General features: G+C 60.0%; 49 protein-coding genes, 1 pseudogene and 1 CRISPR repeat array (2 of these 51 running past the window's edge). Of the genes and pseudogenes, 34 read left to right on the plus strand and 16 right to left on the minus strand.

Annotation, left to right across the window (positions count from 1 at the left end; all coding sequences use genetic code 11):
* The 4 genes from E4656_RS01100 to E4656_RS01115 form a co-directional block, all read left to right on the plus strand.
* A protein-coding gene (locus E4656_RS01100; protein WP_167855880.1) for a TRAP transporter permease crosses the window boundary here: on the plus strand, positions 1–712 show its 3' portion. 1229 nt of this gene lie to the left of the window's left edge; the window shows 712 of its 1941 coding nt (coding positions 1230–1941); the start codon falls outside the window, past its left edge; the stop codon is at positions 710–712.
* Between the two features lie 33 nt (positions 713–745).
* The gene (pcaQ, locus tag E4656_RS01105) at positions 746–1678 is read left to right on the plus strand and encodes a pca operon transcription factor PcaQ (RefSeq protein ID WP_135480405.1); all 933 of its coding nucleotides are present in this window, start codon (positions 746–748) and stop codon (positions 1676–1678) included.
* Between the two features lie 14 nt (positions 1679–1692).
* Positions 1693–2001 carry a hypothetical protein gene (locus E4656_RS01110; RefSeq protein WP_135480407.1) on the plus strand — a complete coding sequence of 103 codons (309 nt, stop codon included), beginning with the start codon at positions 1693–1695 and terminating at the stop codon, positions 1999–2001.
* A gap of 186 nt (positions 2002–2187) precedes the next feature.
* Positions 2188–3147, plus strand: coding sequence for a calcium/sodium antiporter (locus E4656_RS01115; RefSeq protein WP_135480409.1), 960 nt, complete (start codon positions 2188–2190; stop codon positions 3145–3147).
* A gap of 84 nt (positions 3148–3231) precedes the next feature.
* Here E4656_RS01115 and E4656_RS01120 read toward each other — a convergent pair whose 3' ends face one another.
* A complete protein-coding gene (locus E4656_RS01120; protein ID WP_135480411.1) occupies positions 3232–4056 on the minus strand; it encodes a hypothetical protein in 825 nt (274 codons plus the stop codon).
* Between the two features lie 271 nt (positions 4057–4327).
* Between E4656_RS01120 and E4656_RS01125 the strand changes: the two genes are divergently transcribed.
* Genes E4656_RS01125 through E4656_RS01135 form a run of 3 tightly spaced genes read left to right on the plus strand, consistent with a single transcriptional unit; the run spans position 4328 to position 6168 of the window.
* Positions 4328–4999 carry a formylglycine-generating enzyme family protein gene (locus tag E4656_RS01125; RefSeq protein ID WP_135480413.1) on the plus strand — a complete coding sequence of 224 codons (672 nt, stop codon included), beginning with the start codon at positions 4328–4330 and terminating at the stop codon, positions 4997–4999.
* A gap of 50 nt (positions 5000–5049) precedes the next feature.
* A complete protein-coding gene (locus tag E4656_RS01130; protein WP_167855881.1) occupies positions 5050–5526 on the plus strand; it encodes a GNAT family N-acetyltransferase in 477 nt (158 codons plus the stop codon).
* Between the two features lie 42 nt (positions 5527–5568).
* A complete protein-coding gene (locus tag E4656_RS01135; protein ID WP_135480417.1) occupies positions 5569–6168 on the plus strand; it encodes an ASCH domain-containing protein in 600 nt (199 codons plus the stop codon).
* Positions 6169–6194: 26 nt separating this feature from the next.
* Here E4656_RS01135 and E4656_RS20320 read toward each other — a convergent pair whose 3' ends face one another.
* Positions 6195–6395, minus strand: coding sequence for an SDR family oxidoreductase (locus E4656_RS20320; RefSeq protein WP_135480419.1), 201 nt, complete (start codon positions 6393–6395; stop codon positions 6195–6197).
* Positions 6396–6441: 46 nt separating this feature from the next.
* Positions 6442–6519, minus strand: a pseudogene (locus E4656_RS20325) (L-iditol 2-dehydrogenase); the annotation flags it as partial.
* A gap of 103 nt (positions 6520–6622) precedes the next feature.
* Here E4656_RS20325 and E4656_RS01150 point away from each other — a divergent pair.
* The 14 genes from E4656_RS01150 to E4656_RS01210 all read left to right on the plus strand — a co-directional run bounded on the left by E4656_RS01150 (position 6623) and on the right by E4656_RS01210 (position 21375).
* The gene (locus E4656_RS01150; RefSeq protein WP_135480423.1) at positions 6623–7024 is read left to right on the plus strand and encodes a hypothetical protein; all 402 of its coding nucleotides are present in this window, start codon (positions 6623–6625) and stop codon (positions 7022–7024) included.
* Positions 7025–7068: 44 nt separating this feature from the next.
* A complete protein-coding gene (locus E4656_RS01155) occupies positions 7069–7545 on the plus strand; it encodes a DUF3291 domain-containing protein (RefSeq protein ID WP_135480425.1) in 477 nt (158 codons plus the stop codon).
* Positions 7546–7682: 137 nt separating this feature from the next.
* Positions 7683–8501: a BrxR family helix-turn-helix transcriptional regulator gene (locus E4656_RS01160; RefSeq protein WP_135480427.1), complete on the plus strand. Its 819-nt coding sequence runs from the start codon at positions 7683–7685 to the stop codon at positions 8499–8501.
* 33 nt (positions 8502–8534) lie between these two features.
* On the plus strand, positions 8535–10853 hold the full coding sequence (gene cas3 / locus E4656_RS01165; protein ID WP_240753876.1) for a CRISPR-associated helicase Cas3': 2319 nt from the start codon (positions 8535–8537) through the stop codon (positions 10851–10853).
* Positions 10854–10934: 81 nt separating this feature from the next.
* Positions 10935–11105, plus strand: a complete 171-nt coding sequence (locus E4656_RS20180; RefSeq protein ID WP_167855882.1) for a hypothetical protein — start codon at positions 10935–10937, stop codon at positions 11103–11105.
* Positions 11106–11191: 86 nt separating this feature from the next.
* Complete coding sequence (cas5c, locus tag E4656_RS01170) at positions 11192–11866, plus strand: type I-C CRISPR-associated protein Cas5c (protein ID WP_135480429.1); 675 nt, start codon at positions 11192–11194, stop codon at positions 11864–11866.
* On the plus strand, positions 11863–13674 hold the full coding sequence (gene cas8c, locus E4656_RS01175) for a type I-C CRISPR-associated protein Cas8c/Csd1 (protein WP_135480430.1): 1812 nt from the start codon (positions 11863–11865) through the stop codon (positions 13672–13674). Before cas5c ends, cas8c begins: the two co-directional genes overlap by 4 nt.
* The gene (gene cas7c, locus E4656_RS01180; protein ID WP_135480432.1) at positions 13671–14552 is read left to right on the plus strand and encodes a type I-C CRISPR-associated protein Cas7/Csd2; all 882 of its coding nucleotides are present in this window, start codon (positions 13671–13673) and stop codon (positions 14550–14552) included. The genes cas8c and cas7c overlap by 4 nt, the downstream gene beginning before the upstream one ends.
* A 9-nt stretch (positions 14553–14561) precedes the next feature.
* Positions 14562–15176, plus strand: coding sequence for a CRISPR-associated protein Cas4 (gene cas4, locus E4656_RS01185; protein ID WP_135480434.1), 615 nt, complete (start codon positions 14562–14564; stop codon positions 15174–15176).
* Entirely contained in the window at positions 15173–16195 is a 1023-nt protein-coding gene (gene cas1c, locus E4656_RS01190) for a type I-C CRISPR-associated endonuclease Cas1c (protein WP_135480436.1), read from the plus strand. The genes cas4 and cas1c overlap by 4 nt, the downstream gene beginning before the upstream one ends.
* A gap of 1 nt (position 16196) precedes the next feature.
* Positions 16197–16490 (plus strand): CRISPR-associated endonuclease Cas2, encoded by a 294-nt coding sequence (gene cas2, locus E4656_RS01195; RefSeq protein WP_135480438.1) that lies wholly within the window; start codon positions 16197–16199, stop codon positions 16488–16490.
* Positions 16491–16672: 182 nt separating this feature from the next.
* Positions 16673–19013: a CRISPR direct-repeat array (repeat unit 32 nt; unit sequence GTCGCGCCCCACGCGGGCGCGCGGATAGAAAC).
* A 742-nt stretch (positions 19014–19755) separates the two neighbouring features.
* Entirely contained in the window at positions 19756–20190 is a 435-nt protein-coding gene (locus tag E4656_RS01200; RefSeq protein ID WP_135480440.1) for a hypothetical protein, read from the plus strand.
* A gap of 199 nt (positions 20191–20389) precedes the next feature.
* Positions 20390–21076 carry a hypothetical protein gene (locus E4656_RS01205; RefSeq protein ID WP_135480441.1) on the plus strand — a complete coding sequence of 229 codons (687 nt, stop codon included), beginning with the start codon at positions 20390–20392 and terminating at the stop codon, positions 21074–21076.
* Positions 21077–21105: 29 nt separating this feature from the next.
* On the plus strand, positions 21106–21375 hold the full coding sequence (locus tag E4656_RS01210) for a hypothetical protein (protein ID WP_135480443.1): 270 nt from the start codon (positions 21106–21108) through the stop codon (positions 21373–21375).
* A gap of 7 nt (positions 21376–21382) precedes the next feature.
* Here the strand turns inward: E4656_RS01210 and csiR are convergent, their stop codons facing one another.
* The 3 genes from csiR to E4656_RS01225 form a co-directional block, all read right to left on the minus strand.
* Positions 21383–22069 carry a DNA-binding transcriptional regulator CsiR gene (gene csiR / locus E4656_RS01215; protein WP_135480444.1) on the minus strand — a complete coding sequence of 229 codons (687 nt, stop codon included), beginning with the start codon at positions 22067–22069 and terminating at the stop codon, positions 21383–21385.
* 98 nt (positions 22070–22167) lie between these two features.
* Positions 22168–23541: a sigma-54-dependent transcriptional regulator gene (locus tag E4656_RS01220; RefSeq protein WP_135480446.1), complete on the minus strand. Its 1374-nt coding sequence runs from the start codon at positions 23539–23541 to the stop codon at positions 22168–22170.
* A 10-nt stretch (positions 23542–23551) separates the two neighbouring features.
* Positions 23552–25789 (minus strand): sensor histidine kinase, encoded by a 2238-nt coding sequence (locus E4656_RS01225; protein WP_135480448.1) that lies wholly within the window; start codon positions 25787–25789, stop codon positions 23552–23554.
* A gap of 453 nt (positions 25790–26242) precedes the next feature.
* Here E4656_RS01225 and E4656_RS01230 point away from each other — a divergent pair, with 453 nt between their 5' ends.
* From E4656_RS01230 to E4656_RS01250, 5 genes are all read left to right on the plus strand, one after another.
* On the plus strand, positions 26243–27205 hold the full coding sequence (locus tag E4656_RS01230; RefSeq protein WP_135480450.1) for a TAXI family TRAP transporter solute-binding subunit: 963 nt from the start codon (positions 26243–26245) through the stop codon (positions 27203–27205).
* A 14-nt stretch (positions 27206–27219) separates the two neighbouring features.
* Positions 27220–27705, plus strand: a complete 486-nt coding sequence (locus E4656_RS01235; protein ID WP_135480452.1) for a DUF1850 domain-containing protein — start codon at positions 27220–27222, stop codon at positions 27703–27705.
* A 34-nt stretch (positions 27706–27739) separates the two neighbouring features.
* On the plus strand, positions 27740–29740 hold the full coding sequence (locus tag E4656_RS01240; protein WP_135480454.1) for a TRAP transporter permease: 2001 nt from the start codon (positions 27740–27742) through the stop codon (positions 29738–29740).
* 110 nt (positions 29741–29850) lie between these two features.
* Positions 29851–32412, plus strand: a complete 2562-nt coding sequence (locus E4656_RS01245) for an EAL domain-containing protein (protein WP_167855883.1) — start codon at positions 29851–29853, stop codon at positions 32410–32412.
* A gap of 90 nt (positions 32413–32502) precedes the next feature.
* Entirely contained in the window at positions 32503–34554 is a 2052-nt protein-coding gene (locus E4656_RS01250; protein WP_135480458.1) for a diguanylate cyclase domain-containing protein, read from the plus strand.
* A gap of 9 nt (positions 34555–34563) precedes the next feature.
* On the opposite strand, the gene E4656_RS01255 is transcribed toward E4656_RS01250, so the two are convergent.
* Both E4656_RS01255 and E4656_RS01260 read right to left on the minus strand, forming a co-directional pair.
* Positions 34564–35187 (minus strand): rhomboid family intramembrane serine protease, encoded by a 624-nt coding sequence (locus E4656_RS01255; protein WP_135480460.1) that lies wholly within the window; start codon positions 35185–35187, stop codon positions 34564–34566.
* Entirely contained in the window at positions 35184–35810 is a 627-nt protein-coding gene (locus E4656_RS01260; protein WP_135480462.1) for an SGNH/GDSL hydrolase family protein, read from the minus strand. Before E4656_RS01260 ends, E4656_RS01255 begins: the two co-directional genes overlap by 4 nt.
* 72 nt (positions 35811–35882) lie before the next feature.
* On the opposite strand from E4656_RS01260, the gene E4656_RS01265 reads away from it, so the two are divergent.
* Both E4656_RS01265 and E4656_RS01270 read left to right on the plus strand, forming a co-directional pair.
* Positions 35883–36479 carry a LemA family protein gene (locus E4656_RS01265; protein WP_135480464.1) on the plus strand — a complete coding sequence of 199 codons (597 nt, stop codon included), beginning with the start codon at positions 35883–35885 and terminating at the stop codon, positions 36477–36479.
* A gap of 32 nt (positions 36480–36511) precedes the next feature.
* Positions 36512–38470, plus strand: coding sequence for a M48 family metallopeptidase (locus E4656_RS01270; protein ID WP_135480466.1), 1959 nt, complete (start codon positions 36512–36514; stop codon positions 38468–38470).
* 477 nt (positions 38471–38947) lie between these two features.
* On the opposite strand, the gene E4656_RS01275 is transcribed toward E4656_RS01270, so the two are convergent.
* Positions 38948–39967, minus strand: coding sequence for a LacI family DNA-binding transcriptional regulator (locus E4656_RS01275; RefSeq protein ID WP_135480468.1), 1020 nt, complete (start codon positions 39965–39967; stop codon positions 38948–38950).
* A gap of 156 nt (positions 39968–40123) precedes the next feature.
* On the opposite strand from E4656_RS01275, the gene E4656_RS01280 reads away from it, so the two are divergent.
* The gene (locus E4656_RS01280; RefSeq protein ID WP_135480470.1) at positions 40124–42481 is read left to right on the plus strand and encodes a glycoside hydrolase family 65 protein; all 2358 of its coding nucleotides are present in this window, start codon (positions 40124–40126) and stop codon (positions 42479–42481) included.
* Positions 42482–42518: 37 nt separating this feature from the next.
* Positions 42519–43181 carry a beta-phosphoglucomutase gene (pgmB, locus tag E4656_RS01285; protein ID WP_135480472.1) on the plus strand — a complete coding sequence of 221 codons (663 nt, stop codon included), beginning with the start codon at positions 42519–42521 and terminating at the stop codon, positions 43179–43181.
* 6 nt (positions 43182–43187) lie between these two features.
* Here the strand turns inward: pgmB and E4656_RS01290 are convergent, their stop codons facing one another.
* Together E4656_RS01290 and E4656_RS01295 are read right to left on the minus strand one after the other, a co-directional pair.
* Complete coding sequence (locus E4656_RS01290; protein WP_135480474.1) at positions 43188–45008, minus strand: SLC13 family permease; 1821 nt, start codon at positions 45006–45008, stop codon at positions 43188–43190.
* Between the two features lie 42 nt (positions 45009–45050).
* Positions 45051–45494 (minus strand): methylglyoxal synthase, encoded by a 444-nt coding sequence (locus tag E4656_RS01295; protein WP_135480476.1) that lies wholly within the window; start codon positions 45492–45494, stop codon positions 45051–45053.
* 137 nt (positions 45495–45631) lie between these two features.
* On the opposite strand from E4656_RS01295, the gene E4656_RS01300 reads away from it, so the two are divergent.
* Complete coding sequence (locus E4656_RS01300) at positions 45632–47932, plus strand: CHASE2 domain-containing protein (RefSeq protein WP_135480478.1); 2301 nt, start codon at positions 45632–45634, stop codon at positions 47930–47932.
* 482 nt (positions 47933–48414) lie between these two features.
* Here E4656_RS01300 and E4656_RS01305 read toward each other — a convergent pair whose 3' ends face one another.
* The gene (locus tag E4656_RS01305; protein ID WP_205849063.1) at positions 48415–49188 is read right to left on the minus strand and encodes a HesA/MoeB/ThiF family protein; all 774 of its coding nucleotides are present in this window, start codon (positions 49186–49188) and stop codon (positions 48415–48417) included.
* Between the two features lie 87 nt (positions 49189–49275).
* Between E4656_RS01305 and E4656_RS01310 the strand changes: the two genes are divergently transcribed.
* Positions 49276–50553, plus strand: a complete 1278-nt coding sequence (locus E4656_RS01310) for a flavohemoglobin expression-modulating QEGLA motif protein (RefSeq protein ID WP_135480480.1) — start codon at positions 49276–49278, stop codon at positions 50551–50553.
* On the opposite strand, the gene E4656_RS01315 is transcribed toward E4656_RS01310, so the two are convergent.
* The 4 genes from E4656_RS01315 to E4656_RS01330 all read right to left on the minus strand — a co-directional run bounded on the left by E4656_RS01315 (position 50550) and on the right by E4656_RS01330 (position 55774).
* Positions 50550–51785 carry an MFS transporter gene (locus E4656_RS01315; protein ID WP_135480482.1) on the minus strand — a complete coding sequence of 412 codons (1236 nt, stop codon included), beginning with the start codon at positions 51783–51785 and terminating at the stop codon, positions 50550–50552. The two genes, E4656_RS01310 and E4656_RS01315, sit on opposite strands and share 4 nt — an antisense overlap.
* A 78-nt stretch (positions 51786–51863) precedes the next feature.
* Positions 51864–53009, minus strand: coding sequence for an ABC transporter ATP-binding protein (locus E4656_RS01320; RefSeq protein WP_205849064.1), 1146 nt, complete (start codon positions 53007–53009; stop codon positions 51864–51866).
* Entirely contained in the window at positions 53006–54595 is a 1590-nt protein-coding gene (locus E4656_RS01325) for an ABC transporter permease (RefSeq protein ID WP_205849065.1), read from the minus strand. The genes E4656_RS01320 and E4656_RS01325 overlap by 4 nt, the downstream gene beginning before the upstream one ends.
* Positions 54596–54778: 183 nt before the next feature.
* Positions 54779–55774 (minus strand): iron ABC transporter substrate-binding protein, encoded by a 996-nt coding sequence (locus E4656_RS01330; protein ID WP_135480483.1) that lies wholly within the window; start codon positions 55772–55774, stop codon positions 54779–54781.
* 214 nt (positions 55775–55988) lie between these two features.
* On the opposite strand from E4656_RS01330, the gene E4656_RS01335 reads away from it, so the two are divergent.
* On the plus strand, positions 55989–56510 hold the full coding sequence (locus tag E4656_RS01335; protein ID WP_167855884.1) for a TIGR03546 family protein: 522 nt from the start codon (positions 55989–55991) through the stop codon (positions 56508–56510).
* Between the two features lie 2 nt (positions 56511–56512).
* Positions 56513–57671, plus strand: the 5' portion of a protein-coding gene (locus E4656_RS01340) for a TIGR03545 family protein (protein WP_135480487.1). It continues 695 nt past the right edge of the window; only the first 1159 of its 1854 coding nucleotides appear in the window; its start codon is at positions 56513–56515; its stop codon lies off the right edge, out of view.

Genomic DNA, 57671 nt, shown 5'->3' on the forward strand with positions numbered 1-57671 from the left:
TTCCGACATCATTGTGCTGGCCGGTGCCGCCGGCCTGGTTATCGGCATACTCAACCTGACTGGCGTCGCCTTCGCGATCACCATTCAGATGCTGGCCATCAGCGGTGGGGTGCTCGCTATTCTGCTGTTGTTAACCGCGATCCTGAGTATCATTCTCGGCCTTGGAATGCCCACCGTCGGGGTCTATGTACTGTTGGCGACACTGGCGGCCCCAGCGCTGATTCAACTGGGGGTTGTGCCGGTCGCGGCGCATCTCTATGTGCTCTATTTCGGTATGCTGTCGATGATCACTCCGCCTATTGCTATCGCCAGCTTCGCGGCGGCCAGTGTTGCCAATACCAGCCCATGGAGAACAGCTTTTGCGTCACTGAAGGTGGGTGCCGGTATTTATCTCATTCCCGTTGCCTTTGTGCTGCAGCCAGAATTGCTGATGCTGGGTTCCGGTGGAGATCTGTTGCTGGCGGCGGCCAGGTGTGCCCTGGCAATCGCCTTGTTGTCTGCGGCTGCGGTAGGCCATGTCGTCAGGCCCCTGGTCTGGCAGGCTCGTATAGGGGTTGGACTGCTGGCTCTGCCCAATGTGCTGTCTTTCGGTTCATCGGTACCTGACACCCTGTTGTGGTTGATTGCAGCTATGGGGACGGCCATGATGGTGTGGTTGTGCTGGCCCGACCGGAGGGAATCAGTGAAAGTCGGTGCGATGGAGCAGCAGTAAACCCGACATGCACCGCCTGGAGATATTAAAACCATGGACCGACGTCTCAAATTGCGTCACTTTCAGTGTTTTATTGAAGTGGCTCAGTCGAATCATCTGACTGATGCCGCCAAAAGCCTGAACATTACCCAGGCGGCAGTATCCAAGACGCTGACGGAACTGGAAGCTATCGTCGGCGCCAAACTGCTCAGTCGGGATCGACGGGGTGTGAGCCTTACCAGTCAGGGAGAGCTGTTCTTCCACTACGCGTCTGCGGGTCTCGCATCCTTGGAGAACGGTTATGAGGGCCTGACAGGTGGGCCGAATACACCCCAGATAGAGTTGCGGATTGGCGTTTTGCCGACGGTGGCTGCGCGCTTTATGCCATCAGCGATCAAGCAGTTCTCCATCGACAACATGCGGCCGGTGAACATTTCGTTGCAAACGGGTTACAACCACCTGTTGCTGGACCTGCTGCACAGCGGCAAAACGGACCTGGCCATTGCCCGTATCGGCAGCCCCGAGATGATGCGAGAACTGGAGTTTACCCACCTGTACTCCGAGTCTCTGGTATTGGTGGCCCGCAGTGACCACGCGCTGTTCGAGTTGACCGGACGAAGCCGTTTGGCGGAGGTTGCGAAGTATCCCTTTTTGCTGCCGCCAAAGGACATCAGTATTCGTCCCATCGTCGAGCAGGCGTTGATTACTCTGGGCATCGGCATGCCGACGACGGTGATCGAGACCATTTCCAACACCTTTGGACGTGCCTTTCTGCGGGGATCCGATGCGGTCTGGATGATCTCCTACGGGGTAGTGGTGGACTATCTGAATTCGGGTGTGCTCAGGCTGCTGACCGACCCGATAGAAAATACCAAGGGGCCGGTTGGCCTGATCAGGCGGGAAGATCAGGAGGTGGATGTTTCCATGCGACAGCTGACGTCCATTCTTCTACAGCAGACACGTCACCTGCGAGACGCGGTGAACTGAAGCCAGAGGCAACCATGACTGAAGACTGGATGGTGGCCATTCCTCAAGGTGAAATACACTTGCGGGATGATCGAAAGAAGACAAGCCGGCGCTCCGAGATAGCCCAGTTTCAGATGAGCATAACGCAGGCAGTGTATTCCAAAATCATGTCACGTGCTCCGGCGGCCTTTATCATTCGGCAAGTGGCATTGTCAGATGCAGAAGCGATACCGGAAGTGCTGCGTTGGTCGATAGCCGAGGTGTGCCATGCTGATCATAAGGGCGACAAAGCTCTTCTGCATCAGTGGTTGGCGAACAAGACACCTGACAGCGTCACAAAGTGACTCAGCTCATCTTGGCATCTCGGCTCACAAAGGGAAAATCGTCATCCGTATATAACCCTCAAGTGCACTCGACTGCTACCTGCCTGGACAAGGGCCGGCGGGCTCTCTGTTGCCATGCAAGGTGATGAGTTGGCTGGCTCATGTGCAACCATCTCCCATTCAGCTAGCAACCAGGAGCTTAAAATTATGTTGAACATGCTGTTGGTCGCCGTCGGAGTTTTGCTTCTGACGAGTGGCGGTGAGGCACTTATCAGAGGGTCTTTGGCCGCCGCCAATAGACTGGGGATTTCGCCTCTGCTCAGCGGCTTGTTGATTGTCGGCTTCGGCACGTCTGCTCCCGAGCTTGTTGTCTCAATCGATGCTGCTCTCAACGACCGGCCTGACATTGCAATCGGCAACGTTGTCGGAAGTAATATTGGCAACATCTTGCTTATTCTGGGTGTGTGCGCACTGATAACGCCTCTTGCTGTGAAGCCGCTGGTATTGCGGCGTGATGGTGTTACGGTAGTTGCGGCCAGCATGCTGTTTCTTGTCCTTGTGGGTGGTGATGCATTGGCCAGGTCTGACGCTACCCTGTTCCTGCTGGCGCTGGCCGCATACTTGATCTGGGCTTATTTGACAGAACGCTCCGGGGAGTCCCCTTCAGCAGAGTTGCACCAGGCGGAAGGGCAAGAGGTAACTACGCTTCCCAGGACGACGCTTTGGATCGTCATGGCCGTTGTGTTCGGTTTGGTTCTTTTGATAGCGGGCTCACAAGTCTTGTTGAAGGGGGCAGTGGGGATAGCTGAGTCGCTTGGTGTCTCAGAGGCTGTTATCGGTCTGACCCTGGTGGCGCTTGGCACGTCATTGCCTGAGCTGTCCATCTCAGTTATCGCTGCGTTCCGGCGTCATGCCGATGTTGCCATTGGCAATGTCCTGGGCAGTAATATTTTCAACCTCTTGGGCATACTCGGCATTTCCGCGTTACTGCAACCACTGCCAGTGCACGCACGAATTCTGCAGTTTGATCAGTGGGTCATGCTCGGGACGTCGCTCATTTTGTTGTTCTTTCTGTTCACGGGCAGTCGGCTTAGCAGGTTCGAAGGCGGGTTGCTACTGCTCAGTTACGGAGCCTACCTGGCCCTTGGTTTTACGGTATTCAGCTGAGGAAGTCAGTGCATGTCCACCCTGATTTTCAGGGGCATGGTACGGGCGCCACGGTTTTGTACAAACCGGCGAGTCAGAATGGGGTCAGATCCCCAGCTCGCTGGTCGCCCCGGCTCCATGGCCCTGAAGCTGCGTGGTGTAGGCATCATCACTCGGCATGGACTCTTCATCATCCGGGGCGTCGTCGCCATTCGCCGAAGACACCTGATGCTGCACTACGCCGCCCGGTACCTGATCACTGAGCCACCAGGTCTCCTGACCGCCGCCGGCTCCAAACCGAACGCGTGTGGCATCGAAGGTGCCGGCCGGCACATCAATGGTCTCCTGGCCTTCTGTGGCGCCGTCGATGCTCTCCTGCGTCAGCACCCGGGGTGCCTGATAGTTCTGTTCTTCAACCGGCATCTCCTGTGGCTCGTCATCATCCGGAAACTGGGTACGCAGGCGCAGCATCTGCTCACGGTTCTCGGAAAACAGCGCTTCCATAATGATGATGTCATCGCTGGCATTGTCCTGATACACCACCTGCCACCATTCCCGCCCGTTGTCCTGGCGCTCCAGCAGTGCCCGGCGCATGATGTTTTCCGGAACATCGTCATCATCCGTGACCACTACCCACTCGGTGTATTCGCCCGGCTCATAGCCACGGGTGGCATCGGTGAGGATGTACCCTTGGCTGTTGAAAGCCACCTGCATCAGGTAGCCGGTGTAGAAGCGAGTCAGTTGCGGTGAATACTGGCGCACGATGGCCTCGCCCACCGCTTCACCGATGGCTCGCCCGGCCGCTTCACCCATGGCGCTGGTAGCGGCATTCAGAGGATTCATCGGGCGTGATGATGAACCGCCCCCGGGTGACCCGCAGGCCACCAGGCCCAGAGACAGACAGACCGCAGCCGTGCGTACAATGTTCATGCTTCTACTCCCTTTGAAGTCCAGTCTGTCGGACCGCAGTGTTGAATGAATTCAATCCAGCATACCGACCGCCCGCCATGCAGGCAATGGCACAGCCATTGCGGACCAAGCCTCTATGCTGCACTGCAGTCAAAGCCAAAGGCTGGACGAAAAACGATTCGTATCGTTCACATCTACTCTTGTCGGAGAGCGACATGTGCTCACGTTTTCCAATATGATGTCATTATGACTGCTGAATCAGACCGCTGGCAAAGGGAAGCCCGAGGCAACCATGATTGAAGACTGGATGGTGGCCATTCCGCAAGGTGAAATACACTTGCGGGATGACAGAAAGAAGACCAACTGGCGTTCCGAGATAGCTCCGTTCCTGATGAGCAGGTACCTGATAACGCAGAAAGTCTATGCCGAAGTCATGTCACTTGCTCCAGCGACCTTCCGTGGTCTGAAAAAGCCGGTGGAAAGTGTCTCCTGGTTCGACGCTGTTCAGTTTTGCAACAGGCTCAGTGAACTGTCCGGCCTGGAAAAATGCTATGTCATCGATACAGACAAGGAGTCTGTTGGCCTGGTTGCTGGCGCTGATGGCTACAGGTTACCGACAGATGCGGAATGGGAATACTCATGCCGGGCAAACTCCAAGGCTGTCCAATATGGAGAGGTTGATGACATTGCCTGGTATGAAGGCAACTCCGGCCAGACCACACATGACGTCGGCTTGAAGCAACCCAACGACTTTGGCTTGTTCGATATGCTGGGCAATGTCTGGGAATGGTGCTGGGATCTGTACGACCCGGAAGTCTACGGCCCTTATCGTGTGTTTCGTGGCGGGGGCTGGTCAGATGGGCCACGGGGTTGCCTGGCATCCAACCGGAGAAGAAGTCATCCCACCTATGCCATCGACGACTTGGGCTTCAGAGTGGCAAGGTCGGTGTCTACCAGTACATGACGGCAGAATTTGATGGCCCCGCTTGTCGCGGGCAGGACCAAGGAGTCGAAATGGCCGGTATCATTCGACAAGCGGCATTGTCAGATGCAGAAGCAATAACGGGAGTGCTGCGGCGGTCGATAGCCGAGCTGTGCCGCGCCGATCACAAAGGCGACGAAGAACTGCTGCAACAGTGGTTGGCGAACAAGACACCTGACAACGTCGCCAAGTGGCTTGGTTCTGGAAGCACGACTGCCTGGGTGGCCGAATTGGACCACAGGGTGGTCGGCGTCGGCATGCTGAGCCGGCCGGGCGAAGTGCTGCTGTGCTATGTCACGCCAGAAGTCATTGGCAAGGGCATGGGCTACCAGCTATTGCAGTGCATGCTCCAGGCAGCGAACGGCTGGGGCCTCAAGCGCGTTTTCCTTGAGAGCACAGCAACTGCCCAAAACTTCTACCTCTGCAATGGCTTTGAACCGGCCGGTGAACCCGTGATGTCTGGCCGCATGTGGGGGTATCCCATGCAACGAGAAGTCGCCTTTGGATGAGTTGATATGGCGATGGTATATGGCTGAAACGGAGATGACCCGATGCTGTTTCGGAAGGAGTTTCTCGAAGGCATTCGCACAGGTGCAGTTACACTGGCTTTCCGGCGCTGGCGGCGGCCATCCGTTCGATCCGGGGGCACGCTGCTTACGCCTGTCGGGCAACTCCATATTGTGTCTGTTGAGCCGGTGGCCCTCAACCGGATATCGGCAGCAGATGCCCGCCGTGCCGGGTACGAGTCGAGGGAAAAGTTGCTGGATGAACTGCAACGTCGGCCGGACGGCGAGATCTACCGCATTGAACTCGGATCATTGCTTCCAGACCCCCGAATTGCGCTGCGCGAAACCTCTGAAGTTGCGGAGGCTGAATACGAGGCTCTGCGGCACAGGTTGAGACGATTGGATGCACGAGCCTCAGAGGGAGCATGGACACTTCGTACATTGGAAGCGCTGAGTTCCCATCCGGGAGTTCGCGCGGGAGAGCTGTGCGGCCTTGTTGGCCTGGAGAAAGAGCGCTTCAAACTCAACGTGAGGAAACTGAAGAACCTCGGGCTTACCGAAAGCCTTGGGACCGGGTACCGTTTATCGCCCCGGGGTGAGGCATTGCTCAGCCTCCTGCGTTCGGATACAGGCAATGCCCCTTGACAGTTGGTCCGTCTGACCCGTGACGCTCAGGACTTGCCAGCGGTAAACCCTCCATCTACGAGCAGGTTGGCACCGGTGACAAAACTGGCTTCATCTTCCAGAGCCAGTGTTCGCGTCATGTTGACCACAGCGCCCTTGGCGGCCGAGTAGGCGGCTGTCCCTGACTGGCCGAACACGCCGAGGATGGACGCACAGTTCACGATACTGCCGCTGCGCTTCCTGTTCATCCGAACTGTCGGCAAGGTCTGCTATCACGGCATTGGCGCCTTCCTCCAGAGCCCGTTCCACGGAATCCAGACCAATACCGCTGGCCCCGCCGGTTATCAGTACGACCTTGTCTTGGAGTCTCATGATGGAGTACCTCGTTGGTTGTCACTCTTTCATGGTATGACGATTGCTCTGATCAAATAATGACCTGAATCAAGGTTGTGTGATCGGCAGGGACTATTGCAGGATGCTGACGCGACAGCAGCACACTGGCTCCAGAATGAGAAAGTTGGGCAGGAAGGCACGCCAGCGCACTGATGAGCAGCTGGCCGAGCGCGAGCAGGCGGTGTTGCAGGCCACGGCGTTTGACTGGGAGGCCATCAAGCCGGCGCTGTCTGATGCGGCAGAACAGCAATTGCTGATGGAGGCGGTCGCCGCTGCCACGGCCCGCAACGAGAGTGTGGGGCAGGTGGTGGAGCGGCTGAAGAAATTGGGCGAGAAGGGAGAGGAACTGGCCGAGCTACCAACTTTATTACCCGAGCAGGCGCCAGAAATCGGCCGCCCTGTCGGCGCTGGTGGAGCTGTTGAGGTACTCACCGCAGAACCGGATTCATGCCGATGGGTAAGAAAGGGTATAAAAGGGGCCTGACCCTTTTTCCTTTTACAGTCGTTTAACAAGGAGAGCGACAAACCGTGAGTAAATACCAACTTGCCCAACTCAACATCGCCCGCTTGCTGGCGCCTCTGGACTCGCCGCAGTTGGCGGATTTTGTCGCCAACCTGGACCGAATCAATGCCCTGGCGGAAAGCTCTCCGGGCTTTGTCTGGCGCCTGCAGACGGAAGAAGGCGACGCCACCAGCATCGACTACTTCGGTGACGACAAGATCGTCAACATGTCTGTCTGGGAGTCCATCGAAGCCCTGCATGATTACGTGTACCGGTCGGCACATGTTGAAGTGCTGCGGCGCAAGAAAGAGTGGTTCCATACCATGGCCGAAGCCCACATGGTGCTCTGGTGGGTGCCTGCCGGGCATTTGCCCTCCATAGAAGAGGCCGCCGTGAAGCTGGCGCTGTTCAATGAGCAGGGCCCGACCGAGCAGGCGTTCAGCTTCAAGCAGCCCTTCCCGGCACCAGTCGGTACCGTAGGAGCTCGCCCCGCGAGCGATTAGTCCGCAACCACCCTACCGTAGGAGCTCGCCCCGCGAGCGATGAACATTTGGCCAGAGGCTGGCCTGCAACAATGCCCGGCACTCACCCTGAAACCCCTGTGCTACACTGAACCGAGTAGCCCAAGGAGCGGATGCAGATGCAGAAGCAAGACCCTCAGTTCTGGTTTATCGAACTGCTGGCCTGGTGGGAAGGCCGTATCAACACCCGACCCCTGATGCGTTACTTCGGTCAGTCCCGCCAGAGTGCCAGTGCTCATATTCAGCGGTACCGTGAGTCTCACCCGGATGCTCTCAACTACCACCCCCGCCACAAAGCCTACGAACCCACAGATACCTTCAAACCGCATTACCTCTCAGGTGATGTCAGCGAATATCTGAACTGGGTCACCGGCATAGCTCCGGCACCGCCCGACAACCAGATCAACCACGAAAGCATCCAGCATCCGCCCCGCCAGATCAGCCCTCAGGTCATACGTCCTCTGGTGTCGGCCGTGCGCGAAAACAGACGGCTTGACGTTGAATACCTCTCAGTCACCAGCGCCGACACCGACGGCCGGGTGATCGCTCCGCATACCCTGGTCAACACTGGCCTGAGGTGGCATGTGAGAGCCTTCTGCGAGCGCAGCAAGGCCTATCGGGATTTTGTGCTCAGCCGTTTTCGCGGCCAGCCGGAACTGATGGACCGCAGCGACCACACCGCCGAACAGGACACCGCCTGGAACACCAGGGTTCAACTCGCCATCGAACCTGACCCGCGCCTGAGTCAAGCCAAACGACAGGTCATCGAAAACGACTACCGGATGCAAAACGGCACCCTGATCATCACCACCCGAGCTGCTCTGGCCCAGTACACCCTGCAGGACATGCAGGTCAGCACCAAAACCCTGGATGGCAACCCGGAAGCCCAGCAGCTCGTGCTGGCCAATTATGACGAGGTGAAGGAATGGCTGTTTTGAAGCCGGATGTGTCAAAGGAGTTTACCTGTGCGAATGCACAGGGTTGTGGTGTTCAAAGGGAAGTCTATTGTGGTTCAAAGCACTTTGGTAAACGGCAGCAACAAACAGGGCCAAGTAATGGGTGACGATAAGCTCACAACATTTTATGCGCACTCAGCAGATGAAAGCTCACAGGAGGACTGGCATCTGCTGGCTGACCATCTAATGGAAACTGGCAGGTTGGCTGGAGAGTTCTCCAGTCACTTTGGTGCTTCGGGCCTGGCTGAGCCAACTGGCCGTTTGCATGATGTCGGCAAATACACACCAAACTTCCAGAGAAAGCTTTACGGCGAGAGCCTGCGCGTTGATCACTCGACCCGGGGGGCCCAGATTGCGGTTGAGCGTTTTGGTCAGTTGGGCAAGTTGATGGCTTATGGCATTGCCGGCCATCATGCAGGTCTTGCGAACGGTCGGGATAGCGGGGCACGAACGCCGCTGCAGGCGCGCCTGAAAGATGACGACTTGCCACCACTTGATCCTGCCTGGGAGGATGAGATCGCTCTTGGCGAGCAGTTGAATTTGCCGGATCACTTTATACCCAAAGCTGGGAGAGAGCACTTTCAGTTGTCTGTGTTGGGCAGAATGCTGTTTTCCAGCCTGGTCGACGCAGACTTCAGAGATACAGAGCATTTTTATGCTCAGGTGGAAGGGCAAGCCAAGGATAGAACAGGCTTCCCGTCACTGGAGGCGCTTAGAGAGGAACTGAGCAAGACTCTGTATACGTTCAAGGCCGACTCGGAAGTCAACAGTCTGCGGGCTCGCATTCTGGAACACGGTAAGGAAAAAGCGGCTCTTGAGCCTGGTCTGTTCTCCCTGACCGTCCCAACCGGTGGTGGAAAAACGCTGTCCTCCCTGTCATTCGCGCTGGATCATGCGATCCGTCATGGCCAGCGCCGGGTCATCTATGTGATTCCGTTTACCAGCATTGTGGAACAGAACGCTGCAGTATTCCGTAACGCGCTGGGTCCGCTGGGTGAGACGGCCGTGCTCGAACACCACAGTACCTATCAGGACAACCCGGCCAAGAGCCCGGAATCTGCAGCCAAGCTCAGGCTGGCAATGGAGAACTGGGAAGCCCCCATCGTTGTGACAACAGCGGTTCAGTTCTTTGAGAGCCTGTTTGCTGACCGGCCGTCCAGATGCCGAAAGCTGCACAACATCGCCAACAGTGTGGTCATTCTGGATGAGGCCCAGACGCTGCCGCTGCCATTGTTGCGGCCCTGTGTCGCTGTCATGGACGAGCTGGCGCTGAACTATAGGACCTCGGTTGTGCTTTGTACTGCCACCCAACCGGCCCTGAAAGCTCAGGATGAGTTCAAGGGCGGTCTGGAGAATGTCAGGGAACTGGCTCCTGACCCACTTCAACTGTACGACGCTCTGAAACGCGTTCAGTTGAAGCATGTCGGCCCAATGTCGGATGAGGATATTGCCGAGGCGATGCTACAGCGTGAACAAGCGCTGTGTATCGTCAACAATCGACGACATGCCCGCTCTCTGTTCGAACGTATCAGGGGTGAGCCAGGCGCATACCACCTGACGACACTGATGTGTGCCAAGCATCGAAGCAAGGTGTTGGCGGAGGTTCGCGAGGAGCTTGAAGCCGGCAGGCCTTGCCGCCTTGTATCCACGTCTCTTATAGAGGCAGGTGTCGATGTGGATTTCCCGATCGTATTGCGCGCCGAAACCGGCCTCGACTCCATTGCCCAGGCCGCTGGCCGTTGCAACCGGGAAGGCAAGCGAGCGCTGGCTGACAGTGAAGTGCTGGTATTCACAGTCAGTGAGGAGTGGCCAACGCCAACTGAGTTGACCCAGTACGCCCAGGCTGCACGGTCCATCTTTAGGCAGTTCCCTGACGATCCGATGTCACTGAAAGCCATCAATGCCTATTTCCGGGAGCTCTATTGGCAGAAAGGGGATCAGGAGCTAGACCGGCATCAACTGCTCGAAAGAGTGAAAGCAGGGCAGCTCGACAATATCCCCTACGAGTGGATGGCCGAGAATTTCCGCATGATCGAGAGCGCCATGATTCCCATCATCATTCCCTTCGATGAAGTGGCTACAGGCGCTTTGAAAGACCTGGCTTATGCAGACAAGGTCGGTGGTATCCCTCGCAAGCTGCAGCCCTACCTGGTGCAGATACCGGAGCAGGGCTACAAGGCGCTCAAAAGTGTCGGAGCAATTCAGGCAGTTAATAAACACAATTTTGGCGAGCAGTTTATGACCCTGGTCAACAACAACATTTATAGCGACCAGTATGGTTTGAGTTGGGATGACCCGGCTTTCATCAGGTCAGAAAATCTGATCTTTTCCTAATAGTACTATGAAGATAAAAATTGCAAATTGCTTTCTGTTGTTTATAATTTGTGCTGTTCGCGCAATGCAGAGGGCAGGGTTATGGCGGAATCAAAGCAGCCGAAAGGCCAGGAGGAGGAGAGTTCAAGCGTTACCTTGAAGCTGAATCTGGTGCTTGAGTTGAAGCGGAAGACCAAGCGAACCTATGTTGGTTTTGTGCTAGTTGTCATCTCGATCCCGCCAATCGTTATTTTCAGCAATCTTTGGTGGTGAAGAGATGTGGGTAGAAACATAGTTCTATTTGCGTTGGATGTAACAGTCGCCCCGTTTTTGGGGCGTGGATCAAATCAGGAGGCACTATGGCATACGGAGTGAAATTACTGATCTGGGGCGAGCGAGCCTGCTTCACTCGACCAGAGATGAAGGTGGAGCGTGTCAGCTACGACATCATAACGCCCTCTGCGGCTCGGGGCATTCTGGAAGCGATTCACTGGAAGCCGGCCATTCGCTGGGTAATCGATCGGATCACGGTTCTGAAACCTATCCGGTTCGAGTCGATCAGACGCAACGAGGTGGGCACCAAAGCATCAGCCGGGTCCATTAGCAGTGCCATTAAGAAAGGAACGACGGAAGGCCTGCACAATATCGTGGAGGATGATCGCCAACAACGGGCCTCGACCATTCTGAAGGACGTCGCCTATGTTATCGAAGCCCATTTCGAAATGACCTCTAAGGCGGGTAGTGACGACTCGGAAGGCAAACACCTGGACATCTTCAATCGCCGTGCTCGAAAGGGACAGTATTTCCATGCTCCCTGCCTTGGCGTGCGAGAGTTCCCAGCCTATTTCCGGCTGATCGAAGACGGTGAGCCACCACTGGCGATAGACGAATCATTGCAGGGTGAAAAAGACCTGGGTTACATGCTCCATGACTTCGACTTCGCCGATGAAGTCATTCCGCATTTCTTTCGGGCCCGGATGCAGGACGGCGTGGTCGAAGTGCCGCCCCTGAAATCAGAGGAGGTGCGCGCATGATTCTGACGTCCCTTGATCGATACTATGACCGCTTGTTGACACGGCCGAACACCGAAATAGCTCCGATCGGGTACAGCTACGAGAAGATCAGCTATGCATTGGTGATTAGCCGATCCGGTGACCTGATTGACGTTATGGACCTGAGAGATACCTCTTCCAAGAAACCGAGGCCAAGACAGATGAGCGTGCCACAGCCGGAAATCAGGACGGCTGGCGTAAAACCATTTTTCTTGTGGGACAAATCTAGTTATGTGCTTGGGCTTGGTGACAATCAGGAAACATCCGATACGAAACGTGAGAAGCGTGACAAGCGTATTCTGGAGGAGCATGAGGCGTTCAAGGCCTATCACAATGAAGTGTTGGGCGGGACAGATGACGAAGGTCTTCTGGCACTATTGGCGTTTCTGAACAGATGGTCTCCAGACATGAGGGAACAGTACCCTCAGTTGGTTGAAGACGTTCTGACCAGCAATCTGGTGTTCAGGCTGGAAGCGGACCAGGAATTCATCCATGAGAGAGAAAAAGCGAAGGAAATCCGCGCCCGGCTGCTTGAATCGGACGCTACCAGTCCCGGCATGTGTCTGGTCACTGGCACGGTGGGCCCCCTGTCCACATTGCATCCGAAAATCAAGGGGGTGCGCGATGCACAGAGTTCAGGTGCTTCTCTGGTCTCATTCAATCTGAGTGCCTTTACTTCTTATGGCAAGTCGCAGGGTGAAAACTCACCCGTATCCGAAAAAGCTGCGTTCTCTTACACAACCGTCCTGAATCATCTGCTGAGAGGTGATCCGGCCAACCGTCAAAGGATCCAGATTGGTGATGCTACCACTGTCTTCTGGGCGGAAGCTGACAGCCCAGAAAAAGCTGAAGCTGCTGAAAATACACTGGCCGCCTTTTTGAATCCAAGAGCAGATGATGAGGCTGAAACCGACAAACTGCGGGGCGTCATGGAGAGCATTGCTCAGGGAAAACCGCTGAAGGATCTGGATGCCAACCTTGACGACAATACAGTCATTTATGTACTGGGGCTGGCTCCCAATGCCTCCAGGCTTTCCATTCGGTTCTGGGAGACCGGAACACTGAATTTCTTCGCAGAACGGCTCACCCGTCACTTTGAGGATCTGGTACTTGAGCCGCGACCGTGGAAACACGAACCCGGTGTCTGGCGTCTATTGCTGGAGACAGTTCCAAGACCCAAATCCGGTAACCCGAAGGCTGACGATATCCAACCACAGTTGGCCGGGGAAATGATGCGCAGCATCCTGACCGGGCGTAGGTATCCACGAAGCCTGCTAACCAATATTGTCATGCGACTGCGAGCGGACGGGCAAACTACCGATCTGCGGGTTGCACTCTGCAAAGCTGTCCTGTGCCGCGATCATCGGCTGGGCGTCAAGGGAATCCAAGAGGAGGTGCCTGTGAGTTTAGATATCAAAAACACAAGTCCCGGTTATCTGCTGGGACGTTTGTTCTCCGTGCTGGAGAACATTCAAGTATCGGCGCTCGGAAAGAGTGTGAATGCAACCATACGGGATCGGTACTATGGCGCGGCCTCTGCTACGCCAGCTTCCATTTTTCCTGTTCTGTTGCGCAACAGCCAGCACCACCTTTCTCGATTGCGCAAGGACAAACCAGGGTTGGCACACAATATGGAGAAAGACATTCAGGACATTGTGGACGGTCTGCCGACACAGTTTCCCAAAAACCTGAAAATCGAAGCCCAGGGGCAGTTCGCCATTGGCTACTACCATCAGTCGAAAGCGCGCTTTGCCAGTAAAAGCAATTCCGAGGAAGGAGAAACCCAATGAACCCCATAACCAATCGATACGAGTTCGTGTTTCTGTTTGATGTGGCCAACGGCAACCCGAATGGTGATCCGGATGCCGGCAACCTGCCCCGCATCGACCCGGAAACCAATCAGGGGCTGGTTACTGATGTGTGCCTGAAGCGCAAGATCAGAAACTACGTCAGTCTCGAAAAAGAAGACAGCCCCGGATTTGCCATCTACATGCAGGAAAAGGCGGTGCTCAACAATCAGCACAAGAAAGCTTATGAAGCGCTGTCGATAAAGCCGGAGGACAACAAGCTGCCGAAGGAGGAAGCCAAGGCGCGTGAGTTGACGCAATGGATGTGCAAGAACTTCTTTGATGTGCGGACTTTTGGTGCGGTCATGACCACCAAGGTCAACAGTGGTCAGGTCCGCGGCCCGGTTCAACTGGCGTTTGCGAGTTCTATCGACCCCGTCGTTCCAATGGAGGTGTCCATCACCCGCATGGCGGTGACCACAGAGGCTGAGGCCGAGAAACAAAGTGGTGACAACCGGACCATGGGTAGAAAACACATTGTGCCCTATGGTCTGTACCGGGCCCATGGTTTCATCTCTGCAAAACTTGCCGAGCGGACAGGCTTTGGTGAAGAGGACTTGGATCTGGTGTGGCGCTCATTGATCAACATGTTCGAGCATGACCGCTCGGCTGCCCGAGGTGAAATGTCGGCTCGCAAGCTGATTGTCTTCAAGCATGACAACCCGATGGGCAATGCACCGGCACATCTGCTGTTTGATGCGGTCAAGGTGAAGCGTGTTGAAGGTGAAGAAGACACGCCAGCCCGCAGTTTCTCTGACTATGAGGTAAGCGTGGATTCAGAGTCTGTTCCGCAGGGCGTCAGTGTCGAAGAGAAGCTGTAGAGGCGTTGCATGGACGAGGTTCTGGCTATATCTGCTCTGCAGCACTATGCGTATTGCCCAAGGCAGTATGCGCTGATTCATGTGGAGCAGGTATGGTCAGAGAATCGCTACACCGCCGAGGGCCGGATACTGCATAAACGAGTAGATTCGACCGAGCCTGAGCAACGTGGCGATACTCGGTTTGAAAGAGGGGTGAGCGTATTATCCAAAACGCTGGGGCTCACCGGTAAACTCGATCTGCTGGAAATCAAGTCCGGCAACCCACCCCGATATACGCCGGTCGAGTACAAGCGGGGCAAACCCAAAACAGAGGACTGGGACCGAGTTCAACTATGTGCTCAGGCACTTTGCATTGAAGAAATGCGAAATGTCGATGTGGCAGAAGGCGCGATCTGGTACTGGGAAGTCAGGCAGCGGGTTATTGTGGAAATTGACGCCAGGCTGCGCGAGATAACAACGGAAGTAATCGGCAACGCCCGTAGCCTTCTGTCGGAAGGAGTCACACCACCGCCAACCCGGCACAAGAAACTCTGCCGGGCTTGTTCACTGGCCGATATCTGTCAACCGCAGCGCTTTCGCGCAGATCGCTCTGGCGACTACATAACCAGGCTGTTCGAAGAATGAAGAAATTGCTGAACACGCTGTTCATCGCCCGCCAGGAGACATACCTCCACAAGGAGCGGGAAACAATAGTGATAAAACAGGGTGATGAGAAACTGGCGCAGTTTCCAGCGTTGTCACTCGGAGGCGTAATGTGTTTCGGGCGTGTTTCAGTCTCACCGTTTCTGATGGGCTATTTTGCGGAGCAGGGCATAGGGCTGGCCTTTTATACACAGTATGGTCGGTTTCTGGCCCGTGTACAGGGGCCAGAAAACGGCAACGTACTGCTGCGCCGCGAACAGTATCGCTGGGCTGACGACCCGGCCAAATCCGCCCAAGTTGCCCGTCTGTCTGTTGCTGCTAAAGTGGCAAACTCCCGCGCTATTCTTCAGCGCGAAAAACGAAATCATGGCGACAGTGAATCGGAGCAGCTTGCAAAGGCAATCGACAAGCTGGCGGTCAACCTGAGGCGAGTTCGGCACAGCACAAGTGTCGAGGAAGCCATGGGCATGGAAGGCGACGCAGCTGCCACCTATTTTGGTGTGTTTGATGTCTTGTTGCGCGGCTCGGGGTTTGCCTTTGGCGGCCGGGTCAGGCGACCGCCCACTGATCCGGTCAATGCACTGTTGTCTTTTGTTTATTCATTGATTACACAGGAATGCGCGTCGGCCCTTCAAGGAGTCGGCTTGGACCCCTATGTCGGCTTCCTACATAAAGATCGCCCCGGTCGCACCAGCCTGGCACTCGACCTGTTGGAAGAGTTCCGGGCTTCCTGGGCTGACCGACTCGTGCTGACGCTGGTGAACAGAAGGCAGGTCCAGTTAAAAGACTTTGTGACAGAAGCATCGGGCGCAGTAAGGCTGAAAGATGAGCCCCGCAAGAAAGTCCTGACTGCCTACCAGGAACGCAAACAGGAAGAGGTGAAACACCCCTATCTCGATGAGCAGGTACCGATCGGCTTGCTGCCGCACTGCCAGGCCATGTTGCTGGCCCGGCACTTGCGAGGAGATACCGAGTTTTACACGCCCTACGTGGTGAAATGATATGCTGGTATTGGTGACTTATGACGTCAGTGTGACGTCGTCCGAGGGCAGAAGAAGACTGAGAACCATTGCAAAAATCTGTCTGGATTATGGAATGCGTGTACAGAACTCGGTCTTCGAGTGTGAAGTTGACCCCGCCCAGTATGCTGTCCTGAAGGATGAGCTGATGAATGTCTACGACCCGGAAGAAGACAGCCTGCGGTTTTACGTTCTGGGCAAAAAGGGCCGGCAACGGGTGGAGCATTACGGCAGCAAGCCTGTTGAAGACCCAAGTACCGACCCGTTGATCATATGAACCAGGCGCTAACCCGTCGTTCTCATGAAAATGCGGGGCGGTTATCGCTCATTCAGACCGCCGCAGTGGTGCCGATCTGGTCAAAATAAAGTCATCTCATGTAGAGATTTTCCATAAGAGATCTTTCGGTTATCGGGACAGCCGGTATTTCTCTTTGCTCTTTAACAACTTAGACTTGAACGGTCGCGCCCCACGCGGGCGCGCGGATAGAAACTGGTCATCCACCTGCAGCACTTCGGCAGCCTTGGTCGCGCCCCACGCGGGCGCGCGGATAGAAACGGACGCACAGAGCACCGATGCGATGCCCGCCGAGAGTCGCGCCCCACGCGGGCGCGCGGATAGAAACGCATTACGCAAGCGGCCGTGACAGATCCGGAGCAGTCGCGCCCCACGCGGGCGCGCGGATAGAAACGCTAACGTCGCGGCCTACTCCGTACGTGTCTCTAGTCGCGCCCCACGCGGGCGCGCGGATAGAAACGAGACCTACAGCGAAGCCGGGTACGTTTGGACAGTCGCGCCCCACGCGGGCGCGCGGATAGAAACCCCTCGCACCCCTGCAGCAACGGCGCCCACTGGAGTCGCGCCCCACGCGGGCGCGCGGATAGAAACAGCGACAGCGATGCCATGGACCAGGCGCGCCGGGTCGCGCCCCACGCGGGCGCGCGGATAGAAACTCCACCATCGCGCTCTCAATGTGATAGCCGAACGAGGTCGCGCCCCACGCGGGCGCGCGGATAGAAACTACGCCCCGGCCGACCAGGTGACGGCCGCCACCGTCGCGCCCCACGCGGGCGCGCGGATAGAAACTGGTCATTCCTGCCGCCCCTGCACTCCGATATGGTCGCGCCCCACGCGGGCGCGCGGATAGAAACTCGGGCCTCCGCCCGCAGACCTGATCGCCTGGGGCGTCGCGCCCCACGCGGGCGCGCGGATAGAAACGTTTTACGATCGACTTCAGCACCGTTGATTTGCCGTCGCGCCCCACGCGGGCGCGCGGATAGAAACAAGGTGTGATATACGCGTTACTCACCAACGGCGAGTCGCGCCCCACGCGGGCGCGCGGATAGAAACGTCTCCCCGGCCGCAAACGTCAGCGCCAGCTGGGTCGCGCCCCACGCGGGCGCGCGGATAGAAACGCGGCGGATTTTCGACGCGGCCGGCAAAGCGGGCGGTCGCGCCCCACGCGGGCGCGCGGATAGAAACCTCAAGTATCGTCCCTCCGCTCGGGGCGCCCGCGCGTCGCGCCCCACGCGGGCGCGCGGATAGAAACCCCGCCCTACAACGATACCCCCCACCAAACCGAGTCGCGCCCCACGCGGGCGCGCGGATAGAAACGTCGTCGGGCATCCGCACATTTTGCCGGCGCTTGGTCGCGCCCCACGCGGGCGCGCGGATAGAAACGCCAGGGTCTTGCGGCTGATACCAATATAGCCGGGTCGCGCCCCACGCGGGCGCGCGGATAGAAACGGCGCACACACTGCGCTTGTCTCTCCGGGGGGCAGTCGCGCCCCACGCGGGCGCGCGGATAGAAACGGCGCACACACTGCGCTTGTCTCTCCGGGGGGCAGTCGCGCCCCACGCGGGCGCGCGGATAGAAACTTGTTCAGGGGCGATCTGTTCGGTGATGTCCAGCGTCGCGCCCCACGCGGGCGCGCGGATAGAAACATATTCAATATACGCGTTCAACTCAGTTAATTGGGTCGCGCCCCACGCGGGCGCGCGGATAGAAACCTGCACTTCCTGCAGATCCCCGTCGCGCTGCCTGGTCGCGCCCCACGCGGGCGCGCGGATAGAAACCCTCTGTTGTCAGCTCAGTGCGTATATCGCCAGGTCGCGCCCCACGCGGGCGCGCGGATAGAAACAATAGCGCCGCACCGGCGGCACGGTCAGTTGCTCGTCGCGCCCCACGCGGGCGCGCGGATAGAAACGGTCATACCGATTATTAAACTATGCGGCATTATCGTCGCGCCCCACGCGGGCGCGCGGATAGAAACCCGGACGTCGGCAGGTCGGAAATTTCAAACTCGCGTCGCGCCCCACGCGGGCGCGCGGATAGAAACTAAATCAAAAACCCCAATTGGTCTTTTTTGTCTAGTCGCGCCCCACGCGGGCGCGCGGATAGAAACTGCGCAACTGGACACTGCAGGATGACACCGGGGGTCGCGCCCCACGCGGGCGCGCGGATAGAAACACCAGTATCATGAATTTCTTCTTACCCGAAAATCTTGTCGCGCCCCACGCGGGCGCGCGGATAGAAACCGTTGTAACATCACTACTGCCCCTACACCAGATGTCGCGCCCCACGCGGGCGCGCGGATAGAAACATCAACATGATGTGGTCGAAGTACACCAAACCAGGTCGCGCCCCACGCGGGCGCGCGGATAGAAACTCCCGGCACACGCGCTTACCGGGCCGGCAGTCAAGTCGCGCCCCACGCGGGCGCGCGGATAGAAACGCGAGCTGTGGCCATTGCGTCCGGACCGCGTCAAGTCGCGCCCCACGCGGGCGCGCGGATAGAAACGAGAAGCCTGGCACGTACTGGAGCCGGGGCAGCCGTCGCGCCCCACGCGGGCGCGCGGACGCGCGGATAGAAACCGTGTAATTGCCTACGGTATCGGTCGGCACATCACGTCGCGCCCCACGCGGGCGCGCGGATAGAAACGTATTCGGTTGCAGCATCGTATTGATGATGCTGAGTCGCGCCCCACGCGGGCGCGCGGATAGAAACCGGTAACTGCGATTGGGCTGGCGACCCTTCGACGTCGCGCCCCACGCGGATAGAAACATCCAAGGGGGCCTGCCCAACGTTCTGGACATGCCGGTCGCGCCCCACGCGGGCGCGCGGATAGAAACGCACCAGTACCGATAGCGGTCGTAATCTGGCTGTGTCGCGCCCCACGCGGGCGCGCGGATAGAAACGAGTCAGTGCACCAGGTGATCACCACATGCTGATGGTCGCGCCCCACGCGGGCGCGCGGATAGAAACATGCTATCACCTCAGTGGTTGCTATCAGTTGCTGGGTCGCGCCCCACGCGGGCGCGCGGATAGAAACTACTTGATGTAACTGGTCTAGGTGACACCAACACGTCGCGCCCCACGCGGGTGCGTGGATCACCCGTCATTCAGCGATGCTGCCCGGGGAATGATAGGCCGCTCCCCGCGAACGCGGGGACAACCGGTGTGGTTAAAATATGTAAGCTCCTATTGTTCAACCCCACTACCAGCGATCTGGTCAAAATGATGTTATCCCGGAGGATTTTCTTGTGCTCAATGCTATGGAAGATAAATTTGTGCGACTACTCAATGTTTCAACATTACTCGCGGCCATGTTTTTCGTTGTCGGGTGTACGACTTACAGCCGTGATCACTATGTGTTGATGGCAGAGCCGGAAAGCCATGAGTTGCAGGGCATCGCGGATCAGATATTCACGGCGGTTGAACCTGTGCTTGTTCGTCACGGTCTGCAGAATGTAATGCACGAGGGTACCTCAGACAGCGTGATGTTCTACTACTCGACGGGCGGAGGAGGTGCTGTTCGTGCGGGGGTCCGCATACATGATGGAATGGTTATTCTGGATACCTTTCAAACTCGCGGGGGTGCAGGCGGGGATTCGCCGGAATATGCCCGGCTTCGCGATGAGTTGATCGAGGCGTTGGGTAACGTCGATGGCGTTGAATTGGTCGAAATGGCTCGTTAGACGACTTTGCATACTGAGTAATCATCGCTGGAGATGGCTGCAAGCATGGATCTGCTCTGGTCTGCGACCCGCAGAACTACCCCTAGGGTCAGTTGCACACTCTTCCGCCGATTCTCTAAGCTGATCCGGGTCATCGTCAGGGATGTTCGGTGTCCGCAGTCTGCGATTGTCTGTAGCTCACCATCAGGGATTGATCAGCATGTACTCTTCTCGTCTTCGGGCCGCTCGGCCCACCTTCTCTCGCTCTTCGCTTTCTTCGCTTCTGTTTGCTGTGTTGCTGTTCCTGCTGAACGCCTGTTCGTCCACGCCGAAGGAGGTGGTGGAGCTGTCCTGGGTGATGGGGCAGGATCTGCGGGCGTTGCAGCAGTCCTATGACGGCATGGTGGTGGACCGCTTTGACAACTATCGGGCGCAGCGGCTGGCGTATCTGGAGGAGGAGTGGGTGCCGCTGTTTCTGGAAGACTGGATCGATGCCGGCCAATTGGTGCCGACGGCGCGTGGCGATGTGGTCTGGTCGGGTGGGTCCGAGGGTTTTGCGGCGCCGACACCGGGGCAGGAAGAGCAGCAGCTACTGGCGACGGTGCTGCTGTGGAGCGAGGTGGCGGTGGAGAACATTGAAGACAAGCGGCGGGAACTGATCGAGCCTCTGGATGTGCGCGAACGGCAGGTGCGGGCCGAGGTGCAGGAGGCGTTTGGCCGGCTGCTGGCGGCCAATGCACATATCACGGCGCATCTGAATGCACAGCGAGAGGTGGAGGCGGTACAGCAGGATCTGGCGCGGCGTCTGCAGGTGGATGAAGAGCTGGACCAGATCAACGCGTTGCTGGTTGAAACATCCGACTGGGCTCAGCGCGGCCTGGACGAGATCAGGGCGGCCGGGCTTTGAGCCGGCCAGTAAAATGGGAGGGTACCGGAATGCGCAAGTTGGGCCGGAAGGCACGTGAGCGCACTGATGTGCAGTTGGCCGAACGCGAGCAGGCGGTGTTGCAGGCCACGGAGTTTGACTGGGAGGCCATCAGGCCGGAGCTGTCTGACCCGGATGAGCAGCAACTGCTGATGGAGGCGGTTGAGGCTGCCACGGCCCGCAACGAGAGCGTGGGTCAGGTGGTGGAACGGCTGGAGCATCTGGGTGAGAAGGGCATCAGGGTGGCAGAATTCCTGGCCTTGCGGCTTGGGCGGCTGTGAGTCCGCCTCAGGCGATGCTGCGGTCCCGAAGTACCTGGGTGATGATGGGGATGGGGGTCTGCAGGTGGGCCCGCACCATGGGCACGGCGCGGGCGGTGTCACGTGCGAGCAGGACTTCGACCAGGTCGGCATGTTCGCGCCGTTTGTTGTCCAGCGCTTCGGTGGAAAAGACAGTCTCGCGCAGCCACAGGTGGCGGTAGCGTTCGGCCTGGTCGAACAGGCTGGCGCGCGCCTGCATCAGGTGCCGGGAGCCGCAGCCTTCGGCAATGGCGTTGTGAAAGGCCTTGTGGCGTTCGTCCCAGACGGAGAGCACTTCTTCCGGGCTGCTGAGGTCCACCACCTTGGAGAGGGTGTGCTGGTGGGCAATGATGTTGGCTTCCCAGTTGTCATCGCCGCGCGCAATGGCCAGTTCGATCACCAGACCTTCCACCTGCGAGCGGGCATCGTAGATGTCGTGCATTTCGTCCAGCGACATGGCGGCGACTCGGTAGCCGCGCTGGCTGATGGCGACGACCAGATGTTCCGCCACCAGTTGCGACAGGGCTTCCCGCAGCGGTCCGGTGCCCAGATCATAGCGCTCGCGCAGGCTGTGCATGCGCAGCTTTTCGCCGGGGGCAAAATCCCCGCGCAGAATGTCGCGCTTGAGCCAGCGGTAGGCGCTGATGCCCTGGTTGGGGCGGGCCGTTTCGGTCATGCGGTTGGGTTGCTCCATCTGATCAAATGTCGATAATCCTGCATATTATCGCACATTTGGCAGACTGTGTGAGACCTTGCAGCGGGTGGCTGGGTCGGTCAGGAGCGCTGCAGAAAGTCTTCGCGTTTGAGGCCGTACTTCTGCATTTTCTGGTTCAGCGTGCGGCGGGGCAGGTCGAGCACTTCCATGACCGTTTTCATGTCGCCCTTGTGGTGCGTGAGCTCGGCGCTGATCAGCGCCTTCTCGACCTGCTGCAGACGGGCACTGAGTGACTGCTCGCCATTGCTGTGCCTGGCGCGGTTGCTGCTGCCCAGTTGCAGCAACTCCTGTATCGAGGCCTGGCTGAAGCTCTGCGTCAGCAGGTGGCGCTCGGCGGTGTGGCGCAGTTCGCGCACATTACCGGGCCACTCGTGCAGCTCCAGAGCGATCAGGTCGTCATAGCTCAGTTCCGGCTCGGGCAGGTTGTGCCGCTCGGCCGACTGGCGCAGAAAATGGCTGAACAGCAGCGGAATATCGCCGCTGCGCTCGCGCAGGGTCGGCAACTGGATGTCGGCCACCATCAGGCGGTAGAAGAGATCTTCCCGAAAACGCCCGGCACTGGCGGCGTCGCGCAGGTTTTCCTTGGTGGCGGAAATGACCCGCACATTGACCGCAATGGGCTTGTTCGAGCCGACGCGTACCACCTCGCGCTCCTGCAGAACGCGCAACAGCTTGATCTGGAATTCCATCGACATGCTTTCGATTTCGTCCAGAAAAAGAGTGCCGTTGTGAGCGGCTTCGAAGATGCCCTGACGTGCCTTCTGGGCGCCGGTGAAGGCGCCGGCCTCATGGCCGAACAGTTCGCTCTCGCGCAGGTTCTCCGGTACGGCGGCCACATTGATGGCCACAAAGGGGTGCTCGCGGCGGATGCTGAGGTCGTGCAGGCTGCGCGCCACCAGTTCCTTGCCGGTGCCGGTTTCACCCAGGATGATGATGTCGGCATTGACCCGGGCCAGTGCACGGACCTGGGCGCGTACAGCCTCGATCTGCGGTGACTGGCCGATGATGCGCTCGGCCAGCAGGTCATCTTCGCTGGCGTCATGCAGGGTCGGCATGGTGGCCAGGGTGACCTGGCGCTGCTTGCAGGCCCGCTTGATGGTTTCCACCAGACGTTCGGGCTTGTACGGTTTTTCGACAAAGTCATAGGCGCCGAGCTTCATGGCTTCTACGGCCAGGGCCACGCCGCCATGGCCGGTGATCAGTATCACCGGAATGCGGCTGTCGATTTCGCGCAGCAGGCTCATGCCGTCCATGCCGGGCATGCGAATGTCGGTCACTATGGCGCCCTGAAACTCCGGGCCTATGGCGCCGAGCGCAGTGCGCGCATCGTTGAAGGTCTGTACACGGATGTCGGCCAGGGTGAGCCACTGTTCCAGTGACTCCAGCACTTCCGGGTCATCGTCGATGATGATGGCCTCGTACTTCAGTTGCATACTGGGTTTCTCACTTGATTACCGTGTCGGTTGGCGTTGTCTGCTGCGTGGCCGGCAGTGCCTGGCTGGCGGAGAAGGTCAGGGTGAAGGTGCAGCCCTGACCCGGTTGGCTGTGTACGGCGAGCCGGGCGCCCATGTCCAGTGCCAGGCTGTAGCTGATGGCCAGGCCCAGACCCACACCATCGCCCACGGGCTTGGTGCTGTAGAAGGGTTCGAAAATCTGCGCCTGCTGTTCCGTGCTGATGCCGGGGCCGTTGTCCTGCACCGCCACTTCGGTACCCGGGCTGCCGTCCGAGGCTGGCTGAACGCGGATCTCTATGCGCCCGTCTTTCTGTTCGGACAGGGCATCAATGGCATTGTTGACCAGGTTGACCATGATCTGTTCCAGCATCATGTTGTTGGCCTGTACCGACTGCCTGGAGCTGACCTGCAGGTCACAGTGTATGCCCTGTTCTTCCAGCCGGTGGCTGAGCAGGTCCAGCGCATAGCGCACCGGGGCCTCCAGGGAGATGGTGTCACTGCCGGTATTGCGCTTGCCGGAGAACACCCGCAATTGGCGTGACAAGCGCGACAGCCGGTCAACCAGGGATTCGATTCGCCCCAGATTGGCGTCGACCTGGGCTGGCTTGTCCTGATTCAGCAGCAGGCGGCTGCTGGCGACATAGTTGCTCAGTGCCGTGATGGGCTGGTTGATCTCATGTGCGATGGCCGAGGACATGCGACCCAGCGCCGCCAGCTTCTGGTTCTGCGCCAGTGCCGCCTGGGCTTCCTGCAGGTCGCGCGTGCGGGCTTCCACCCGCGCTTCCAGTTCCTCGTTGGCGCGCTCCAGGCCGATCTGCGCCGCAGTGAGTTCAGTAATGTCCTGTACCGTCAGGATGAATTCGTTATTGTTGCCCACGCGTATCGGGTTCAGCGTATAGAGTACCGGGAAGCGGCTGCCATCACCGCGCAGGCCTTCGCCACGCACGGGGCCCAGCCCGCGGGCTTCGGGCTGCCAGGGCTGCAGCAGGCGCGCGGGAATGCAGCCCGGTTCGGGTTGATCATCCAGAGCTGCCTCGTCGAGCAGGAACAGGGCTCGGGCCTTTTCGTTGATGAACAGCGGCTTGAAGTCGGCATCCAGGTTGAACAGGCCGGCATCCGTATTCTGAATGATGGCGCGCTGGTGCGATTCGCGCTCTGCGGTCAGTTGCGTGACCGTCGACTGGGCCAGTGACCGCCGGTGCCGCTCACGATAGTAGAGCAGGCCGGCGGCGAACAGCACATAGAGCAGCACGATGCCGGTCTGCTGAGCACGCACCACGGTTTTCAGGCTGTCTACCGGCACCCGCCAGTGCATTTCCCAGGGGTAGTCACTGATCGGGGATGAAAACGTCAGTTGCACCCCCTGGTCGCCCAGGTCGAATGCCCGGCTGTTGAGCGGTCCCGGTGCTTCGGCCCGGGTCAGTTCCGGCACGTCGGAAGCACCGTACTGGCGGGTCTCTTCGAGTATGGCCCGGTCCTCGTCCGACAGCGGATAGGTGGCATGATAGTGCCATTCGGGTTCGGAAGAGAGAAAGATCACGCCTTTGTTGTCCGTGACCCAGACAGCATCCCCGGAATAGAGCCAGCTTTCCTCCAGTGGTGCCAGGTCGATCTTGACCACAACCACGCCCAGCACTTCATCGTCCTGCATGACGGGGTGGGAGAAAAACAGCCCGGGAATGCCGGAGGTGGCACCGACGGCATAGTAGAACCCCTGGCCGCCATCCAGAGCATCGATGAAATAGGGTCGGAAGCCATAGTTGCTGCCGACAAAGGTATCTTCGGTCTGATAGTTGCTGGACCAGTGGGTCATGCCGCTGGCATCCATGATGAAAATTTCATCGGAGCCGGCCTGGCGGTTGATCAGGTTGAGCAGGCCGGAGGTTTCCTGTTGGCCGCCGATCAGGGACTGTTCGCTGCTCAACTGACGCAATGGCGTCAGTATACGCGGGTCGGAGGCCAGCACACGGGGCAGGTACTGGTGGCGGTCGATAGTGGCCTGCAGTGAGGTCTGATAGGCGCCCAGACGGCGCTCGGCGAGGTCAGCTGTGCGCATGGCCTCGAGCCGCATCAGCCAGCCATCGGTCAGCATCAGTACCAGCAGCAACAGCAGGCTGCCGCCGATCAGGCCGGTGACCAGGTTCGGCCGCAGGCTGCGTTGACGGATGCGCGTGAGAAAGTCTGGCATCGACTGCAGTGCCACCTGTATTTGTCTTGTCGTTTTCATGAGTGGTTGTTCCGATGGTAGCGCAGCGGGGAGGCGGAGGCCAGTTTCTGTGGGCGGTGGCCCTTGGCCACGCAAACCCTTGTAGGCGGTGGCCCTCGGCCACGCATGGGTGCCTTGGTTCGAATGCGTGAGCAAGGCTCACAGCCCACAATGGAGGCTCATCTGCAGGCGGTGGCCCTTGGCCACGCATGGTGCCAGAACCGGGTATGCCCGGATAGGCAAAATCTTGCTTATGGAAATGAGGGCAGTCAGCGAGCTTTTGCTTACGGCGGAGTGTGGCGGCACCTGATCCGCGCAGCCTGACTCGGGTACAGGCCAATGATTCCGGGAGTGCAGACGATATGTGGCGCTTGGGCAGGGTAGTGGCACAGGGGTTGCAATGATCAGGGCGCTACAGCCCGGTATCGCAATGTCGGGATGAGTGTCACAACAATAAACAGTGGAGAACTCATAATGCGTAAATTAATTCCTGCCCTGGCGCTGGGCATGACCCTGGCCGTCGGTGCCCAGGCTCAGTCATCCCTCTCGATCGCAACCGGTGGTACCGGTGGTGTGTACTATCCCATCGGCGGTGGTCTGGGTGAAATGATCGGTCGTCACATCGATGGCTATTCAGGCGTGGCTGAGGTAACCGGTGCGTCGGTTGAAAACATGGGTCTGATCTTCCGTCAGGATTCCGACCTGGCATTGGCATTGGCCGATACCGTTCTGGCTGCCTATGAAGGCACTGATCCCTTCGAAGGCCGTCAGCTCGACAACATCCGTGCTCTCGGTTCGGTTTACCCGAACGCTGTACAGATCGTTACCCTGCGTGATTCCGGTATCGAGTCTCTGAGTGACCTGGCTGGCGCCCGTGTTTCTGTCGGTGCACCCGGCAGTGGTACAGAAGTCAGCGCGCAGACGCTGCTGGATGCCAACGGCATGAGCTACGATGACTTCAGTTCCACTCAGCGTCTGAACTTCAACGAGACTGCTGATGCGCTGCGTGACGGTGATATCGATGTCGGTTTCTGGAGCGTAGGCCCGCCGACCAGCTCGATCATGAGCCTGGCGACTTCTCGCAACATCCGGGTTATCGAGCTGTCGCAGGAAGAAATCGACAACTCCATCGCGGTGGAGCCGACTTTCGCGCCTTACAACCTGCCGGGTGGCATGTATGACGGTGTTGATTCCAATGTACTGACCATCGGTACCCCCAATGTGCTGGTTGTCAATGAAGCCATGGACGACGAGCTGGCCTACAACATTACTCGCATGATGTATGAGCATGTACAGGAACTGATCGACGTTCACCCGTCCGCTGAGAGTCTGACTGTCGAGTTCAGCATGGATGCCACGCCGATCCCGCTGCACGCTGGCGCACTGCGCTACTACGAGGAAATCGGTGCGGATATTCCTGACCGTCTGCGCCGCTGAGCGCAGTTGACAGAATGAATCGGCAGATCAGAGTTCGATTTGCCGGCATTCTTTGTGGGTTGCTGCTGCCATGGGTAGCGGCAGCCCACGATGCCGTTTATTATCTGGATGTTCATCGTGCCGAGGAACCGGTGCCGATGGCGCGGCTGACGCTGGTGAATTCAGGTGAGTGGTGCCTGCACTGGAATCATTCGGTAGCAGGCTTTCTGGTGCGTGACTGCTTCAGTGTCGAGGCAGGGCAACTGTTTCTGCAGCGCAGTCATCAGCCGGATTTTGCCGCGGGTCTGGACCATGTGCCGGAACGCGGCGAACTGCGCAGCGATGGGCAAGGGGGCTATATAATTGACAACATCAATGAGCCCGTGTCAGACAATCGTTTGCGCCTGCGGGTTGGTTCGGAGCGGGTGTCACACCGCATCGTGAATGGCCGGCAGACTTTCAATTTGTCTCATTATGTTGCCGGAGAGCGAATAGAGCTTCGGCTGGTAAGCCGACCCTGAGGTCGGCGATTGCACAGTTTTCGGGAGTGCTGATATGACCCTGCCCAACGCACCGGGTGTGGATGACCAGCCGCTGATCGAGCGTACCGGTCCCAAACCGCTGATGTGGTTCACCGCTGTGGTGGCCATAGGCCTGTCGTTGTTCCAGCTCTACAGTGCGGGCATACAACCGCTCGGACTCTTCTACCAGCGCACCATCCACCTGGCGCTGGTCATGATGCTGGTGTTCCTGATTTTTCCGCCGCATGGGCGCAAGCGAGGTCCTTTCGCGGCACTGATTGATGTCGGCTTTTTCTGTGCAGCCTTCTATTCCGGCTACTACATCGTCTGGAATCTGGACGAGATCATCAACCGCGCCGGATTCTGGTCGGATCAGGATATTCTGGCCGCCGTCATCGCCACCGTGACCCTGCTGGAAGCCAGTCGCCGGGCTGTCGGTCTGGGTCTCACCGTCATTGGGCTGATCGCCATTCTCTATGCCTTTGCCGGTGCGCGCGGTGAGTTGCCGTGGCTGGGCGAGTGGCTGCCCGGCATACTGAATCACCGCGGTTACAGCATGGAGCGTCTGGCCGCTCAGCTGTATCTGGGGCAGGAAGGTATCTTCGGTATTCCGCTCGGGGTGGCGGCGACCTTTGTCTTTGTATTTGTGCTGTTCGGTGCCGTGCTGGAAACCACCGGTGCCGGACGCTTCTTTATCGATCTGGCCTTTGCCGGTACCGGTCGCCAGCGCGGTGGCCCGGCCAAGGCCGCAGTGCTGGCTTCGGCCACCATGGGGTCCATTTCCGGCAGTGCCATTGCCAATGTGGTCACCAGTGGGTCGTTCACCATTCCGCTGATGAAAAAGCTGGGCTACAAACCGGCGCAGGCCGGTGGTGTGGAAGCGGCTGCCAGCACGGGTGGCCAGATCATGCCGCCGCTGATGGGTGCCGGCGCCTTTCTGATTGCCGAGTACACCGGCACTGCCTACATTGATGTGGTCAAGGTGAGTGTGTTCCCGGCGCTGCTGTATTTCTCCACCGTCTATCTGTTTGTACATATCATTGCGCTCAAACAGGGCATGTCCGGCATGCAGGCTTCGGAGTTGCCGCAGGTCAGGGATGTTCTGATGAAGGGCTGGTATCTGTTGTTGCCGGTGCTGTTGCTGGTGGCGATGCTGGTGGCCGGGTATTCCCCGCTGCGGGTCGGTTTCTGGGCGGTCATCAGTATTCTGGTAGTGGCCGGCCTGAATGGTCTCTGGATGGCCGCACGGCAGGGTCTGCGTGAGAATCGGCTGCTGGATGCACTCTGGCAGGCCTGTCTGAAGGGCTTCCACAAGACTCTGGTTGGCCTCGAACTGGGTGCCCGCAATGCACTGGCGGTCAGTATTGCCTGTGGTGTCGCGGGTATTATTGTGGCGGTCGTGGGTCTGACCGGCCTGGGGCTGAAGTTCTCCTCCATGATGATCGCGCTGTCGGGCGGCAACCTGATTGTGGCCGTGTTCCTGATTGCCATCGCCAGCCTGATTCTGGGCCTGGGTCTGCCGGTGACAGCGGCCTATATCGTGCTGATCATTCTGGTCGGGCCGGCCCTGACGGTTGAATTTGGCGTACCGCTGCTGGTCGCGCACCTGCTGGTGTTCTGGTACTCGCAGGATTCCAACGTGACGCCACCGGTGGCATTGGCGGGCTATGCGGCGGCCGCCATAGCCGGCAGCAAGACGATGGAGACCAGTGTGCAGGCCTGGAAGTTTGCCAAGGGCCTCTATCTGATTCCGCTCTATATGGTCTTCCATCCGGAGATCATCATGGGGGCGTCGCTGGACGTGCTGCTGTGGAAGGGTCTGATGATTATTCTCGGTCTGGCCGCTTTTGCCGCTGCCATCGAGGGTTATCTGTTCACCCGGTTTGCCAACTGGATGCGCGTGGTGACGGCGGTGGCAACCGTGCTGGTGTTCTTCCCCGAGATGTGGCATCAGGCCATTGCCGGCGCCACTATAGTACTGATGCTCACCCTGAACTGGTTGCAGTATCGCCGGGAGAATGCTGCCATGGCCTGATTCTGTGGCGCACCATTTCATGCAAGCCGGGACGGTCAGTGTTAAGCTGCCAGGGACAGGCGGTCTGAACAGAGTTCGCCTGTCCTGATACCGTAATGGAGTCGCCACAGGTGCGCGATCAGATCATGGTAGAGCAAGCAGGCGTGCGCTGGCTGAGGCCGGGAAATACGCCCGCTTCAGCCCTTCTGCGCAGGCTGCTGTTCCTGTTTGCCGTGTTGGCGCCGCTGATGGCAGCGGCGCAGCTGGCAACAGAGGCCCCTCTTGTGCTTACACCAGGACAGGCGCCGCAGTCCGAGCTGTATGGCCCGGTGCTGACCATGACCGGTGATGCCTCGCCGGAGGCGGCCTGGGCCGAACTCAGGCAGGCCGAACCCTCGGCTCCTGTGGGCATCAGTACCGAACCGGTCTGGTCCCTGTTGCCGCTGTTTACCGACTTCCCTGCTGCAGAAACGCATCGCTTTCATGCGGTAATGCGCAGTTATTTCCTGCAGTCGGTGACCTTCTATCTGCTCGATGCGGAAGGCAACCTGCTTGGAACCGAAAGGGCAGGGGCAATGGAAGCGGACAGTTGGAAGCGCTCGGAGACGGACCGGCTCGCGGTCAGCTTCGACCTGGCCGGTGAGCGTCCCTACTATCTGCTGACCCGAACGCTGAGCAACACGCCTCTGGCCAAGGGGCTGCAACTGGTCAGTGATGAAGCACGGTCGCTGCAGCGGGAGCGTCAACGTGCCCTTTATTGGTCGACGCTGTCGATACTGCTGGCGGCCACTGTTTTCAGTGTGGTCATTCTGATGGCTCACCGCGGGCGCACCTATATCTGGTTGCTGGCCTTTCATCTGCAGGCGCTGGTCTATTTCTCGGTGATGGTTGGCTATGGCCACCTGATTTGGCCACCCTGGCTGTTTCAAGTTCTAAGCCAGTCGATCATGGTGCTGAACTTCCTGTTCCTGTTCATCCTGTTTCGCTTCGCGCGTTCCTTTCTGCCCATGACGGATGTGCCCGGTCGTACAGTGCGGCTGAAAGCGGTAACCGGCTGGAGCCTGCTGGTGGCGGCCCTGATCAGTTTGTTCGTGAGTGACCACTACACCTTGCCGCTGTTTGCACTGGCGCTGGTGGTGGTAGTTGCTCTGGTACTGCGTGACGTCGCAAGAGCCATTCGTGCCGGGTACTGGCCGGGCTGGATACTGTTGCTGGCCATGGCAATGCAGGCACTGGGAGGTGTGGTCGGTACCTCGGCCTTTCTGCATGCGTTGCCGGTCAACGTCTTCACACTGAATGCCTATATGGTGTCGACGCTGGTGGCGCTTGGGGTGCTTTCTTTCAGTGTGGCGTTGCGTCTGCGTTATATCGAATCGGCGCAGCGCAAAATGGTGCTGCGCGATGCTGCCACAGGCTACCCCAGTCGGGCCTATGTCTCGGAGGTGCTGGCACCCCTGTGGGATGAACTCCTGCAGCGGCACGGGCAGATGTGGCTGGTCATGGTGAAGGTGATCAATCTGGATGATGTGCACTCCATGCTGGGGCCGCGTGCGGCCGAGGCGGTCAGTCTGGAACTGCTGCAACAGCTGGACCCGCAGTTGCAGGCTTTGGGCTGGGCAATGGAGTTGCCGGGTGTTCCGGACTGCCATCTGTGTCTGATCAATCGTGATGAGGCGGTATTTGTGGTGGCTCCCGCCCATGCCGATAAGTTCCGGCCGGAGCAAATGTTCCGTTTTACGCGGGCGCGGGTTAATTTCCAGGGCAGCCAGCTTTATATTCGCGGTCGTTGTGCCGTATACCGCTGTACGCTGCCGGATGAACCGTTGGAGCAGGCGCTGCGTAAACTCACAACAGTGATGGTATCAACCCGTGACGAAAACGTGCGCATTGCCGAGTACAGCCGCGCCATGGATCACCGTTTTCAGCGCCGGCACTGGCTGGCCGGTGAGTTGCAGTCGGCATTGCAGCAGGGGGCGCTGAGTTTCTGTATTCAGCCACAGTATGACCTGCAGTCAGGTTGTCTGGTCGGTGGTGAGCTGCTGGCGCGCTGGTATCATCCTGTGGCTGGTGCCATCGGGCCGGCAGAGTTTATCCCATTGGCGGAGAAAACCGGCCTGGTCAGCCGGATTACCCGGCACATGCTGGACAGTGCCCTGTCCTGGCTGCACCGGCACCCTGATGCCGATATCCGGCTGGCGCTGAATCTGTCCGCTGCCGACCTGGATAACCCTGACCTGCTAGACTGGGTGGACGCTGCTTTTGAACGCTGGCCGCAGGCGCCGCACAGGCTCTTTCTGGAGATCACCGAATCGGACATGATGCGCAACCGCGAGCTGTCCCTGCAGCACGTAGCGGCACTGAAATCCAGGGGCGTCGGGTTGGCTATTGATGATTTCGGCACCGGCTACAGCTCGCTGAGTTATCTCAGTCATATCCTGCCGGATGAGATCAAGATTGACCGCAGCTTTGTGGAGCGCATGCACAGTGGTGATATTGACCGCTCTATTGTGCAGTCGGTGATCCAGTTGGCCCACAGTCTGCGAGCAGTAACGGTGGCCGAGGGTATTGAAACGGCCGAGCAACTGCAGGTGCTGCAGGAAGCTGGCTGTCATCGGGGTCAGGGCTATTACTGGCATCGACCACTGGACGAGGCCGCTTTTACAGCCCTGGTGGTACAGATGATGCAAGACTGATCATTCCAGATTCATGAAGCAGTAAGTGCACAGGGCGGGTCGAGTGCGGTCGGACCAGATCCCCTCGGGTCGGTGAAACAGGAGAGCCGAATGGGCGTCGATTGTGGTTTGCAGCAAGTCGGGTGGCAGTCTGCCCACGTGCTGGTTGTCTTGCTGCTGGCCGCTCTGGCTAACGCGGTTGTGGCCGAGGAGCCCCGCCAGCAGGGTCGCTGGATAGCGGCGACTGCACCGGATTCACTGGCGGAAGGTGCCGCGCCGGGGGCGGGGTCGGCTCCCAGCCTGACCGGGGGCGAATACTGGCATGAACTGACGGTGCAGGTGCCGGAATCCGGCGACTGGGTGCTGGACTTCCAGAATACGGCGGTGATCGCGCGTTTCGAGCATTTTGTGCTGGCTGCGGATGGAACAGAAGTCGGCCATTTTCGGGGCGGCCTGACTGACCCGGAGCCCGATACCTTTCTGTTGCGTCATGGGCGCCGTATCGAGTTGCCCGTCGGCGAGTATCGCATACTGACCCGTCTTGAGAGCCCATTCTATCTGGCTGTGCCGGTGCCGGCCCTGTACATGACAGAGAGCTACCGTGTGCAGATCCGCGCGCCCATTGTCTTTACGCTGATGGGCATGGGTATTTTTGGTGCCCTGGCTTTCTATTACCTGTGCATGGGCCTGTTGCGACGATCAGTATCGGATCTGCTCTATGTCGGCTTTATTCTGGGCAACCTGTTGTTTTTTGGCACCGTGCTGATGGCGTACCGGGCAGTTGCGCTGACCCCGCCAATTTATATGGCCGGTGTGCCCATACTGATCTCCAACCTCTGCTATGTACTGTTCGTCATGTGGTTGCTGGGTATCAGCCGGCAACGACATCCCAGAGTCCATGCTCTGGGCTCCGGGATTTGCACGGTCCTGGTCCTGTTCTGGCCGTTGGCCCTGCTGGCACCGAACTGGTCTCTCGAGTTGTCTCGCTACGGTGTGGGTCTGATGGCGGTATACGGCATGGTGGCCGGTATAACCCGGGCGCGTCTGGGTGACCGTGTGGGCTGGTTGTATCTGGTGGCCAATCTGTCGTTTCTGGTACCGGCAATGCTGGCCATTTCGGCCCGTGAACTGAATGTCGGCAGCCTGTTTCTGATTGAACATCTGGGCTTGCTGGCCGTGCTGCTGGAAGTGATGCTGCTGTCACTGGTGATTTCCTATCAGGTCGGACGCATGCAGCGACGTGAAGCCCGCAACAAGGTGCTGGAAGAGCAATCGGTACTGTTGCAGAGTCTGACCAGTCAGGTGCCGGGAGCAGTCTATCAGTTTCAGCTGTGGCCTGATGGGCGGGTCAGTATTCCCTTCGCCAGCGCCGGTATGGAAACCCTGTTCGGGTACCCGGTCGAGAAAATATGTGAGCAGCCCGAGCTGGCTTTCAATCGTATCCACAAGGAGGATATTGACGCGGTCTGGCAGTCGATCTGGACGTCAGCCAGCCAGTTGGCAATCTGGGAACAGGATTTTCGCCTGTACCGCCAGGGAGCTGAAGCGGTCTGGGTCCATGGGCGGGCTACACCGCAGTTGCAGCCGGATCAGAGCGTGCTCTGGCACGGCTTTATCAACGATGTCACCCAGCGTCGTGCAGCGGAGGAACAGGTGCGCCACCTGGCCGAGCATGATCCGCTGACCGGCTGCCTGAACCGAGCCAGCCTGCAGCGACAATTGTCGAGAGCGCTGAGGGCCGCACCTGCAGACTGCTCGCCCCTGGCGCTGCTGTTTATTGATCTGGATGGATTCAAACCACTGAATGATACACACGGACATGGGTTGGGTGACGAGTTGTTGCAGGGCGTGGCCGCAACCATCAAGGGAGTGCTGCGCCACTCGGACGTGGTTGCCCGCCTGGGTGGTGACGAGTTCCTGGTCCTGCTGTATCCGGTACTGGATGCAGAGAATGCCGTGGCTGTCGCCGAGAAGATACGGGCCCGCATAGAGCAACTGACCATTGCGGCTGAGCGTGAACTGAGCCTGAGTGCCAGCATCGGCGTGGCCCTGTACCCGCAGCATGGCAGTGATCAGCACAGCCTGATTGATGCGGCAGATGCTGCCATGTACCGGGCCAAGGCTGCCGGGCGTAACCGGGTCTTGCTGGCGGCGACCGACTGAAGCCCGGAATCAGCGTTGCAGCAGCCGGTATCTGACCAGCGGCAGGGTTGCAAAGCCCAGTATGGCCCCGGCAGCCAGCCCGCCAAGATGAGCGGCGTTGTCGATCATCGGGACGGTGAAACCCAATGCCAGATTGATGCCGACAAAGACCACGGTACCGCGCAGAAACTGACCCCGAATCTCGGGGCGGAAGAGGTCACTGAGCAGCAGGGCCAGAAAGTAACCGTACAGCCCGAAAATGGCCCCCGAGGCGCCGACACTGACCGCACCGTAATTGAAATAGACACTGGTCAGGCTGGCCAGGGCGCCGGTCAGCAGATACAGACCGGTATAGAGCCAGCGTCCGAGCAGCGGTTCGAGCATGATGCCGATGTTGGCCAGAATCAGGGTGTTGAACACCAGATGCAGCAGGCCTCCATGCAGAAACACACTGCTCAGCAGGCGCCACCACTGGCCGTCACTGGTCCAGGGGCCGAAATTGGCGCCCCAGTGTGCCAGTACCTCGGCGGGGAACCACATCACCTGCTGTGTCAGCAGCACGAAGAAAACAAAGATGGCACTGTTCAGATAGATGATCAGCGGCGTGATGACATAACCGCGCCTGGGGGTCAGCAACTGGGCAATAGGGCTCATGACAGCTGGCGTACCTTGTCGGCAATGACTTCGCCAAGCATGCGATGGGCGTTGGCATCCAGATGAATGCCATCCACTTCGCTGGAGACCACGAACTCGCCGGCATCCAGGCAGGGTACATCCAGCTCCCTGGCCATGCGGGCGAACTCCTGAGCCAGCCCGACTGAACGCTCGGCGGCACCGGCAAAGGCATCGCGAGGCAGGTCCACGGCGCGCGCCGGGGGCGGGCAGATCACCAAAATGGGCAGGTCCTCGCCACTGAATTCCCGGGTCAGTTCGACCAGGGTGCCCACATTGTTGGCGATCATGGCGGCGCTGGCATTGAAGCGGCGTTTCAGGTCATTGGTGCCGAGCATCAGTATGACCAGGTCCAGCGGCGCACAGGTGGCCAGGCTGACCGGCAGATGGTCGCGTCCGCACAGATGGTCGCCCTGTACCGGATCCCGGTAACAGGTGGTGCGGCCGCAGAGCCCGTGCTCATAGATCTGATAGTCCTCGCCCAGTTGCTGGGACAGCACTCCGGGCCAGCGTTGTCCCGGACTGTAGCGTTCAATGTCTTCTCCGGGCAGCGCCGGTGGCGCGCCCCAGGTATTGGAATCTCCGTAACAGAGAATACTGGGCATGCAGTTGTTTCCTGAGTGTTCAAGCGTGATACTATTTTCGCCACTGACCAATGCCCAGTGCAAGGAATGATCATGGAGCTTTCGACCATTATTACATTGGCGGTGATTGCGGCTATCGTGCTGTATATCATCGCAATCTACAACCGCTTGGTATCACTGCGTAACCGATTCCAGAACGCCTTCGCCCAGATCGAGGTGCAGCTCAAGCGCCGGCACGATCTGATTCCCAATCTGGTGGAGACCGCCAAGGGTTATCTCAAGCATGAACGGGAGACACTGGAATCCGTCACCGAGGCTCGCAACACCGCCATCGCCGGTCTGAAGGCAGCGGCAGAGAATCCGGGCAGTGCCAAGGCCATGGCCGATCTTGGCGGGGCCGAGGGTGCGTTGACGCAGGCGCTGGGACGCCTCAACGTGGTGATGGAAGCCTATCCGGATCTGAAGGCATCGCAGAACATGCAGCAGCTGTCGGAAGAACTCACCAGTACCGAGAACAAGGTGGCGTTCGCGCGCCAGTCCTTCAATGACGCCGTGATGAACTACAACACCTATCGCCAGAGCTTTCCGCCGGTGGCACTGGCCGGACTGTTCGGCCATACGCAGGACGCCTCCCTGCTGGAGTTCGAAGACAGTGCCCAGATCCAGGCGGCACCCCAGGTATCGTTCTGAACATCGGCTGAAACAACAGGGAACCGCTACCCATGGATTTCTTCACCGCTCAGGATCACGCCCGGCGCAAAACCGGGCATCTGGTCATCCTGCTGATACTGGCCGTACTGGCACTGATTGCGGTTACCACGTTGGTGATCGCCATTGCCGTGCACCTGATGGGTGGTGTACAGCCCTCGGGCCCGCCCGGTTCGCCGCAGACAGTCGACCTCTCGGTGCAGGGCCTGGCGTCCGCACTCACGTTCGAACTGGTGGCGGGTGTGGCCGCAGTGGTACTGGCCATTGTGGTGCTGGGCAGCCTGTTCAAGCAGATGCAACTGAGCCGTGGGGGCCGGGCCGTGGCAGAAGCGCTGGGCGGCCGCGAAATCAACCTCAATACCCGTGATGCCGATGAACGACGCATTCTCAATGTGGTCGAGGAAATGGCCATTGCCTCCGGCACGCCAGTGCCCTCGGTCTATGTGCTGGAAGACGAAAGCATCAATGCCTTTGCGGCCGGGCACAGGCCCGGAAATGCCGTTATCGGCATTACGCGGGGCACCATCCGCAACCTGACGCGGGAAGAACTACAGGGCGTGGTGGCCCATGAATTCAGCCACATCATGCATGGAGACATGCGGCTGAACATGCGTCTGGTCAGTGTGCTGCACGGCATACTGGTGATCGGCCTGCTCGGTGGCACGCTGCTGCGCAGCATGCGCTACCGGCGTATTGGCGGTGGCCGACGCGACAACTCAGCGGTGGCGATTCTGGGTATGGGCGCAGCATTGATGCTGATCGGCTATGCCGGCACCTTCTTTGGCAACCTGATCAAATCAGCCGTCAGCCGGCAGCGCGAATACCTGGCCGATGCATCGGCGGTGCAGTTTACGCGCAACCCGCAGGGTATCGGCGGTGCTCTGGTCAAGGTGGGCACCCACACCCGGGGCTCCTATCTGGAGGCCGCGCAGGCGGCGGAATTCAGCCATCTGTTTTTCGGTCAGGGGCTGCGCCTCGGCTTCAACCGCATGATGGCGACGCACCCGCCGATAGAAGACCGCATCAAGCGTGTCATGCCGGACTGGGATGGCCGCTTCCAGGTCACCTGGCCGACGGCGCAGGCGGAGACTGAAACAGCATCCGAAGATTCCGCAAAAGATAGTGCCAAAAGCGCCCGGACTGTGGGCATGATGGCCGGTGCTGCCGTTCTGACCGGAGCCTCCGCCCGCTCCGCCATTGGAGCCATGGGCCAGCCCGATCAGCGGCATCTGGACCTGGCCAGAGCCACGCTGGATGCATTGCCGGAGTCGATCAGAACGGCGGCGCACGAGCCTTTTGCCGCGCGCGCCCTGATGTATGCCCTGTTGCTCAGTCAGGACCGTGAAGTACGAGCAAGGCAATTGCAGTCCCTGGAGCAGGCTGCACTGCCGGATGTGTATCGTGAACTGCAGCACCATGCGCAGGAGGTGCTGCTGCTGGATGATCAGTTGCGGCTGCCGCTGGTGGAACTGGCGCTGCCAGCGCTTAAGTCTCTGTCCGAGGAGCAGGCCCGGCACTTCCGTCACTGCATGGGCCTGCTGATCAAGGCCGATGGTCAGGTCAGCCTGTTCGAGTGGACTCTGTACCAGATGCTGCTGCACAACATGAGCGAGCGCGATACCGGGTCAGCCAATCGCAAGCTGAAAGATCTGCAGCCTGAGTGTCAGGTCCTGCTCTCGGTGCTGGCCGCTGCCGGGCAGGATGACCCCGCCGAGATCCATGCTGCCCTGCATGCGGCAGAAAAGGAACTGCCCTTTGCGCTGGCACCGACCGAAGAGCCGCCTGGCATGGGCGCACTGAATCAGGCGGTAGAGAAGCTGCGGCGTCTGCGCCCGCTGCAGAAACCGGCACTGCTGAAAGCCATGGCCCGCTGCATAGAACACAGCGGCGAGATTCGTCCGGCCGAAGCCGAACTCTTTCGTGCCGTCGCCGACATGCTCGACTGTCCCATGCCGCCCCTGCTGACCGAATGAACCCGGCAAGGGGTGCCTGAAGCTCCACCCTGTAGCGAGGGACGCAAGTCCCGACCGGGCCCGAGAGGCCTCTGCCAGCCCCGACAGACCGCGAACCGTGGTGCCTTGTTTCCGGCTGTCGCTGGTCCCCGTCGGGCGGGCCACAAACTCCCTGCGCTCAGACAAGCGGCCCGCTGATCCTCCGGGTCCTGCGCGCCATCCGGCGGCACCACAAATGGTTCGCTTGCCTGCCGGGGCCTGGCAGGACGCTTCCTCAAGGCCCCGAACACAACCCTGCCTCCTGACTGACCTGTAGCGAGCGACGCAAGTCGCGATAGGCGGTGTAGCGGCCCCTCACGTGGGCCTGTCGGCCCAATCGGCACTTGCGTGCCTCGCTACAGGAGTTCGGAGGCACGGGTTGGAGCCGCCTGTACCCGAGCCTGGCGACGGGAACGTGGCAGGATCTGGAGGCGCACTGCGCGTCTGCGGCAACTGCGATCAGGACTCCCGCTGAATCAACTTCACCGGCAGGGTGGTGGAGCGCACCTTCTGCTCCTTGACCTGGGCCAGCACCTTCTTGACCAGGGTGCGGGCACCGCGTTCGATATCCTGGCGTACCGTGGTCAGAGCCGGCGTATAGACGTTGGCCATGGGAATGTCGTCATAGCCGACCACCGACACATCCTCCGGTACCCGATAGCCCAGGTTCTGCAGAGCCTTGATAGAGCCCATCGCCACCATGTCGCTGGCCGTCACCAGACCATCGAAGGTCAGGCCTCCGGCCTGGGTGAGCAGGGCTGCCATATGGTCCTGCGCCGACTCGAAGCGGAAGCTCTTCAGCAGCAGTTTTTCCGCCACGGGTTCCAGGCCGGCTTCCTGCAATGCATTCAGATAGCCCTGCTGGCGGTCGCTGATCTCCGGATGGCGGATATCGCCCAGAAAGGCAATGCGGCGGCAGCCCCGGCGCAGCAGATACTCGGTGGCCAGGCGCCCGCCCTGCACATTGTCACTGCCCACCACACAGTAATCGACGTCTTCGTTCACGGAACCCCAGACCACCAGCGGATCACCGGAGGCATAGAGGGTTTTCAGGGGCAGGTCGTACTTGCCGGCACCAATGATGATGATGCCATCGGCACGTCGGGAGGCGATCAGATGGGTGTGCCAGTCCTTGCGGTTCAGCGCCGTGCTGGCGAACAGCAGGCTGTAGCCGGCCCGGTTCAGTTCATCGGCAATGGTGCTGATCATGTCCATCATGAAGGGGTCGGTGAAGGACTGACCGGTATGGATCTCGGTATTGATCACCACAGCAATGGTATGGGTACGGCGCAGCCGCAGGTTGCGGGCACCCATGTTCATGCGATAGTTCAGCTTGTGCGCCAGTTGGTGAATGCGCTCGCGGGTGTCGATATTGATCGCTGGGTTATTGTTCAGCGCCCGTGACACGGTCGACTCGGAGACGCCGGCCAGACGAGCGATATCGGCCATGGACACAGTGCTGCCGGGCTTTTCTGCCATCCTCTGTATCTGCTCCCTCTTTACCCACTTCGGCGCTGCCGGGTTCAATGATTATGCACACTCTGCCGGTTGCTGCAATCGATTGCGCCAGACCGCTGCATTGAGTAAAGTGTGCCACCCTTTGACAGCAATGACGACCAGCAGGCAATTCTCCTGATGAAGCACGCGAATAAGCGACCGCAAAGCACCCATCCCCATCCCTGGCAAGTCAGCGAAACCACCTGGCAGCCGGACGACTATGCGCTGAATGCCACCCTGTTTGCCCAGGCCAATGGCCTGCTCGGTGTGCGCGGCACTTTCGAGGAGGGCCTGAGTGGTGATGAGGCCGAACGCGGCTGTTATCTCAATGGCGTCTATTGCCGGGAACCCATTCGCTACGGCGAAAGTGCCTACGGCTATGCACGCCACAATGAGCGCATTGCCTCGGCGCCTGATCCTTTCGCCCTGCGGCTGAGCCTGGATGGCCAGCCTGTCGATCTGCGCACGGGTGACGTCAGTGCGTACCAGCGCCACCTGGATCTGCGCACCGGGGAAGTCCGCCGGCAACTGGTGTGGCAGGGCAGTGATGGTACCCGTCTGCAACTGGAAAGCCGCCGCCTGGTGTCGCTGGCAGAGCGCGACATGGCCGTACTGGAGTACAGAGTCACCGCGCTGGACCGACCGGTGGCCCTCACCCTGACGCCGGAGCTGGATGCACTGCCGCCCATGCCGGAGGCCAGTGATGACCCGCGCGCCGGCTCTGCAGTGGACCCGGATGATATCGAAGCGCTGCATTTCAGCGCCCAGGCCCAGCAACTGGCGCTGGCTTCGCGTATTCGCAGCAGCGAGTTCCGGATATTCAGTGTCGCGGATCACCAGCTCAGTGGGCCTGACACCGTGGCGCTCAGCCATGACAGTCGGCCGGGCCATGTCCATCTGAGTGCAGCCTTTGAACTGGCTGCCGGCGAAAGCCTGACCCTGACCCGGCGTGTCATCTATGCCTTTGATCGTGCCGGCAGTGAGCCGGCCGTGGCCCGCATCGAACAGCTGAGCGAGCGTCTGACCACCTTGCCGGGCGACTATCAGGGCTACCTGACGGCGCAACAGACTGTGCTGGAGCGTTTCTGGGCCGACTCGGATGTGGAGATTGCGGGCAACCCGCATCTGCAGCAGGGCATGCGCTTCAACCTGTTTCATCTCTGCCAGTCGGTCGGTCGTGACGGCTTCAACAATGTCGCCGCCAAGGGGCTGACCGGGCACGGCTATGACGGTCACTACTTCTGGGATACCGAGATCTATATCCTGCCGTTTTTTCTCTATACCCAGCCCGAGCTGGCGCGTGAACTGCTGCGCTACCGCTACTCGATTCTGGATGCCGCCCGTGCCCGGGCGCGGGAAATGTCAATAGAGCGTGGCTGCCTGTTCCCCTGGCGCACCATCGGCGGCGAGGAATGCTCGGCCTACTATCCGGCCGGTACGGCGCAGTACCATATCAATGCCGATATTGCCCATGCGGTAAAACAGTACCATCAGGTCACCGGCGACGATGACTTCATGCTCGACTACGGCGCCGAGATCGTGCTGGAAAGTGCGCGCATGTGGCTGTGTCTGGGCCATTTCAATGCTGCCCATGAAGGGCAGTTCTGTATTGACGGCGTAACCGGGCCGGATGAGTACACCGCCGTCGTCAACAACAACTACTTCACCAATGCCATGGCGCAGGCGCATTTGCGTCATGCCGCAGAACTGGTAGGCTGGCTGCAGGCACAGGCCCCGCAGTGCGCCAGCGAGCTGCTGGGTCGCCTGCAGATCGACAGTTCGGAAGTGGAAGCCTGGCAGCGTGCGGCCGACCGGATGTACCTGCCCCGGGATGCAGCCACTGGCCTGCACCTGCAGGATGACAGCTTTCTGGAGAAGAAGCGCTGGGATTTCGAAGCCACACCGGCTGACCACTACCCATTGCTGCTGCACTATCACCCGCTGGTGATCTACCGCCATCAGGTCTGCAAGCAGGCCGATCTGGTACTGGCCATGCTGTTGCTGAGTGATCAGTTCACGCAGGAAGAGAAGCGCCGCAACTTTGACTACTATGAAGCGGTCACCACCCACGACTCCACGCTGTCGGCCTGCATTCACTGTATTCTGGCCGCCGAGCTGGGTGACGCCGACAAGGCAGCAGCCTATTTCGAGCAGGTTGCGCGCATGGATCTGGACAACAATCACGGCAACACCCGCCACGGTATTCATACCGCCTGCATGGGCGGTACCTGGCTCTGTGTGGTGCAGGGCTTTGCCGGCATGCGCGTGAGCACTTCCGGCCAGTTGCGCTTCCGGCCGCAGCCCGTAGCCGGCATGAACGGCTACCGTTTTCGCCTGCGCCATCAGGGCGTCCTGCTCAGCGTCAGTGTGGAGGCTGCGCAGGTGGTCTATCAGTTGCCCGAGGGCGGCAAGCTGACATTGCAGCACGGCGACGACAATCTGGTACTCGATGGCACCACGCCGGCAGTCCGGGAACTGATTCAGACCGCAGCCTGACATCCCCGGGCTGCGCTAACATCACAGGTTGAATGATATGACTCAACAATACTTCAAGGCGGCCATCTTTGATCTGGACGGTGTCATCGCCGACACTGCCCGTTTTCATTTTCTGGCCTGGCAAAGCATCGCCGACGATGAAGGTTTCAGTCTGCCGGCTGTGGTGGATGATCGGGTCAAGGGTGTTGACCGCATGGCCTCACTGAACATAGTGCTGGAATATGCTGGCCGGACCTACAGCGACGCTGAGAAAGAGGCACTGGCGGCACAGAAGAACGAACGCTATGTGAAGCTGATCGCCGGTCTGACGCCGGCTGACCTGCTGCCCGGTGCGCAGCTGTTGCTGGACCGGCTGCGTGTCGATGGCATCGGCATCGGCCTGGCCTCGGCCAGCCGCAATGCCCTGCCAGTGTTGAAGGCGCTGGGCATTTTCGAACACTTCAATACCATTGCCGATGCCAACTACATCAGCCACCCGAAGCCGCACCCGGAGATCTTTCTGACCGCTGCCGATGGGCTGGGCGTGAGCCCGGCCGACTGTCTGGGTTTCGAAGATGCCGAAGCCGGCATTACGGCCATCAAGGCCGCCGGCATGACCGCTGTCGGAGTCGGCAGTGCCGAACTGCTGCGGGAAGCGGATGATATAGTGTCGGACCTGACTGCGTTCGACTATGACCGCTATTTCAGAACTCTGATCTGAGCGCGCTCAGAACGGGAACAGAAACGGCAACATCGTCAGCGTTACCGCCATGGCCAGCAGTTGCAGAGGTATCCCGACTTTCAGGAAGTCGCTGAACCGGTAGTTGCCCGGGTTAACCACCAGCGTATTTACCGGTGAGGCAATGGGCGTGGCAAACGCCGTGGAAGCGGCGATGGCAATGGTCATCATGAAGGGCAGCGGGCTCAGACCCAGCCCCTGGGCTATACCCAGTGTCAGCGGAGCCATCAGCACCGTGGTGGCGGTGTTGGAAATGAACTGGCTGAGCACCGAGGTCAGCACAAAGAGCCCGGCGGCAATCAGCAGGGGGTTGGCCTCGCCGAACAGGGTCAGCGTCTGTTCGATCAGCAGCGCTGCCGCGCCCGACGTCTCCATGGCCAGAGCGAGCGGGATCATGCCGGCAATCAACACCAGGCTCTGAGCATTCAGCGACCGGTAGGCTTCGGTCAGGTTGAGACAGCCGGTGACCACCATCAGCAGCGCCGCCAGCAGCACCGCCCCCAGATTGGACAGGGCCCCGGTGGTCATCAGCACCACCATGCCGATCATGATGGCTATCGCCAGTGGTGCCTTTTCGCCGTGGGTGGGGGCATCCTGCATCTCCGCCGGCCGGCTGGTAATGACGAAATCCCGCCCTGTCGACAGCTTGCGCAGGTTGGCCCAGGAACCGGCCAGCAGCAGTGAATCCCCGGAGTGCAGCGGGGTATCGCTGTAGCGGGTGGCTACCGGTTCGGAACCCCGTCGCACGCCAATCACATTGAGGCTGTACTGCTCGCGAAAGCGGAGGTCTTTCAGGGTCTGGTTGCGCAGGGAAGACTCCGGCGTCAGCAGTATTTCGCTGACGCCGAACCAGGCATTCATGCGCCGGCGGTCTGACTCGGACAGACCCATATTGTCCAGACTCTGCTCCTGTGCGAGCAGTGCCACAGCTGCAGGAGCCCCGTAGACAAAGAGTTCGTCATTGATCTGGATGCGTGTATCCACCAGGGCGGTCTGGATGACGCTGCGCCGCTGGTCCGCATGACGCAAACCAACCACAGTGACTTCATAGCGCGTGCGCAGCGCGCTTTCCAGAATGGTCTTGCCCAGCAACGGGCTGTCAACTGATACGCGCAGACGGTGCAGCGGGTCCTGCAACCGGTAGCGTTCGAAATAGCTGTCCATCCGGTCCTGCGGTTCGCCCGTTTCGGGGCTCTCGCGGTCCGGCAGCAGAAACCGGGCGACACCGACCAGATACAGGGTGCCCACCGCCAGCACAGCCAGCCCCAGGGGCGTGAAGGCAAAGAAACTGAAGGTGTCGATGTCCGCTGCCGCGAGGGCATCAGTGACGATGATATTGGGCGGCGTGCCGATCAACGTCAGCATGCCGCCAATCAGGGCGGCAAAGGCCATCGGCATCAGCACCCGGGAAGCGCGCAGATCCGACTGCCGGGCCATGCTGAGCACTACCGGGATCAGCAATGCCACCGCGCCGGTGCTGCTCATGAAGGCCGACAGCAGGGCGATCACCGGCAGCAGAAGCAACAGCAGGCGGGTCTCGCTGTTGCCGCCAACCTTGAGAATCCAGTGGCCGACGGCCGCCGCAACACCGGTGCGAAACAGGGCCTCGCCGACCACGAACAGGGCTGCAATGGTGATGACCACCGGTTCGCCAAACCCGGATACGGCCTGGGTCGGGGTCACGATGCCCGATATGGCCAGCACCACCATGACGGTAATGGCGACCAGATCCATGCGGAACCGGTCGGCAATAAACACCACTATGGTGATGGCCAGCAGACCGAAGACAAAGAGTATTTCACCGCTCATGGCAGACTCCGCTGACTCCCTGCAAGAACCTTAAGCGGACGGTCAGGGTTGCAGGTTGCGATCGGTGTAGTAGGAAAAGTCCGGGCGCGGCACCGCATACTGGTCATCGGTCATGTAGGCCGAGGTCAGGATGAATTCTGCCGTGGCGCTGTTGCAGGCCACCGGAATATTCCACAGGGCTGCAATGCGCAGCAGCGCCTTGATGTCGGGGTCATGCGGCTGGGGTTCGAGCGGATCCCAGAAAAAGACCAGCAGGTCGATCGCGCCTTCGGCAATCTTGGCGCCTATCTGCTGATCGCCTCCCAGGGGACCGCTGAGCAGGCGGTGTATGTCGTCACGGCCAAGGCTTTCGGCCAACAGGCGGCCGGTGGTACCGGTGGCGAACAGTTCCAGTTGGGCGAAGCGGGTCTGGTTGCGGGCTACCCAGTCGACCAGTTCCTTTTTCTTGTTGTCATGGGCCACCAGGGCCACACTTTTTACCGCCATCTTGGTCTCCTTGTCATTTCACCAGGGTCCGGGCTGTGCCGTTTTGGTTATCATACCTGCAATTGCTGCCTGTTGTGAGTTTCAACCCGGATAAAAACTGGTGTACTCTTTTCGGACCACTCTGAGGGAGCCAGGCCGTGCAAGCATCCCCCACCACCCTGCGCCGCTGGATGCGCCGGGGCCTCAGTATCGCTCGCTCCAGTTGGGGTATTCTGCTGTCACTGGCGGTGACTGTGCTGCTGGCGGGCGAGGAGATGCGGCGCAATATTCCGACCTATGACTCGCAGGTACTGGAGCGCCTGGACTATCTCTACTACGACACCCGCATGCGCATGCTGCCGATGCCGGCCGTCGCCGACGAACCCCCCATCGTCATCATCGATATTGATGAGCAGAGTCTGGCTGAGCAGGGGCGCTGGCCCTGGTCCCGGCTGGTGATGACAGCCCTCAATGACCGTCTGCTGGACGCGGGCGTCTACACCATTACCTATGATGTGGTGTTTTCCGAACCGGAGCGCAATATTGCGCTTGAAATGGCCGAGCTGCTGGATGATGAGCTGATCTCCGGTCTGGTTGCGGGTCTGCAGGATGATGTCGACTATGACAGCCTGTTTGCCGAGTCGCTGCGCGATGCCGGGGCAGTGCTGGGGTATTCCTTCTATCCGGATGATCGGACCGCAGTGGGTTCGCTGCCATCGCCGCTGGCACCGGTACAGGATCCGGGGCTGGATGACCAGGCGCAGACACCACTGACTACTGTCAGGGCGCGCGGTCATGTAGGCAACCTGCCGGCATTGCAGGAGGCGGCGGAATCCGGCGGGCTGATCAATCCGGTGCCGGATCTGGATGGCGTGATCCGGCGCGTGGCCCTGCTGCAGGAGTATGAAGAGCACCTGTACACCAGTCTGGCGCTGGCCACGGTCTACAACTATTTTCTCTATGCCCCGGATGAAGTGAACTTCCGCATCGCGGAAGAAGGCCCGCGACGGGTGTTCCGTTCCGTGGATGTGGCTGCCGAGGGTGGGCCGAACCGAATCAACACCGATGCCTTCAGCCGGGTGTTGGTGCCCTATGTGGGGGGGCAGAAAACCTTCCCCTATGTGTCGGCCACGGATGTTATCGAAGGTCGGCTGTCCGAGGACGAGCAGGCCCTGCTGGACGGCGCCATTGTGCTGGTGGGCACCTCCTCCATCGGTTTGCTGGACCTGCGGGCCACGCCGCTCGACAACGCCTACCCTGGGGTAGAGATACATGCCAACCTGGTCAATGGCCTGATCACCGGGAATATCGGCCATCAGTTGCATGATACGCATCTGTATACAGCGTTGCTGATGCTGGTGCTGGGCATTCTGTTCAGTTTCTGGTTCCGGCGTTTCGGGCCCCTGCCGCTGCTGGGCATGACGCTGGGCTGTCTGGTGGTCGTTGCCGGACTGAACTACTGGGCCTGGACTGTGCACTGGGCCAATGTGCCCGTGGCGGCCGTGCTGTTGCTGATCGTCTTTCTCGGTGCCTTCAATATGCTGGAAGGCTTCCTGCGCGAGCGCGCTTCCCGGCAGGAAGTGCACTCCATGTTCGGGCAGTATGTTCCGGCGGAGCACATCGACCGCATGTTGCAGGCGGGTGACGACGACTTCGGTTTTCAGGGTGAGAACCGGGAGCTGACCGTTCTGTTTTCTGATATCCGCAGCTTTACCAGCATCTCCGAACAGTTGTCGGCCACGGAACTCAAGGACCTGCTGAATCGCTATTTCACGCCTATTACCCGCCTCATCTTCGAGCGCCGGGGCACCATCGACAAGTATGTGGGCGACATGGTCATGGCCTTCTGGGGTGCGCCGCTGGAAAACCCGCAGCATGCGCAGGATGCTCTGGATGCCGCCATGGACATGATTGACCGGGTCAATGCGCTGAAGCCCGAGTTCAGGGCTGACGGCCTGCCCGAGATCACGGTCGGGATCGGGCTGAATACCGGCCACATGAACGTCGGCGACATGGGTTCGGAGTACCGCAAGGCCTATACGGTGCTTGGGGATGCGGTGAATCTGGGTTCGCGGCTGGAAAGCCTGACCAAGTTTTATGGAGTGGATGTGCTGATCAGCGAAAGCACGCGCAACCAGTGTCAGGGCTACGCCTTCCGCTTTATTGATCTGATTGTCGTCAAAGGCAAGACGGAGCCGGTACGCACCTACCAGCCGGTGTGCCGGGAGTCCGAGGTCACGCCTGATCTGAGGGCAGAACTGGAGGCCTACGAACAGGCCTGGGCGCTGTATCGGCAGCGCGACTGGCCAGCCGCATCAACCGCCTTTGCAGCGCTGCTGCAGAACGCACCGCCGGCGCGGGCCAAGCTCTACAGCGTCTATCTCGAGCGCATCGAGGAACTGCGCACGCAGACGCTCGATGACGACTGGGACGGCGCTCACCGCCACACCACCAAGTAGGCTGTGGCCCTTGGCCACGCATCCTCCCCTGGCTGAACACCGTCGCCGCGTTTGACAAGGCTGAGAGCTCAGCCTCCTCTGCGGTGGTACCCTGGCCGCAGACACGCAAAAAACGTCGTCCCTGACAGCTCGACTGCGCACATCCATGTGCGCAGACGGTCTGCGGCTCAGTGCACCACCGCCCGGCGGCCGCACCACCTGCACCAATTTTCGATGCGGCCTCATTGTAGGCTGTGGCCCTTGGCTCGAATGCGTGAGCAAGGCCCGAACCGTCGGACCGCACAGCCTACGGTACGGTGGCAGGGTTGGAGTCGCCTGCCGGGTACAGGCCTGTGAGACCGTTTGCGGCCAGGGACGGCCGCAACCGAGCTGGCATGGATGCCGTTTTTTGCGTGTCTCACAGGCCTGTACCCGAGCGTGGCGACGGTGTTCAGGCAGGGTACCCGCAGAGACGACACCCCGAGTGTCGGCAGCTACCCGCCTCAATCGCGACTCGTGTCGCTCGCTACAAATGAGGCACAGGCGGGGCACTCGGGGTTGCGCTTCAGGCGCAGGGTCTGCCATTCACCGTGGCGGGCGTCGAACAATTGCAGGCGCCCGATCAGGGGCGTGCCGGCGCCGGTAATCAGCTTGATCACTTCCAGAGCCTGGTAGCTGCCCAGCATGCCCACCAGGGGTGATACCACCCCGGTTTCGGCGCAGTTCAGGGCCTGTTCGTTGCTGTCCGGATACAGGCAGGCAAAGCAGGGCGAGTCAGCCAGGCGGGGGTCAAAGGTGCTGATCTGCGCTTCCCAGGCGATGGCCGCCGCAGACACCAGCGGTGTGCCGGTGCTCAGACAGGCCCGATTGGCCGCATGACGGCTGCTGAAGTTGTCCGTGCCGACCACCACCACTGTGGCGGCGGCCGCCTGCTGTTGCAGCTCATCGTCGTCCAGCGCCCGGGGCAGGGCATCCACCTCGATATCCGGGTTCAGAGCCAGCAGATGCCGGCGTGCCGAGTCGGCCTTGAGCTGGTCGAGGCTGTCCTGTCGATGCACTATCTGCCGTTGCAGGTTGGACAGCTCGACCACGTCCGGGTCCGAAACCACCAGATGGCCAACCCCGGCGGCGGCCAGATACATCAGCGCCGGGCTGCCCAGGCCCCCGGCGCCCAGCACCAGTACCCGGGCATCGGCCAGCGCCTGCTGACCCTGGATGTCGATCTCGGGCAGAAAGATATGCCGTGAATAACGCAGTAGCTGGTTGTCGCTCAGCATGAGTCAATTCGTCCGAAAAGGCTTCGCCGGATTGGCTGTGTTGGGCTATTGTAACACGCATGAATCATTCTCCGCGCAAGGCAGCCCATGACCACTGAACCCCTGCTGCATCAGGCCCGCGAGCTGTCGGAGCGGCTGGTCAGTCTGCAGGCGCCGATTCGTATTCTCGATGCCGTGAACTGGGATCGCAGCGTGCGCGAGACCTTCTTTCGTTACCAGGGCGAACGCAACCCGGAGGTGGACCGGGACTATTATGCCAACCGCCCGCTGGGTTTCGAGCCGGCGGAGCTGCGCCAGGCTTTTTCCGACCTGCAGCGTGATGTGGTGCGCCAACTGGGCCAGTTGAACCCCATGACCCAGTACATGAGCAAGATGTGCCGCGAGTACCGGGATGTCATCCGCATGCTGGAAGCGCGGGGCACGCGGGAGTTCCATAATCTTTCTGTCGAGCTGTTTGGTGACTCGCATGATGCCTTTCATGCCGGGGAGCCGACGCTGGCCGAACTGGCCGACATGCTGCAGCAGCCACTGGCAGGCCTGCTGGCCAGCGACCAGATGCCGGAAGAACCCAAAGACATACCGGCCGCTGAAGCGATGCGTCGGCTGCAGGCGCAGGTGGATGCCAGCATGCCGGATGTGCCGGTGCAGATCATGCTGTCCGATGGCATTCTCAGCGATGCCGCAGCAGGCAGCGACCGCATCAAGCTGAATCAGGACGTGCTCTTTTCCCAGCGCGAGCTGGATATTCTGGAAGTGCACGAGGCCTGGATTCATGTCGGCACCACCCAGAACGGGCTGGCGCAGCCCTGGCTAACCTGTCTGAGCAAGGGCACGCCCAGCGCCACCATCACCCAGGAAGGCCTGGCCGTGCTCACCGAGATCATCACCCTGAAATCCACCCCGCGCCGTCTGGCCAAGCTGGTCAATCGGGTGCAGGCGACGGCCATGGCCTCCGAAGGCGCGACCTTTATCGACATCTATCGCCACTATATGGCGCAAGGGGTCAGCGAAGATGCGGCCTATACCATGGCGCAAAGGGTGTTTCGCGGCAGTACGCCGGAAGGCCTGCCGTTCACCAAGGACCTGGCCTATGTGAAAGGCTTTGTGCTGACCTACAACCTGATTCGGGTGGCCATTCAGTTGGGGCGTATCGACCGCCTGCCGCTGTTGCTGGTCGGCAAGCTGTCGATAGATGATTTCCGCCTGATCACCGAACTGTACGATCAGGGGGTGATTGCACCCCCTAAGTTTGTACCGCCGCATTTCCGCGACCTGCGCGGGCTGACGACCTGGCTCAGCTTCGGTCGCTTTATCGGCCAGCTCTCCTTCGACCAGTTGGAGCGGGATTACGGCTCGCTGTTCTAGCTTTGCGGGGCTCTGTTGCCGGTAAAGGCGAACTGGGACAGCGTGATCACCACACAGAGCAAGACCACACTGCTGATCAGCATGGACGTCAGGCTGACGTCGGCATCAATGGCCAGCCCCACCATCAGCGGCGATGCGGAGGTTGCCAGTACCCCGCAGGCGGTGACCAGGGAACGAATGGCCCCGATATGGCGCACGCCATAGACCTCTGCCCACAGCGCGCCCATGACCGGTGCCGTGGCGCCCATGCTGGTGCCGGCCAGGAACATGAACACCATGGCCATCAGCGGATGCTGGGCCGGAATCAGCAGCAGCAAGCCCAGCAGGGTGGGGAACATGCAGACCCGCATCATCTGACGGGCGCTGAAGCGGTCCACCAGCACGCCCATGCCCAGGCTGCCCAGCCAGTGCATGGCCCCATAGACGGCAAAGCAGAGCGCAAACCATTCGGGCGACCAGCCCTTGGTCTGCAGCAGAAAACCCTGGTGTATGAACACCGCAGTGACCAGAAAGCCACCCGACAACAGCACCGGCAGAACCAGCCAGAAGCGGGCATCGCGCAGCACATCACGGCGCCGGTAGGCCAGTTCCGCGCCTGTTTCGCCTTCGGTTTCCTTTGCTGCCTGCGCCGGGTCCAGCGAGTGCGAGCGGCCGATGCGGCGCAGCAGCAGCCACATGACCGGCAGCAGAACCAGCGGCACCAGGGCGGCAAACAGCAACCAGCTGCCGCGCCAGCCTACCCAGGCCAGAATGCCCACCACGGCCAGCGGCATCAGCATCTCGCCCACCGGCGTGCCCGAGGCTGCAATGCTCATGGCCTTGCCCCGGCCGTGCTCGAAGTAGCGGGCCATGGTGCTGATGCCGGTGTGCGGCATCAGGCCCTGACCGCAGAGCCGCAACAGAAAGAAACCGGTCAGCAGGGTCCAGAAGTTGACCGCATTGGCCAGCACCAGCATGGCCAGGCCCAGGCCGATGCCGACGGTGGCGACATAGTAGCTCAGCCGAACGCGGTCGATCAGGGCGCCCACAACGATGATCGACGCGGCGCTGCCCAGAGTGGCGACGGAATACGCCAGGCTGTAGGCCGAGGCACTGAGCCCCAGATCCTGCTGTATCGGGGTGCCGAACCAGGCAATGAAGAATGACTGGCCGAAATTGCCCCAGAAAAAGGCCAGAAAACCGAAAGCCAGCAGAGCGGCATTCTGGCGCATGAAATCCATATAGGCGCGCATAGACAGAGTGTTCCTGAATATTGTGTCGGGTGAGAACCCCGGGATCGGGTGTGGTCCGGCCAGAAAGCCGGACGCGATTCAGCCTCGCAGTATAACGCCTGGCTGCCGAGGTGTCAGGCGGGCCGGGGCGCCAGCGGGCAAGACGCAGTCATAGGGTGCGAGCACCTTGTACTCTGCCGGTGTGGTACCTGCGGTCTGCACGCGGTAGAAGTTGTCATGGCCGCGGAATTCCCGGCTGATGACTTCGCAGTTGGCGTCGCTGGCCGGGCTGGCCTCCAGGCTCAGGTGTTCCGGCCGCAGTGAGACCATGACCTCGCCCTGAGCCTCGGTGCTCAGGTTGATTTCACCCAGTGGAGACTGGGCCTGCCGCCCCTGCGCCAGGCAGGGCAGCAGATTGGTGTGCCCGAGAAACTCGGCGACAAAGGCGGTTTCGGGCACATGGTAGACCGTCTCTGGTGTCCCGGTCTGGCACAGGCGGCCAGCCTGCATGACACCGACCCGGTCGGCAAAGGACAGCGCCTCGGCCTGATCATGCGTGACCAGAATTGCCGTGGTGCCGGCCTTCTTGAGCAACTGGCGGACTTCAATGCGGGTGCTTTCCCGCAGCGCTGCATCCAGGTTGGAAAAGGGTTCATCCAGCAGCACCAGTCTGGGCTCTGCCGCCAGGGTGCGGGCCAGGGCTGCTCGCTGTTGCTGGCCGCCCGAAAGCTCGTCGGGCATGCGTTCGGCGAAAGTGGCCAGGCCGACCAGTTGCAGCCACTCTCTGGCCCGTTCAGCGCGTTGAGCACGAGGTACCTGTTGCATGCCGAACATGACATTGCGCAGCAGGTTCAGGTGCGGAAACAGCGCATAGTCCTGAAACACAACACCAATATGGCGGTCGCGCGGTGCCAGTTCGAGCACGCTGCGCCCGTGGATCAGGACATCACCTGCATCGGGCGTTTCGAAACCGGCGATCATGCGCAGCGTCGTGGTCTTGCCGCAACCGCTGGGACCCAGCAGCGCCAGTATCTCGCCCTCGTGCAGGTCAAAACTGACGTCCTGCACGGCAGCTGCATCTTCGGCGCGGTAGCGTTTGGTCAACTGCTGCAGTTGCAGCAATGGGGCCGGGTCGGCGTTCTGCATGGAACCTCGCTTGTCTGCGGCCGCTGGCTGGGCCGCGGCGCTGTCATCATGATTCGCCTTCGGCTCCTGGAGCCGATGGCGGGGCAGTGCACTGTTCATCGTTTGCTCTCCCGGCTCAGCATCAGGGCCACCGTCAGGCTGGAAAATACGACTATGGCTGCTGCGAAGGGCGCCGCCTCAGCATACATGCCTTCGGTGGTGCGCGTGAATACGGTGACGGCCAGGGTGTCATAGCCGGTCGGCCTGAGCAGGAAGGTGATCGGCAGTTCCTTCATCAGAAAGACGAACACCAGCACTACCCCGGTAATGACCCCGCGGTTGAGGCGCGGCAGCATGACGCGGAAAAAGGTCGACAGCGGCCCATGGCCCAGTGACTGGGCGGACTCTTCCAGATTGGGTCGGGTCTGCAGCAGTGACGAGCGAATAGGTCCCAGGGCCAGCGCCAGGGTGGCCATGACCCAGCCCAGAATCAGCAGCGGCACCGTCTGGTAGAGAAAGTGAGCCGTGTGCAGCGAAAAGAACACCAGTGCCAGACCCAGCGTCAGCGGCGGGATCGAATAACCGATATAGGCCGTGCGCTCCACGGCCGCGGCCAGCCGGGACGGGTAGCGCACTGACAGGTAGGCCACCGGTATGGCCAGCAGCGCCGCCAGTATGGCAGCGGGAATGGCTGCCGACGCCGAACGCAGGAAGGTGACGGGCACGTCCGTGAAGAAACTGATATCCGGCGGCGACAATACCAGCCAATAGGTCAGAATCAGGCTTGGCAGGCCCAGTGACACCAGCACCACTGCCAGCACAAACAGCCAGGCGGGCAGGGCCATCCAGCCCAGCCGCATGGGGCGGGCCTGACGCGCCGCTCCGGACCCGGTGCGGGCATACTTCTTCTTGTGCACCACGAAGGCTTCCAGCGCCACGAAGGTCAGAGCCATGGCCAGCAGCATCAGGGACAGCCAGGCCGCATAGATGCGGTCCGAAGCGCTGGAGATCTGGGTATAAATGGCATAGCTGAACACTTCATAGCGCATCAACGCGATGGCGCCGAAATCGCCCAGGGTATACAGCAGTATCACCAGCCAGCCGGCCAGCATGGCCGGCAGCAGGTGCGGCAGGGTGACACTGCGGAAAATATGCCAGCGCGAATAGCCCAGACTGGCAGCACTTTCTTCCAGATTGGCATCCAGGCCGTGCAGGGCTGCGCGCAGGTTCAGAAACAGATAGGGAAAGGTGTAAAGACTGAGGGCTATGGTGGCCCCCCAATACCCCTGAATGCGGGGCAGTCGAACGCCGAACCACAGCGCCGAGACACCATGGAAACCACCTACGCTCAGCAGCGCATAGGCCATCACATAGCCCGGTACGGCCAGCGGCATGACCGCCAGCAGGGTCACCCAGCGGCGCCCGGGCAGGTCGGTTTTGACCACCAGCCAGGCCAGCGGCAGGGCAATAGCGGTACAGACAGCGGCAACGCCAAACATCAGGCGCAGCGTATTGAGCATCAGGTCCAGATTGCGCGGGCGGAAAACCAGATGCTGAACGGTGGCCCAGTCGGCCTGCAGGGCGCGCAGCACCAGGTAGAACAGGGGCAGTGTCATCAGCACAATCACCAGTACCGAAGGCCACAGGATATAGGGCGGTATGCGGTGTCGTGCAGGTTTGAAGACGATGGCGGTCAGAATATTCACCTTACTGCCCGAAAACAAAACCGGAATGATAATGAGTTTCAGCTTGGAAGCAAGTTGGACGCCCGTTTCAGAGCGGACTTCCTGCTCTGGATCAAGAGTCGGGATACTCTTGCTGTGAGAGCGGCAGCAGGTATCCCGGAAGAGCCCACTCCGGGCAGAACCCGCCCGGAGTGGTCTGTGCGTTTACAGCCAGCCTGCTTCGCGCAGCAGTTCCAGCGTACCGTCCAGATCGGCCAGGTCATCCAGGTCGATCACGGGGGCGCTTGCCAGTACCTCGGACAGGTCAGTCAGGTCCGGGTTGCTGATGACATCACTGCGTACCGAGTACTCGTTGACCACTGAAGTAAAGTACTGTTGCGCTGACTGAGTCAGCAGGTACTCGACAAACTGGACTGCGGCGTCCTGGTTGTCGCTGGCGTCCAACAGTGCAATACCGGCCACATTGACCATGTTGCCGATATCACCCGAGGTGAAGAACTTCTGGCGTACCGGGTAGTCCGGGTTGTCGCCGGTGAAGCGCGGCAGGTAGTAGTTGTTGACCAAGGCATAGTCGACTTCACCTTCGGCAATGGCAATCACCTGGGTGGTGTTGTTGCGGTAGACCTGAGCATCGTTGTCACGCAGGGCCTGCAGCCATTCCAGAGTGCGGTCATCGCCGTGTTCGACGCGCATGGCGGTGACAAAGGCCTGGAAGCTGCCGTTGGTCGGCGCGACACTGACGCGACCACGATATTCTTCATTGACCAGGTCGAACACGGACTCGGGATGTTCGGTTTCCGGTGCACGCTCCGGAGAATAGGCCAGTACCCGGGCCCGGCCGCTGGTGGCGACCCACTCGCCGGTGCGGCTGGTGTAGATGTCCGGCAGGTTGTCATAGACGTGCTCCGGCAGGGTAGCCAGCAGGCCGGCATTGGCCAGAGCGCCCATGGCGCCGGCATCCTGACCCCAGAACAGGTCGGCTGGAGTGCGGCTGCCTTCTTCCTGCAGCAGTACGGCCAGTTCGGAAGTGCCGCCATAGCGAACGTCTACCGAGAGGCCGGTATCGCGTTCGAATTGCTGCACGATCGGGCGTACGAAAGATTCGCCACGACCGGAATAAACGGTCAGGTCCGCGGCGGCGGCAGTGCCGGCCCAGAGACTGGTGGCGGCCACAGTGGCGGCGAGCAGGTGTTTGTACATGGAATCTCCTTATCAATGCGTGTTAGAGCTTTGTTGGGTTTGAGAATGGAGTCGGCAAAGCCGAAGACGATAGAGAATATAAATGAGAATTATTATTATTGCAAACATGTTTTGAATGCATTCCAGGTGTACAGATTGCGTCGCAGACATGGCTCCAAACGAGCGGCAGGGCTATACTCGCCGCCAGGACATCTCATTACAGGGAGATCGTGTCATGCTGGGTCCATTTCTCGGCCCCGTTGCCAAATTGCTCAAGGCCATCGCCTCCGAAGCCGGTCCCTGGCAGATTGCCTGGGGCTTTGCCCTGGGCATGTTGCTGGGGGTTACTCCGTTCTGGTTGCACAGCGTGGTCATTCTGCTGTTGCTGATGGTGTTGCGGGTCAACTTCGCCAGTGCCCTGGCGGGTTGGGCCCTGTTCGGCCTGTTTGCGCTGGGTCTTGACTACGGCTCCCATGCGGTAGGGGAGTGGTGGCTGACGCATCCGGCCTGGCAGGACACCTGGACGGCGCTGTATCAGAGCCGGGCGCTGCAGCTGTGGCATTTTCACAACACCCTGATGCTGGGTAGCTGGGTCATCGGTCTGCTGTTGCTGGTACCGGTGGCGTATCTGGCCTACTGGTCCATTCCGCCGTTGCGCCTGCACGTCGTGCCGGTACTGCAGAAGTATCACCTGCTCAGGGCCAACAAGGCCAACAGCTGGTACGGGCGCTTTGTCAATGTCTGGCGGAGGTTCTGACCATGGCTGGAATAACCTCGTTTACGCGTCTGTTCCGCTGGGGTGGACTGATTCCCTTTGTCGCCGTTGTGGGTGGCCTCTGGATCGGGGGCTATTTGTTTGCTGACGTCATTGCCCGCTCGCTGTTGCAGTCCAACCTGACCCGCATACAGGGCGCGCAGGTTGATGTGGGTAATGCCGATGTGGCCTGGCAGCCGTTCGGGCTGGTGGTGGACGATATCCAGATGACGGACCCCAATCGACCCAGTCACAATGCGGTGCAGGTGGGGCAGGTGGCGATGCAGCTCGACCTCTGGGCGCTGCTGACCGGCAAGGTGCTGGTGGAATCGCTGGCGGTCGATGAGCTGCGTTTTGATACCGAGCGGGCCAGCCCGGGCCGGGTGATCACTCGTGCGCCCAAGCCGCAGCGGGAAGGGCCGACGGCAGCCCAGCGCGCCATGGATACCGTTGATCTGCCCAGTCCGCGCGACGCTCTGGAGCGCCATGGCCCGCTGGAAACAGAGGCTCGGGCCGCCGCCGCAACAGCCACCCGTGAACGTGTGGTCGGTAACGTATCCGAGCGGGGCGAGAACCTGCCGGATGATCAGACCCTGGCCTCGTACCGCCAGCGGGTAGAGCAACTGCAGAACCGCAACCTGAACAGTCTGGATGCCATTCAGCAGGTGCGCGCTGAGGTGTCCGAGCTGACAGCGGCAGTGGCTACCGACCGGCTGGCCATGGAGCAGTTCCTGAACAGCGTCGAGAGCGGTCAGCGGGATATCCGCTCGGCTCTGAATGAACTGCTGGCGGGTCCGGGAGAGGATATCGCCGCCATTCTGAATACCTACAACCTGACTCCGGACGGGCAGATTGCCCTGGCCGGCCTGCTGCTGGGCGAACAGTGGGCCCAGTGGATCGAACAGGGACAGCAGTGGTATGCCACGGCCCTGCCGTGGATCGAGCGTCTGCTGGAGCGTCGTCGTGACAGTCAGCAGACAGAGCGCCGCGGCGTGGACAGCTATTTCGTACTGTTCCCCGAAGAGAACCCGGTGCCCCGGTTCTGGTTGCGCGAGGCACGTATCTCGGCACACACAGACGGCGGTGACTGGGGCGGGCGCATCGTTGATCTGTCCAGCAATCCGGTTCTGATCGACCGACCGGCCGTCATGGAGGCGCGCTCTA

Source organism: Natronospirillum operosum (assembly GCF_004768465.1).
GTDB classification, from domain to species: domain Bacteria; phylum Pseudomonadota; class Gammaproteobacteria; order Pseudomonadales; family Natronospirillaceae; genus Natronospirillum; species Natronospirillum operosum.

Bases quoted from the DNA above. Each gene is read 5' to 3' on its own strand.
- E4656_RS01265 (WP_135480464.1), top strand. From the start codon at position 35,883: ATGGAGCTTTCGACCATTATTACATTGGCGGTGATTGCGGCTATCGTG.
- E4656_RS01275 (WP_135480468.1), bottom strand. From the start codon at position 39,967: ATGGCAGAAAAGCCCGGCAGCACTGTGTCCATGGCCGATATCGCTCGT.
- E4656_RS01310 (WP_135480480.1), top strand. From the start codon at position 49,276: ATGACCACTGAACCCCTGCTGCATCAGGCCCGCGAGCTGTCGGAGCGG.
- E4656_RS01120 (WP_135480411.1), bottom strand. From the start codon at position 4,056: ATGAACATTGTACGCACGGCTGCGGTCTGTCTGTCTCTGGGCCTGGTG.
- cas7c (WP_135480432.1), top strand. From the start codon at position 13,671: ATGAACCCCATAACCAATCGATACGAGTTCGTGTTTCTGTTTGATGTG.
- E4656_RS01205 (WP_135480441.1), top strand. From the start codon at position 20,390: ATGTACTCTTCTCGTCTTCGGGCCGCTCGGCCCACCTTCTCTCGCTCT.
- E4656_RS01125 (WP_135480413.1), top strand. From the start codon at position 4,328: ATGATTGAAGACTGGATGGTGGCCATTCCGCAAGGTGAAATACACTTG.
- E4656_RS01315 (WP_135480482.1), bottom strand. From the start codon at position 51,785: ATGCGCGCCTATATGGATTTCATGCGCCAGAATGCCGCTCTGCTGGCT.
- E4656_RS01255 (WP_135480460.1), bottom strand. From the start codon at position 35,187: ATGAGCCCTATTGCCCAGTTGCTGACCCCCAGGCGCGGTTATGTCATC.
- E4656_RS01250 (WP_135480458.1), top strand. From the start codon at position 32,503: ATGGGCGTCGATTGTGGTTTGCAGCAAGTCGGGTGGCAGTCTGCCCAC.
- cas5c (WP_135480429.1), top strand. From the start codon at position 11,192: ATGGCATACGGAGTGAAATTACTGATCTGGGGCGAGCGAGCCTGCTTC.
- E4656_RS01330 (WP_135480483.1), bottom strand. From the start codon at position 55,774: ATGTACAAACACCTGCTCGCCGCCACTGTGGCCGCCACCAGTCTCTGG.
- E4656_RS01115 (WP_135480409.1), top strand. From the start codon at position 2,188: ATGTTGAACATGCTGTTGGTCGCCGTCGGAGTTTTGCTTCTGACGAGT.
- cas2 (WP_135480438.1), top strand. From the start codon at position 16,197: ATGCTGGTATTGGTGACTTATGACGTCAGTGTGACGTCGTCCGAGGGC.
- cas3 (WP_240753876.1), top strand. From the start codon at position 8,535: ATGCACAGGGTTGTGGTGTTCAAAGGGAAGTCTATTGTGGTTCAAAGC.
- cas8c (WP_135480430.1), top strand. From the start codon at position 11,863: ATGATTCTGACGTCCCTTGATCGATACTATGACCGCTTGTTGACACGG.
- E4656_RS01130 (WP_167855881.1), top strand. From the start codon at position 5,050: ATGGCCGGTATCATTCGACAAGCGGCATTGTCAGATGCAGAAGCAATA.
- E4656_RS01225 (WP_135480448.1), bottom strand. From the start codon at position 25,789: ATGAAAACGACAAGACAAATACAGGTGGCACTGCAGTCGATGCCAGAC.
- E4656_RS01270 (WP_135480466.1), top strand. From the start codon at position 36,512: ATGGATTTCTTCACCGCTCAGGATCACGCCCGGCGCAAAACCGGGCAT.
- E4656_RS01240 (WP_135480454.1), top strand. From the start codon at position 27,740: ATGACCCTGCCCAACGCACCGGGTGTGGATGACCAGCCGCTGATCGAG.
- csiR (WP_135480444.1), bottom strand. From the start codon at position 22,069: ATGACCGAAACGGCCCGCCCCAACCAGGGCATCAGCGCCTACCGCTGG.
- E4656_RS01210 (WP_135480443.1), top strand. From the start codon at position 21,106: ATGCGCAAGTTGGGCCGGAAGGCACGTGAGCGCACTGATGTGCAGTTG.
- E4656_RS01305 (WP_205849063.1), bottom strand. From the start codon at position 49,188: ATGCTGAGCGACAACCAGCTACTGCGTTATTCACGGCATATCTTTCTG.
- E4656_RS01295 (WP_135480476.1), bottom strand. From the start codon at position 45,494: ATGGCGGTAAAAAGTGTGGCCCTGGTGGCCCATGACAACAAGAAAAAG.
- E4656_RS01110 (WP_135480407.1), top strand. From the start codon at position 1,693: ATGACTGAAGACTGGATGGTGGCCATTCCTCAAGGTGAAATACACTTG.
- E4656_RS01160 (WP_135480427.1), top strand. From the start codon at position 7,683: ATGCAGAAGCAAGACCCTCAGTTCTGGTTTATCGAACTGCTGGCCTGG.
- E4656_RS01230 (WP_135480450.1), top strand. From the start codon at position 26,243: ATGCGTAAATTAATTCCTGCCCTGGCGCTGGGCATGACCCTGGCCGTC.
- E4656_RS01220 (WP_135480446.1), bottom strand. From the start codon at position 23,541: ATGCAACTGAAGTACGAGGCCATCATCATCGACGATGACCCGGAAGTG.
- cas1c (WP_135480436.1), top strand. From the start codon at position 15,173: ATGAAGAAATTGCTGAACACGCTGTTCATCGCCCGCCAGGAGACATAC.
- E4656_RS20320 (WP_135480419.1), bottom strand. From the start codon at position 6,395: ATGAACAGGAAGCGCAGCGGCAGTATCGTGAACTGTGCGTCCATCCTC.
- cas4 (WP_135480434.1), top strand. From the start codon at position 14,562: ATGGACGAGGTTCTGGCTATATCTGCTCTGCAGCACTATGCGTATTGC.
- pgmB (WP_135480472.1), top strand. From the start codon at position 42,519: ATGACTCAACAATACTTCAAGGCGGCCATCTTTGATCTGGACGGTGTC.
- E4656_RS01280 (WP_135480470.1), top strand. From the start codon at position 40,124: ATGAAGCACGCGAATAAGCGACCGCAAAGCACCCATCCCCATCCCTGG.
- pcaQ (WP_135480405.1), top strand. From the start codon at position 746: ATGGACCGACGTCTCAAATTGCGTCACTTTCAGTGTTTTATTGAAGTG.
- E4656_RS01260 (WP_135480462.1), bottom strand. From the start codon at position 35,810: ATGCCCAGTATTCTCTGTTACGGAGATTCCAATACCTGGGGCGCGCCA.
- E4656_RS01335 (WP_167855884.1), top strand. From the start codon at position 55,989: ATGCTGGGTCCATTTCTCGGCCCCGTTGCCAAATTGCTCAAGGCCATC.
- E4656_RS20180 (WP_167855882.1), top strand. From the start codon at position 10,935: ATGGCGGAATCAAAGCAGCCGAAAGGCCAGGAGGAGGAGAGTTCAAGC.
- E4656_RS01235 (WP_135480452.1), top strand. From the start codon at position 27,220: ATGAATCGGCAGATCAGAGTTCGATTTGCCGGCATTCTTTGTGGGTTG.
- E4656_RS01320 (WP_205849064.1), bottom strand. From the start codon at position 53,009: ATGAACAGTGCACTGCCCCGCCATCGGCTCCAGGAGCCGAAGGCGAAT.
- E4656_RS01150 (WP_135480423.1), top strand. From the start codon at position 6,623: ATGCTGACGCGACAGCAGCACACTGGCTCCAGAATGAGAAAGTTGGGC.
- E4656_RS01135 (WP_135480417.1), top strand. From the start codon at position 5,569: ATGCTGTTTCGGAAGGAGTTTCTCGAAGGCATTCGCACAGGTGCAGTT.
- E4656_RS01290 (WP_135480474.1), bottom strand. From the start codon at position 45,008: ATGAGCGGTGAAATACTCTTTGTCTTCGGTCTGCTGGCCATCACCATA.